The organism is Bacteroides sp. (assembly GCF_030151085.1).
Lineage (GTDB): Bacteria > Bacteroidota > Bacteroidia > Bacteroidales > Bacteroidaceae > Bacteroides.
This window is the reverse complement of record NZ_JASLER010000070.1, coordinates 1-57671: the sequence shown is the minus strand read 5'-3', so window position 1 is coordinate 57671 and position 57671 is coordinate 1. Positions and strand designations below refer to the sequence as shown.

Genomic DNA, 57671 nt, shown 5'->3' with positions numbered 1-57671 from the left:
ATGTGCAGATGAATCGATTTGAAGAGGACTAAATAAACGTCCTTCTCATTTTTTTCATTATTAATTATTCATTATTAATTATTTTCCCTACCTTTGAACAACTATTAAGAAAAAGGAAGCCATTATGAAGCTCAGTCAGTCGTCATTATCCCTCCTGGAGGGAACTATAAAGAAAGCAATCAGCAAATATACATGTGGTTGCGAACAAACTATCGTTACGGATATTCATCTGCAACCTAACCAGAATTCAGGTGAGTTGTCTATCTTTGATGATGAAGATGAGGAGCTTGCTAATGCCACTATTGAAGAATGGATGACTTATGAAGGTGACGATTTCTTTGAAAATGCAGAACGTATCCTATCTACTCTTCTCTGCAACATGAAGCATGAAGGATACTTTGACAAATTAATCATTCTGAAACCATTTTCCTTCGTATTAGTAGACGATGACAAAGAAACACTTGCCGAACTACTACTCATGGATGATGATACCCTGCTGGTTAATGATGAATTACTGAAGGGACTGGATGAGGAACTGGATGCTTTCTTGAAAGACTTACTTGAAAAATAGACCCATTTATCATTTTTGATTGATATAAAATCAGCCCTTGCATACATTGACTTTCATGTTGCAAGGGCTGATTCTTATACCGGAAGATTCTTATTTAATCTTTATACCGTAGAGAGAACGAGTAGTTGTTACAAACAACACATCTTTCTGTTGTCCTCCAATAGTCATTGAAATAGGACGTTCTTCCACTTGTATGCGTCGTTGTTCCTTGCCTGACTTATCGTAGACAAATATCTCTCCGTCAGCAATATAAACATTTCCTTCAGCATCAGTCACATTACTGTATTGACCGAAAGGACATAGTACTTTCTCCTCTGCCAAACGTCCATCCACACCAACTGATAGGCGGACAGTTGTTTTATTATTTTCATTCACTACATAAACAGGTTCTTTCTGACCGGGAACAACCGGAATCAATGCGCAGGAACGTCCCAAGTCGTAAGTTTCCGGGATGATGGTCACACCATCAGGAGCAATGAAACTATACTCCGGCATGCTGGCTACCACTTTATGAAAATCACCACGCCAACGGCTGGCAGGATGAATCACTTTCTGCACGTTCTTAGCATCGGCAGTGGCAATACGAGGTAGTGGTTTCATGGTAGCATCTATATTATTGGGGTCGAAGGAGTATCCCAAAGCACTCCATCCACTATTCCCCCAGCCACTATACATCGGATTATCATCCGGCAGACGGGGCACGGTTTCTTGTTCACCATTCATCATATAGCCCGGTTGCGGGTCATAACGGAAGATGACTAAAAGATTGTCCTTGGTATCGGTAGCCAAAGTAAAGGGTTTCCAAGGATAATCGGCAATCATTGTGATCTGCCCATTATCTGCCGGCCATTTATAGATTTTCTTTAAACGGTTCTCGCAGAAATAAACATTTCCTTTACTGTCGGTAGTTGCTCCGGAAGCCAGTTCGAAGCCGGTAGCCAGTTTTACAGGTTTATCTATTACATCGCAGGACGGACGGTTGCTCTTTTCATTACCGGAGATAGTAAGACGGGCAAAATCCCACGAATATACAGGTAAAGCCTTGTTCATATCGTAGATGGGAAACTCAATGACGGGCAATATCTGCGTATAGTTATGCATGTTGCGGAAAGTGATATTCTCACAGTTCCACATACGGTAACCGATTTCTTTCGGCATGAAAGCACGGATTACACGATACATCCATACGTTTATCAACTCGATATTCTTACAATTCGACATCTCAGCCATGTGGCAATCAGGACCTTCCTTGCCTTCTTCTTCAAATTGGAATGCGTATATCTTCCAGTTGGCAACATTGTGCAAACGGGCTTCCGTGCGGACATGGTGTTCCAGAGACATGGCATAAATACGGCCCGGAGTTTCCGTGTCACTGATGTAAAGACCACTAGCGGCGTATGTGCTGGCGGTCCAGATATCTTTAATGATACCACCGCCATTGTTGGTAATCCAAAGGCTCCAATACTGGTTATCCCAAGCAAGGTCTTTCCCCGACTCCATCACTGGGGCAGAAGGAGAACTGATACGATGCTCGCCTCCCCTCCAATTAGATCGTTGTTCGTTGGTATTCGGAGTAGGTTTGCGCAGGGTTCCATGACCACCTACAAACTTGACGTCGTTCATATACGAATGTTCGCCTGCCATCCACTTGCAGCCTACCGCACGGTAATTGTAAGCGCCTGTATTGATACCGATACCATTCAATATATCATCTCCACCTTCGGAAGATTCCACTAAAGGCATAGGAGAACCAAAGCCACTAAATGCAAGCTCACTTTCATTCAATACAAACTGAGTACCAAAGGGATGCAGACCAATCAATCTTGTTCCCGGAGCCATCTTCAAGGTCTTCGTCAGACGATACCAACCCTGTGGTACATAGATATTCTTGTGTTGGGAAATGGCTTTTTCAAAAGCACCGGTATCATCAGTTTCGCCGTCACCTGTTGCGCCGAAGTCACGCACATTCACCCATGTTTCCATTGCCGGAAGTATGGGAAGCTCTTTTTGTAGCTTAGCAGGTACATTGGCAACCGGAACAATCTCACTGATTTCCTGAAAAGTGGAAGTTGCGTTCAGATTATCGAGTACAAGACCGTATGTAAACTCTTTCACTTTATATTGTTTGTCTTTTACATTGACCATCTTCCCGCTTTGTGCATAGTCTACCAGTACGGGCACATTCTTACAATCGACATTTACCATATTCAGTTGTGAGAAGGTATTCCCTACTACACTCACCTTTATACCGGCTACAGATATGTTTTCCAAAAGAGAGTTTTCAATGTGAAGACGATCTGCCAGATTCTCTGCCATTTCAAAAGCTACAGGAGTATTCTTCACATGCATATTCACAATGGCAAATCCTACTTCCTTAGAATAGATAGCTGCCTTCTTTTGTCCTTCAAAATAGGTATCGACTGTCATTATGGGCCATCCCGGAGAGGTTCTGGAAGAGATGATTCCATACTCACCACCATAAAATTTCATGTCTTCCAGTTCATTACCGACATCGTAGATACCAGCTTTCCCCTCGCCTATCTGAATATCGCAATGGTTGGTAAAACTGTGCTGGGCGAAATGGGAACGGATAGCAATTGCCTGAGGATTCCCCTTCTCTATACGAAAGTCAATATTGGAAAGGGCACTGTAAAAGGTTCCGGCACCGGCATCCGATGGTTGGCGTCCTTCGGGAGCTAGTCCACCGGTGAACCACACCATATAATTCTGAGTAGTCTGAAAGCCGGGTGTATTAGCACCCAGGTAGATAACAGGACGTTTCTTTCCATAACCAATCAAGCGGATGGACGAAGGTATCTGTATCGTCTTACTAATGCGATAGTTACCTTCTGGCAGAAACAAGATACCAAAGTTCTTCTCTTGCTTTACCTGATTAATGGCCTTTTGGAGTGCCTCAGTTACATCTGATTTTCCATCAGCTTTGAAACCATAATTCTCCGGAGTAAAGTAAAAAGCCTCCGGATCATTCGGCCTTTGAGTATATACAGAGCTACTTTCTGCCGCTCTGGCAATGGGCAAACTGCCGATAATCCAACAGACTATCAACAGAAATCTGATTGAATAATAATGTTTCATAGGGTATTATTATTTAAGTTTTCGAGTGTGATTGAATTGAAGATTGAATGTATTTGTCACAAATAGTGATGAAGATAGGATGAAAGTAGAACTGAATGATACTCACTCATGGGTTCATCATACAATCATACGGTATGATTGTATGATGAGTCCAAGAGTGAGTTTATCTCAGATAAGACCTCTTCCTATCTGCCTATAAGGGTATTGTCCGTTGAGTCATCACTTAGTACGCACTCCAAAGAACATGGATCTGCCTGTAATAAATAATGTATTACCATCCTTCCCGCCGAATTGCAGCGTAGATGGACGCTCCGGAACACGAATCATTCCTTTCTTATTTCCATCTTTATCAAAGATATAGATCTCTCCGTCAGCCACATACAAGTTTCCTTCTTTATCTACAGCCGAGCCGAACTCACCTTGTTCTATAAAATATGTCAAGTTAGAAAGCGTGCCGTCATTGGCAACGTCCATCTTCACCATGCGACGGTCGTATTCATCGGATGTATAGAAGGGCTTGCCCGGATAAGCTTCCAACAAGCTGGAACTACGGGAAAGGTCGAAGTAATGAGGAATAATAGTCTTTCCATCCGGTGCCAGGAAGCACATTTCGGGAACATAGACCGATACTTCGTTGAAATCGTGGAAGTCTCTCCAACGGTTGGAAGGATAGAGCGCTTTATAAACATTCTTCACTTGTCCCATAGGTACACGGGGCAATAACTTGATGGTTTCTTCAGGATTCTCAGGATCGATAGAATAAACCCTCATAGTAAATGCAGAGTTACCATAACCACTAAAAGAAGTTCCTTTCGTATCAGGCATCACGGGCATTTCTTCGGGTTTGCCGTCAATCAGATAACCCGGTTGAGAGTCGTAGCGGAACAATACCAACAAATTATCTTCCGAATCGAAAGCAAGGTTGGACGGTTTCCAGGGGAAATCGGCAATCAGTGAGAGACTGTTAGTTTCTACAGACCACTTGAAAATGCGGCGCATGCGATGATCGCAGAAGTAGATGTTGCCTTTACTATCGCGTGCAATGCCTTCGGCAAAGTCGAAATCGGAAGCCAACTGATTTACCTTGTTCACATCGTTGCTGAGGGGTTGCTGATGAGGTTCCTTGCCGGTCACAATCAGACGGGAAAGCTCCCAAGGACGAATATCGATGTCTTTATTCACGTCGAAAACGGCGATGTTGTTGGTATACTTAATCTGAGAGTAATTGTGCAGGTTCAAGAAAGCAATGTTCTCACAATTACGAATCCTTACTGAGCTGTGATAAGGCTCGTTGACACGAATCACACGGAACATATACAAGTTGGCAAAAGTCATGTCTTTGCAATTGTCCATCTCGATGGGCTGGCATTCGGTACTTTCACGGCTTTCTTCTTCGGTCTGCATACAATATACTTTCCAGTTGGACACCTTGTTGAAACGTGCTTCATTTCTTACATGGTGTTCCAAAGACATGGCATAGATGCGTCCCGGAGTACTGGTGTTATTGGCATAGAAACCACTGGTAGCGTATGTGCTGGCAGTCCAGACGTCCTTGAAGGTTCCACCGCCATTGTTTGTAACCCACAAACTCCAGTATTGGTTGTCCCAAGCTAAGTCCATGCCTGATGCAGCAACGGGGTTTTCGGGAGAACTGATACGGGGAGTGCGGTTCCATGAGTTCCGTTGAGTGGCATTGTTGCTATCTGCCGGTCTGGGTTTTGCAAGACCACCGTGGCCACCTACAAACTTCACGTCGTTCATATACGAATCAGCATTTGCCATCCACTTCACACCTACCGCACGGAAATTATAACCGCCTGTATTGATACCGATACTTACCAGCATATTCGTACCGCCTACAGAAGATTCTACCATCGCCTTAGGAGCACCGAAGCCACTGAATGCCGGAGTACTCTCTGACAAGCGGAACTGTGTACCGAAAGGATGCAGACCGATGAGTTTCGTATTCGGTTTCATCTTCAAGGTTTCGGTAATGCGATACCAACCCTGGGGCACATAGATGTTATCATACTTATCGATAGCTTCTTGTATAGCCTTGGTGTCATCAGTCTCGCCGTCACCTTTCGCACCGAGTTCACGAAGATTCACCCAAGTAGCCATAGCGGGCAAAGCCGGGATGTCCATCAGTTGGGCGGCAGGCATTTTCTGCAAAGGTTCAACATCGAGCAAGGTTTCATATTCGGGCATATCCAACAGATTATCCATTTGCAAACCATGATCGTAGGATTTTACTTTATAGATCGTATAAGGAACTTTTGTATCTGTGTTGCTACGTGTGTATTTTGCCAAAGTCGGCACATTCTTGCAATAGACATTGCGGAAAGTAATCTGATTATTGCTGTTATTTTCATTAGTAATCACTACTGCCGGACCGCTTACATTCTCAAAGTAACTATTCTCCAAGAAGAGTTTGTCGCAATAGTTAGGATCAATATCGAATACGGCAGGGACATTCTTTGCATGCAGATTCACCATAGCTAACCCTGACTCCTGGCAACGGAGCGCAGCTATGCGTTGACCTTCAAAATAAGAATCAACCATCATTACAGGCCAACCCGGAGAAGCTTTGGTGGTATAAATACCGTAATCACCGCCATAGAAAGCCACATTTTCCAGTTCGTTGCCTACATCGAACAAACCGGCTTTACCTTTACCTATATATACAGCCACGTAGCTGATAAAGCTATGTTGTGCAAAGTGCGTACGCAATGCTACAGCATGCGGATTACCATCTTCTATACGAAGATTAATATTGGACATAGCGCTGTAGAAAGTACTGGCACCGGCATCACGAGGTGCCTGTCCCTCTTCTACCAACCCACCGGTAAACCAAAACATATACTTGGCTTTACCTTTATCCGTAGGAACCGCTTCCTGAAATCCCGGAGAATTCTTGCCGAGGATAAACTCAGGACGATTCTTTCCGTAACCAATCAGACGAATGGCAGTAGGAATATAGATTGTCTTGCTGATTTTATACTTGCCTTCGGGGATGAATAAAATGCCGAAATTTCTTTCCTTCTTCACTTGATTAATAGCTGCTTGTAGAGCGTCCGATACATCCATTTTTCCATCTGCCTTAATCTGATAGTTTTCAGGAGTAAAGTAAAAGGCTTCGGGATCATTCGGTTTCTGAGGATAGATAGAGTTTAGTTGTACCGCATAGAGTTGCGTACAAATCATCCCCAATAGCATTAAAAGTGTAATCTTTAGTTTCTTCATGGTTTTATTTTTAATGTATGGATAAAAAAAAGACGTCCTGCGGTCAAGCAGAACGTCTTTATCTGCTATGAATTATAATTTTATGACTGCCAATGGAGCATAGTTATAGCGTACTGTACCTACCCCGGATACATCAGCCATAGCACCAATACGGAAATAATAATCCTTGCTGTACTTCAACACATCCGCATTCTCATCCAAATTGATGGTCAAGGTGTATGTTTCAGTAGTATTAATCTCAACTGTCGGACTAAAGGTGCGCTTGTTGGTACCTCCATTCAACGCAAGTTTTACATTATTGCCTACCCACATATCGGAGAAAGCAAATAGTTGAATCTCTTTCAGTTTTACTTCCGATTTACCGCCCTCTAATGAGAATGTAGCGGTAATCACGTTACCGTTCTTCTCAATCTTTGAATTTTTAATGCGAATATAAGGAATAACCTTGAAATCATAGGTATTATCTCCCCGTTTCACTACAAAATCTTTTATTTCAAATGGATAGAAATTCCCATTCTCGAAACGGACATCGTATGTAGCGGCAAATACCATGTTGTTACGATATTCTCCGGTATTCGTGATGTACCAAGTCTGGTCCGCCGGCTTACTGAAGCCTTGCTCTCTCACCTTGATAGCGTTGCCGTTTTCCATATCAGAACCTACAAGCTCCCCGGTCTGCTCATCGAGAATAGAACCATGTATGGAAGCATCCGGCCCATCATAATTATCTACTTCACAGGATGTCAACGCAAATAAGCAGCATGACACAAATAGCAATATCTTTTTCATAATCTTCTCCTTTATATTATTTCAAATTAATAACCAGGGTTCTGCACCAAACCATTTGTTGCGATGTTCGGTATGCCTCTATAATAATTGGTTGTCTGGAAAGTACGTCCACCTCGTGTTTCATCACCGAAATAGTTCACTCGTACGAAGACGTATTTAGGTTCTGACCCACGCAAGTCGAGCATCGGAACCAAAGCTTTACGAATCCGGTTATTGCTGAATTCAGTATGGAACTCACGACGACGGTTCATATCCCAAAAACGTTTTCCTTCAAAAGCCATTTCTACACGACGTTCTTTCAACACATTATCCAATGTCAATGCAATTTGGTCGGTATGTCCGGCTCTGCGACGTATCGCATTCAGATATTTCTTTGCCTGATCTTTATCACCTTGTCCACTGCCATTTTCAACGGTAGCCTCAGCATAATTCAGATAAACCTCTGCCAAACGCATATCGATGTAAGACATGGTAGAAGCAAGGCGGTCGGGAGACACGCTTTCACCTTCGGGCATGTACTTACGTACTCCGAAGCCTGTAGCCGTCCAGTTAGCATCTTCACCACTATTCACGTTATTGAAGCCGGAGAACATAGTTTCACCCTCAGCACCCAATGCATAGTATGTCTTGCCATTCTTCTGGGTAGACTCATTGGAGTAGGCTACGTATGAATTGTTGTCTTTGATAAATCCACCCTGAATAATAATCTGAGTACCTGCATAGGATGAACCCGGAACAACCACACTTGCCAACAAACGTGCATCTTTCCCTTCAAACGGTTGATACAGATTGTCATACTTCACAAAAGGCGTATTCATCAGTGCGTTCACTACAGATGAATTGCTCATATTGTGGAAGTTAGTAATATAAGTATTCTCGTTACCATCCGTACGGGTTATAATCTTTGCAGCCTTACCGGTACCGTCATCTGTATAATCTTCAAACAAATCGACAATCTCCAGCATCGGATTAAAGCGACCATACTTCAACGCTCCCGGATTAACCTGAGGAAGAATGTTGAATTGGGCATAACTGTGACCCTGATTAGTATTCGTCGTTCCATCGAGATAAGCCTTGCAGAAGAGGATTTCTTCATTCTGATCGTCAAGGAATAATGCTTGGAAGTTGGTAGCAGCTTCTTTAACAGTGCCCGGAGTCGGCTTATAAAGAGACTTACCGGAATTTTCAATAAGATATTTCGATGCATCGATACACTCTTTGTAGAATGCATCAGCATCAGCAGAAGTCATTCCACCCACCAATTTCTGATTCACAGCTTCACCTGCCAAAGGAGCTTCATTCCAATATTTGGCTACAGAAGCAGCATGAAGGGCAACTCTTGATTTCAGTGCGTATGCCGTCCATTTGGTGATACGATATACATCAGAACCGGAAGTAGCATCGGGCAAATTGGCAGCCGCAAGTGTACATTCGTTCAATACAAATTTCCATGTATCCAATTCCGTACTACGAGGAACAGCAACAGCCGCCGGACCACCATTGGCATAATCATCATCCTGCACTTTGTCAATCAATGGAACACCACCATATCTTTTCACCAGTCCATAGTACATATAAGCACGTGCAAAGTGTGCTTCGCTAATCATACGGTCGGCTTCTGTAGTAGAAATAGTACCTGCTGCCTTAGCTTTTTCTACATTTTGCATGAATACATTCACTTGGCGAATATCACTGTATGGCCAGTAATTAAAACCTTCAAAGCCAATGCCTGTACCACCATCGCTACGAGTAGCTTCATCGGTAAAGAATGCCAGATTAGTAGTTTCATTCACACCATCATAACCACGCTGATTGAATCCAGTATTCGGACGATAATTAAAATCTTCCATAGGAATCATGGTATAGATATTAGCCAACAAGGCCTTTACACCACCTTCTGTCCCCAATAGTTGATCGGGAGACACCTTATCCAGCGGATCCAGTTCAAGAAAGGCGTTACAACCGGATAGTCCCATCAACGCACAGATTGAGAATACAGATAAAATATTTCTTTTCATGGTAATTCAGAATTAAAAGTTTATGTTCAATCCAAAGTTATAGGTTCTCATCAACGGATATGCCAGGTTAGCTCCCCAGTCTCTCTCTTCACGTTCCGGGTCAGCATCCTTCAAAGCTTTGTTACAGAATGTAAGAAGATTAGAGCCATTGACAAATAGACGGGCACTATTCAATCCTATTCTTTTCATAAATGGTTTCGGCAGATTATAGCCTATTTCCAAACTCTTCAAACGTAGATAGGTAGCCTGCGGATTCCAAACAGAAATACCATAGCTCGAACGGTTACCATTGTCCGATGTATTGGAGAAGTTATGACGTAGTGCAGGATAATATCCGGTAATCCACTGTGTAGAAGGATTGTATGGATCGTCAGTTATATTTGTCGGATGCCAACGATCTGTAAATTTCGCAAGCAAATAAGATTTATTGGTCTTACTACCATATCCCCAAACATCGTCATTAGCATAGCCTATGGAGTAACCGGAAGCACCCTGGAACAACATATTGATATCGAAGTTCTTATAAGAGGCAGCCAAAGTCAAACCATACTGGATAGGAGGATTGGCACCCGTTGCCCAGAACTCAGGAAGACGGTCATCACTATCTATACGACCATTACCATTCAAGTCCAACAATCGGTAACTACCCGGAAGCATCTTAGAGTTACCCAAGCTACCACCAATCAAAGGAGCTGTTTCATATTGTTGCAAAGAGGTATATTGTCCATTATACTTGTACAACCACATCACATTGCTGTTACGATTTTCCTGCCCATTCTTCCATCTGTCCATAGAACTGGTATATTCGGCATGTTCCACATGCAAACGTCTCTCACGGGCGTATGTAAAGTTAGCGCTTACCGAATATGAGAAGTCTTTACCAACCTGTCCGCGATGACCTAACTCAATTTCAAAACCACGATTACGGTTAGAGTTCAAGTTCTCTTTCGGGAAACTTGCACCGAAAGTATCGGGAGCACGTTGTGCACGGTCGGCCAAGATACCTTCATTCTTACGGTTGAACCACTCAATAGTACCACTCAACTTACCATTCCAGAGGTCGAAATCCAAACCGATGTTAGAGATAGAAGAAGTAACCCAAGAAAGTCTGTCGGTAACTACACCCGGAGCCACCATACCCATAATTTGGCTACTGCCACCAAAAACATAACCATTAGAAGCTGCTGTATAAGCAGAAACATATTGGAACGGATCACCAGCATCATATCCACTTTGGCCAAAAGATCCTCTGATCTTCAAATTAGTGATGAATGGCAAATTGTTTTTAATGAAGCTTTCTTCTGAAAGACGCCATCCGGCACTTACCGATGGGAAGAATGTCCAGCGTTTGGAAGGAGCATAACGATAGGAACCATCATAACGACCTACAAGCTCCAGCAGGTATTTGCCTGCATAATCATAGTTCACACGCATCAGATAAGCCGCCAAGCGACCATAGCTACGGTAACCAGAGTTAGTAGCGGTTCCGGGGCTTGCCTGGTTCAGAATATCATTGGTATACAATTCGGTATATTTACGTGAACCGGACAATTCATCCTGACGGTTACTGTTCAACTCAGCCACAGCAGTTACGTTCAAATTATGCTGATTGAAAGAGCGCATATAGTTAGCTTGTACTCTACCATAGATTTTCTGATAAATCCTCATGGTATTGGAATAAGCATCGGTACTACCACCCATACCTGCAGGTGCATCTGTATAATAGTCGTACAATTGATAAGAACGGTTCAGAGAAGAATTATTGCGATTGTTACCGTCGAAAGAGCCCAAAAGACTCAAAGCCAATCCTTTTACAAAAGGAACCTGCCAATTCAATTCTACATCAGCCGTGTATGTCAAACCTCTGTTCTTACGATAACCGTCCACTTCCGGATCAACCAATGCAAAGGGATTCTTGTTTTCGGGACCGATAGCAGACAAGTGATTGGGATTAGCAATAGTATGAGTTCCGATACCACGGTCATTCACCATCAATGTTTTGAAAGTCCACATAAAGTCCTCTCTCGGTCTTTGCGTTTCATCCCAACGGCCGGAAAGGTTTACATTCAGTTTTAAGCCTTTTGTAATCTCTGCAGTCAGGTTACTTCTTAAGTTATATCTATGGTAGTATTGAACGCCACTTTTCAGCAAACCATTATCACCGTTATAACCGAAGCTTACGTAATACTTCACCTTATCCGAACCACCTCTTACAGAAACGGTATGCGATTGTTGGAAGGCCAGTTTATCCATGAACATGTCAATCCAGTTATTGTCCGTATACCCTTCTGCACCGGTTCTATACAGTTCCAGCAAGTCAGGAGTGTACTCAGGAGCGGCCTGGTCGTTGCGTGCTCTTTCATTGGCCAGCATACGATAGTTGTAGGCATCTACAGTTTTTTCCATACCGGTAGCGTTCTTCACACCGAACAATCCGGAGTAAGATACTCTCGTCTTCTCGGCCAAACCTTTTTTAGTAGTAACAATGATTACACCATTGGCGGCATTCAAACCGTAGATAGCAGCAGAGGCATCTTTCAAGATAGACATGCTCTCTATATCTTCTGAGTTCAACTGGGCAAGTTCATCTGTTCCCGAACGCGTGATACCATCGATTACCACCAACGGAGTACCGTAACCACGAATGCTGACCATATTGTCGAAAGTACCCGGTTCACCAGTTTTCTGACGAATCAACAAACCCGGCATTTTACCTTGGATATTGCTAATCAAGTTCTCGGTCTTAGTCGTAGCGATTTCATCGGCAGTGATGTTTGCAATAGCACCGGTAAGTGATTCTTTCTTCTGAACACCATAACCTACTACCACCACTTCGTCCAATACTTCCGCATCTTCTACCAATACTATCTTCAAAGAAGATTTACCGGCAACACTAATGTTTTGAGTCTTGTAACCTACATAACTCACGATAAGAGTAGCATCCGAAGCCACATTGCTCAATATGAAATTACCATTAACATCGGTAATTACACCATTGGTGGTACCTTTTACGAGTATACTGGCGCCAATTACCGGTTCGCCGGACGCATCAACAACAGAACCTTTCACTGTTAATGCCTGCATAGAAGTCTTTACTTCATCGACTCCGGCTACTTTATCGTAAAGAATGATATTACGGTCCAGTACCTTGTAAGCGATATTAGTCCCTTTGAAGACATCTTCGAGGACTTTAAATATAGTTTTATTGTTAGCGGTTACTGACACCCGACGTTTCACGTCCACCTGTTTATTGTTATAGAAGAACACGAATTCAGTACCATGCTCTAACTCGGTCAAGACTTCATCAACGGTCCGGTTGTCAAGGGCGATGTTTACCATCGTTCTTTGGGCATAACTATCGTTGGCAAAGGTCATGCCAACCAAACAAAATAGCATAAATAATGTGCATCTCATAGCAAGAGGGATTTTTTTTATGCATCTCATCAGGACACTTTTTGCCCCGAATGATTGGATACAACAGTGTTTTTTCATAATTTTGTATTGATTTCTAGTGAAAAAATAAAGTTACTTTATCTGTCTCCAAACAGATATTTAAAAAGTTACTGTTTTTAATGCAAGAGAATGCTCCAACATTGTCTTGCATTTTTTTTTTAAAGGTGTTTGTCTTTCATCGTACTATTTGCTTTTTAAATGGTTAATAAACTTCTATTACTTGTCTCTCAGTATTTATATTTCCATCATCAATATACTTAAACCGTATGTTTGAGGATATACGGAAATTTTCTAATATACGTTCCAAGCGTTGCTTGGTGAAAGTTGCCGTAAAAGAATTGTGTTTCAATGCAGGATTCTTCAATACAAACTCAACGTTAAACTGCTTACTCAATCTTTTCAATACCTCTTCAAATGGAGTATTCTTAAAAATCAAGTGTCCGTCTTTCCAACTTGTCTCCACATCTACATTGACTTTCTTTACCACAACTCTCTCTTGTGCTATATCGTAAACTACTTTTTGTCCCGGTTGCATCATCAAATTCTCTTTTTTCCCTCTATTGAAATAAGAAAAACTAACTTTACCCGAAACCAAAGTTGTTTGTACCATTTCACTTTCTTTGTAGGCTTCTATATTGAATTCCGTTCCATGAACAATAATCTCCGAACCACTCAATGCTTTGACTACAAATGGTTTCTTATCCTTCATTACCGAAAAGAAAGCCTCACCTAGCAATTTCACTTTTCTTTCCCCTTCAGAAAAACGAGACGGGTATTGCAAAGAAGAGGAGGAATTCAAAATAACTTCCGTTCCATCAGGCAATACAACCGAAGTCGTCATACCCGGATTCGTCCTGACTTCCATCATCTCCGCTACCTGTACATCTTTATCAAAATAAAGCATACACCATGATACTACCAAAGGGATAAATAAAATGGCGGCCGCCCGTTGCATCCCTCTAAACAATACTTGATACCTACTACCTACTTTCTCACGCTTCATCTTCCGATGTACGTTTGACAAAGCTTTCTTCACATCCAACTTTGATGATACCTGAGCTACATTAGCTGCCAAAACTATCGTTTGAATTTGCCAGCCTATTTCTCTGTTTTCATCAGAAGTCCCTAACCACTCCTCAACCCGAATCGTTTCTTCTTCCGTTGTCACCCCTTCATAATATCGAAGAAGTAAATCCTCCATTTCCTCTCTTTCTACCATAAATTTTATTGCTAGCTTTATTCTTAAGACTAACGAGAAAAAAAGATTCCTAAATAAAAATAGAAAAAGATTTTATTACACAGAGATTATAATGAGAAAAAAAGCTATTTTTGCCCAACAAAATTGAAGTCCATACTATGAAAAACACTATATCAGAAGATAGCTCTTTATTATTTGCCATGCAGAAGGGAGATAGAAATGCTTTTGATAAGTTATTCCAGAAATATTATCCTATTCTCTGCACCTATGGTTATCGTTTTGTACGCTTGGAAGATGCCGAAGAAATCGTGCAAGATATAATGTTATGGCTTTGGGAGAATCGTGAGACTCCCGTCATTGAGTATTCTCTTAAGCAATATCTATTTAAATCCGTCTATCACCGATCTATGACCCGAATTGTACAGAATGAAGTAAAGTTACGGGTAGATACAGCCTTTCACGACAGAATGTTTGGCAAACTGGAGGATGTGGATGTATTTCAAATAAACGAAATGAGCAAGCATATCCAGCAAGCCATAAATGAACTTCCGGAATCTTATAGAGAAGCATTCATCATGAATAGGTTCCAAAATCTTAGCTACAAAGAAGTGGCGGAAATACTCAATGTTTCCCCAAAAACGGTAGACTACCGCATCCAACAATCGTTGAAGATACTTAGAGTAAAACTAAAAGATTATCTGCCACTACTATTGATATTACTTAGCTATAATTCTGCATCGAATCATTTCAACTAATCGAATACTTACTATTTATCCATCGGATAGTTTAGGAAAAACATGCTCCCACTTGTCTTTATAAAAGAGAAGCACTATATTTGGTGGATCAAACATATAAATAACTAAAAACACGTCTAATGAAAAAGTTGTTTTACCTATTGCTGATACTGGGCTATAGTCTCAGCTCGCATGCACAATTCTCAGTAACTGCCCATCAAGAAGGATGGGACAAGATTCCCCCACAAGCACAAAAGAAAGGTTTTTCCTTTCAGCAATCCGTCCTCGCAAATATGGATGAAGACGATGCCTTGGAAGAAGTTATGCTCTTCGGACGAGACAACGGACATTATCCGACTTTCGATTTGTTTAAAGCATATTATGTGATCGTTGATAACTACACAAAGGAGGTTCAATACATTTCCGACGAAATTTATGTCACCGACAAATATAATCTGCTTGTAGAGGACCGGAACAATGATGATATCTCCGAACTCTATATCTCCTATTTTAAAGACGGGAAATTCAGTGTAGACGAGCGTGGATATAATCTGCAAGCAGTGCGCTGCTACGATCGCATAGAATGGAACCCAACAGACAAAAATTTTAAATCCCCCCAAAAATGAAAACAAGACTCATATTATTTATAGCATTCCTTCTATCGCTAGGAATCTCCTCTCCTGCCCAAGCACAACAAAAGAAAGTAATCAAGACCATGATGATAGCCGGAGCAGACGGTAGCCACTACTGGCAAGGCGCTTGCGACGCTATGAAGCAGATACTCGAAAACAGTGGCATGTTTCAGGTAGATTTTGCCTTTACTCCCAACTTCGGTGGAGACATGAACACCTTCAAGCCTGATTTTAGCAAATATGATTTGATTGTCATCAACTATGGCGGTCCTACCTGGATTGAACCGGTACGCAAAGACTTCGAGAAATACGTAGCCGATGGCGGTGCTGTAGTAGTGATTCATTCATCGGTTGTTCCAATGGCAGACTGGAAGGGCTATAATGAAATTGTCGGTATGGCAGCTTGGGACGGACGCAATGAGAAAGATGGTCCATACCTCTATTGGAAAGATGGACAATATGTATACGATTATTCTCCCGGATATGCCGGATATCACGGATTGCAGCATGAAACGGTGATAGAGCACCGTGCTCCCGAGCATCCTATACTGAAAGGTTTACGTCCCAGTTGGAAACACTTTAAGGATGAAATCTATACCCGTCTGCGCGGACCGGTAAAGAATATGGAGATACTGGCTACTGCATACGAGCGTGGTCGCAACGAACCGCTGATGTGGACGGTGAAATATGGAAAAGGGCGTGTATTCGTCGATCTGCTGGGACATTGTGGCAACGACCCCAATATGATATATTCCATGCAGTGCACCGGTTTCCAGGTAACATTGCTGCGTGGCTGCGAATGGGCTGCTACAGGAACAGTAACCCAAGAAGTTCCCACAGACTTCCCGTTGGAAGATACTTATACGTTACGGCCGGAGTTCAAGGCTCCTTTCCATGTCTATCCTAACCAAAAGCCTTGAATATTATGAAATATATCATTTCGATTATACTGTTTGTATGCTGCGTGCAAAGCAATGCACAAGCACCTTGGAAACCTGACAAGGAATTGGATAAACAGCTCAAAGAGAGTAACTATGTACACCGCATCCTCAAAGCCAACCCTGAGCATGCAGGACTAACCCGATGGGAGAAAAAAGAAGTATTGAAAAGCCGTGAACTACCGCTTGCCGAAGACTTCGCTTCTTTGCGACACACCGGACCGGGAACAATCCACATCGACCGGAATATAACCATCTCGGGAAAAGGCAGCATACGCCTCGACACTCCGGCTTCTTTGGGAAAGAAGAATCCGACCAACCGCAACTATGCCACTCCGGAGATTATTCGTCCCCTCAACCGGGAAGATTTGCGGGAGTACAATCGCTTTTCCGTTTGGGTGTATGTAGATGCTCCGGGTGTCTACCTCACATTTGGCGGATTCACCTTATATAATGAAGGCGAAAAGATCATGCCCACTCCTGGACGGTTTAAAGGACAACACTTTGAAACCATCTATCCTAACAAATGGCAACACATTGTTTGGGAGATACCCGATTTATATCGTGATTGCGTTACCGGATTCTCCGTAAACATTATGTTGGCAGGTGCTCCCGCAGGAGCAAGCGAGAAAATGAGTCTGTATGTAGATGACATGCGCATTGAGAAGGTAGAAGCAGAAAACAGCCGTGGTTTTGATTTACGTAAAGATGCCATTGCTTACAGTCACAGTGGATATAAACCGGGAGCACGCAAACAAGCACTGGTACAGAATATGAAGCAGAGTTCATTCAGCCTGCAAAATACCGCTACAGGACAAGTTGCTTACCAAGGTACGGGCAAGAAAGTAGACAAAGGCTTCTTGTTGCTTGATTTCAGTGACTTCAACACACCCGGACAATATACAATCAGTATTGACGATATTCAATCAAAGCCTTTCCCTATCGGAGATGATGCTTATTTGTCCACAGCTTGGCACACATTGAACTTCTTCTTCTCCGAGCGTTGTGGTTTCGATCAACCGGGCATCCACCAAGAGTGTCACCAAGACGTCTTCATGTATCATCCGGACGGACGTAGCCTGAACGTTTCTGGTGGCTGGCACGATGCCGCCGACCTGACTCAGGGAACCGGAAACACTGCTGAATCGGGCATTGCCCTTTTAGAGATGGCAAATGCCGTGCAAGGTAAAGACAGCATCTTATACGAACGTCTCCTGGAAGAAGCCCGATGGGGATTAAACTGGATATTACGCACCCGTTTCGGCGATGGTTACCGTCTTGGAGGATTGATTATCGGCATTTGGACCAAGAATATCCGCGGAGATAAGGACGATATGCAGACAGAAGCACGTAACACTCCTACTGATAATTTGAAATCAGCTTCTTATTGTGCCCTTGCCGTACCTCATTTTGAAAAGAAAGACCCTGTATTTGCCCGTTGGTGCCGTAATGTAGCCATCGAAGATTTCCAATTCGCCATTGACTTGCTCGATACCCAACGAACAGAAAATAATGAAGTAGATTTATACGCCTTGGCAACCGTCACTGCCATGCGTTTATACCGCCTCACCCAAGACAACTATTATTTGGATTGGGCTACCAGACTGGCACATACCGTCATGGATTGCCAGCAATTAGAAAGACGTACCGATTGGAAAACACCTTTACGAGGATTCTTCTATGAATCGAAGAAAAAGAAACGCATTCTTGCCTATTATCATCAAAGCCAGGAACATCTGATGGTCGAAGGGCTCTCTATGTTACTGACTGATACACCCACCCATGCCGATGCCTCCTTGTGGCAAGCCTCCTGCGAAGCATACGCAGACTATCTGCGCGACATCGCCCGCATGATTACTCCATACGAAGTGCTTCCCAGTGCTGTTTATGAAGTAAATAATACCAATTATAGCAGCTTGTATCACGAAGGTGATCAAGTGGGATTACCCAGTTTGGAAGAATATAATGCACAAGTACGCAACGGAATTCCACTATCAAAGGATTTCTACCTGCGTCGTTTCCCCGTTGCCTATCAATTCAGAGGCTTTCATGCAGTAGTAATGGGAAAAGCAAAAGCAGCCTTTATCCTTGCCCGCCTGCTGAAAAATCAACAACTGAAGGAAATAGCCACCCGACAATTGGAATATATCCTTGGATATAACCCGTTTGCTATGAGTACGGTATATGGAGACGGATATGATTATCCTCCGCTCTATGGAGCTTATGCAGGAGATGTTGTAGGTGCAGTACCAGTAGGAATAGAAACTTTTGAGAATGATGACGAACCATACTTCCCTATGCAGAATAACTGTACATATAAGGAAATCTGGACGCATACCACAGCAAGACTAATGTGGTGCGTAGCAGAATTATTCAAATAATAAATAGCTGCAAAAAAAGGTAATGACTTCACTATTGTGGAAACGTCATTACCTTTTTTTATTACTTATTCATTCCATAGATCAGGAATAGCTTCATGACCGCGTGCATTCTCTGGTTTACGGTCAGTAGGCAGCTTTGTTCCCGAATGAATATCATACAAGATTTTGGCTGTTTCCATCATAGCTTCTACTTGTTCTTTATAAGGACGGTCGGTTACATCAATCAGACCACAGTTATAGTTTTCACCGTCACCACGTCCGGTCAGGTCTTGGTCACACCACAAGAAATAGCCGGTACCAATCAGACCGGGATGTGAATAAGCATTTTCTGTATAATAACGATAAGCCACTCCACGCTGTTCCTGTGAATCGACCTGCCATAGAGATTGAGCCATGCCACGGTCTACCGTACCAAAATGATATTCACCGATAATCATCGGAAGATTGGCTATCTTCAACGCACGATCCATCATTGCCGGATTGGGAACCAAGTCGTAACAGTTGAAACTCAGCACATCAAAAGATTCGCCACACATTTGAAGGATTTCTTCATCCAAAGTCAGGATATTGCCGAAACGAATACCTAGATTCAGATGGTTTGGGTCATGTTTCTTTAGTATCTGGTTGGTAGTAGACAGGAATGTTCGGAAAGTAGAGAGGATGAATTCTTTGCGGTTTTCCGGGGTATCACCTTTCTCACTCAGGTATTTCTGCAAAGCTGTTTTGATGGGACGGTCTTTTCCATCGAGGATTAAACTACACAGACGAGCTTCTTCTCCCAGCCAAGCAGGTTCATTACCTATGAAATACCCAATCAACCAAGGATTATTTTTGTAAGGAGCTACAAATTCAGACAATGATTTATCCACTTTAGATTTGAAAGCAGGGTTGTACACGTCACAAAGTCCCATCAAGTCATGTTCGATACCTATATTTCGCAAAGGTATTAAAAATGCCTTACGGTTCATGTTCATTACTTCCGAACTCGACCAATTAGCAATAGTGTTCAAGCCCCACTTATCCATACGTTTGAATATCAGTTCTCTTGATTTTTCAGGGAATGCATCCCCATAGCGACGATATTGATTCCAAAAGCCGAAAGAAGCAGAATTATTACCACGATAATTTCGACTGGCAAACTTCTCCATCAAATCTGCGGGAGGTAATTCTTTGTACATACCGTTACGATGCTCAACGTCACGTATGTTTCCACCACCACCGGGGCTAACACAATCTACTCCTACGGAAAGAAACAGATAACCTTCAGGGTCAACAAACCACCAACGGTCACCGATCTTTTGGGTACGAAAGAATCCGGTAGCTTTTACTTGTTGCTGCTTGTAACCTCCAAATTTAGAATAGTTATAAGCATCAGTAGTCACCACTTCGGCATCTTCAGCTTCCCACTCCTTCTTTAGTTGTTCTAAAGAAGAAATCTTACCAGCATATTCTACCAAATTAGATTGTCCGAATTCATCTACAGCAGGGACTTCACCCATATATTCATCACCCGGATCTTCCGTAGCCAAAGTAATGGAACGGATTTCAATCATCGGATTATGGATTGGTTTACGCATACGGATACCAATGGAATCAACTCCTTGAAGCGGTTCACGCTTACCACCCAAGTTAATCCAACCCATATAACGGGCATGATTAAAAGTAGCAGCCAAATCGACAGCTGCACCAGGCAATTCAGTAAAATATTTCAGAGGAATAGCCAGTTTGTTCCAGGCATTGGGAACATAGCACATCACACGCAGTTCGTTGTAACTGCTATCTGTAGTAAAGCCGAGATGAAAACGCTGTGCTGTGGTGCTTTTGTACTCAATAACTACGAACTTATAATCATCCCAGTTGGACGGCAATTCGGGATTGATGTCCTTCAAAGCAAACTTTTTGCCTGATACTTCCTTGGTACTGTCAAGTTGCACCTTGAAGGTTTGTTCGGTCGGTTTACACTGGACGAACAAAGATGCAGTCAATGTCGCCAGGAGAATTGTCCTCATTTTGTTTTTCATGTCTATAAATTTATTAGGAGTGAATAATACTATTACTTAATCACTATGTATTTAAGACAAGCGCCCACCGTAAGTTCCTAAAATTTAAGGATATGTTTCTCAACACATGTTACATTGATTAATAAAAAAAGCTCCGTTAGAACACCAATAGTCCAACGGAGCCATATATTATAAGATTAAAGTAATCAAGCTTTCTTCAGTGCAGCGATGCTTTCTTTCAAAGAATTGATAATACTTTCCGCATCGGCCTGTTTCTTACGTTCCATTTCAAGAACAGCAGCAGGAGCATTGTTCACAAACTTCTCATTACTCAGTTTCTTTAATACACCTTGCAGAAAACCTTCCTTATGCTTCAATTCAGCTTCCATACGGGCGATTTCTGTTTCTACATCAATCATATTACCCAGAGGTACTGCATATTCGGTAGTACCTACCATAAAGGCGGCAGCACCATCAGCTTTAGCTTCTACTACATTGATAACCGAAAGATTACACATCTTCAAGATCACAGGATTCATACCTTCTACGGGATTAGCACCGACAATCTGAAGTTCGAGTGTCTCTTTCATAGGAATGTTCTTTTGTGCACGGACGGTACGAACGTTACTGATGATTTCTTTTGCAATTTCAAACTCTTGCAACAGCGGTTCATTTGCAGCATCTGCTTCTATTTCATCCATTTGATGAACCATCAAACTTTCACCCGGCTTGCGTTCACGCAACTGTTGCCAAAGTTCTTCCGTAATAAACGGCATGAAAGGATGCAGCAATTCCAGCAAACGTTCAAACGAGCTGAGCACCACTGTATAGATGAAACCATTGACCGGTTGACCATACGCCGGCTTCACAATCTCCAGCAACCAAGAAGAGAATTCGTCCCAGAAAAGTTTGTAAACCACCATCAATGCCTCACTCAAACGATATTTACTGAACAAATCAGCAATTTCAGCAGAAGCAACATCCAAACGCAGTGAAAACCATTGTACTGCAATATGAGCATCAGCCGGAATATCTATTGTACCTTCTCCATTCGTCCAGCCTTTAATCAAGCGGAAGGCATTCCATATCTTATTGTTGAAGTTACGTCCTTGTTCGCACAGAGCATCATCAAATAGGATATCGTTCCCGGCAGGAGCTGCAAGCATCATACCCATACGTACGCCATCAGCACCATACTTCTCAATCAAATCCAACGGGTCGGGTGAATTACCAAGCGACTTGGACATCTTGCGTCCCAGCTTATCACGAACAATACCTGTAAAATAGACATTCTTGAACGGCATCTGACCTTCGTACTCATAGCCTGCCATAATCATACGGGCTACCCAAAAGAAGATGATATCCGGACCGGTTACCAAGTCACTGGTAGGATAATAGTATTTAATTTCTTCATTACCCGGATTATTGATACCATCAAACAAAGAGATGGGCCACAACCAAGAAGAGAACCAAGTATCAAGGCAATCTTCGTCTTGACGGAGGTCTTCCATTTTAAGATCGGCATTACCGGTCTTTTCCTTTGCCAACTTAAGAGCCTCTTCGGGAGTAGCAGCTACTACATAACCACCTTCGGGCAAGAAGTAAGCAGGAATACGATGTCCCCACCATAACTGGCGACTGATGCACCAATCCTTGATATTCTCCAACCAATTCTTATAAGTATTCTTATATTTGGCGGGATAGAACTTCAAGTCATCATTCATTACCGGAGGCAGAGCCATATCGGCAAAGTGTTCCATTTTCAGGAACCATTGCATAGAAAGCTTCGGCTCAATAGCAACGTTGGTACGTTCGGAGCAACCCACCTTATTAGTATAGGCTTCGGTCTTTTCCATCAGTCCGGCAGCAACAAGGTCCTTCTCTATCTGCTCGCGAACGTCAAAACGATCCATGCCGATATACAAACCTGCTGCTTCGCTGAGTGTACCGTTATCGTTGAAAATATCGATGCTCGGCAAATTATATTTCTCACCCAACATGTAGTCGTTTACATCATGGGCAGGAGTTACTTTCAGACAACCGGTACCGAATTCGATGTCTACATAGTCATCTTCAATCACCGGAATAACACGATTTACCAATGGAACGATTACTTTCTTGCCTTTCAGCCATTCGTTCTTCGGATCGTTAGGATTGATACACATAGCAGTATCCCCCATGATGGTTTCAGGGCGGGTAGTAGCAACTACGGCGTAACGTCCTTCGGGATCACCTTCTACCATATATTTCAGATAGTACAGTTTGCTGTGCTCTTCCTTATAAATAACTTCTTCATCACTCAGGGCAGTCAATGCTTTCGGGTCCCAGTTTACCATACGTACACCACGGTATATCAGACCTTTGTTGTACAGATCAACGAAAACTTTAAGTACACTTTCACTACGTTTCTCGTCCATAGTAAATGCTGTACGATCCCAGTCGCAAGAAGCACCCAGTTTGCGGAGTTGTTTCAAGATGATGCCACCATGTTCATCAGTCCATTCCCAAGCATGTTTCAAGAATTCATCACGGGTGAGATCAGTCTTCTTAATGCCTTGAGAAGCAAGTCTATTAACGACTTTAGCCTCAGTAGCAATAGATGCATGGTCGGTTCCCGGTACCCAACAAGCGTTTTTACCTTCCATACGGGCGCGGCGCACCAAGATATCTTGAATGGTATTATTAAGCATGTGACCCATGTGGAGCACTCCTGTGACGTTTGGGGGAGGAATTACGATGGTGTAAGGCTCACGACCATCGGGTTTTGAACTGAATAATTTGTGGTCCAACCAATATTGATACCACTTTCCCTCCACGTCAGTGGGATTGTACTTACTTGCTAATTCCATATCTTTAAAATCTCTATAATTAATTTATTGCGAATAACGGGCGCAAAATTAATGATTTATAATTTAAATCTTGCCACCCTCTGGTTGTTTCTGTTCACGGAAAGACAATTTATAGCCTTCATAAAGAGCAATGCCATAAAATACAATGGTCATAGATGCCAAATTTTCCATCATCAAAGATGTGATATCTTCAAATTCAATACCTGATAAAATTTCCCAATAGGATAATTCGTACTCTTTTGCTATAAGTCCGACCATGGAGAAAAAATCACCCAGCACACAACTCAACAACGCTAAAGCAGCACCGATAATACCGAAAACAGGTGTTACACCCTTACCTTGACGCATGGCAAAACCTACAAGGAATCCCACACCAATAGCCATATAACCAATTTGATATCCGGTAGAAATCGAAATAAGACTCCAAGCTGCTGCTCCGACGATGCAGGCCACAATACCCAAGGAAACACCCTTCAGTAAATTCTGCTCTGCCAACAATTGCTTCTTGTCCAATTGGACAGTATAATCTTCAGGCTTCGGCGTAGGTGCCATTTTTTCTAACTCTTCATCTTGTTGAAAATCGGCACATTCTCCCTGAAAAGCGGGAAGTGCATTCGTACGTTTGCAAACTAAACCTCTGCCTGTTACAAAATCACGTGAAACACAATTGCGGCAATAACGATCAATTTCATTTAATTCTTCCATAATTTTAGTGCTTTATGTTGTCGATAAAGTTGATTATTAACAGATTTTTTGCAAATATAGGGCTATTTCTTTATGTGACATTTATTAAATGCATATTTTTGTCCCCAACAAAGTATATTGATAATGAGCAGCAAGCTGAAAATCAGATATTCAATATTAGGCGTACTACTGTTAGTTACGTGGGCTACGCAACTCATTCCGGGCTGGGGAGAGGTCTACGCACAGTCTGTATATCCGGCTATTTCCTACTGCTTAACTTCCTTTTCAAAACTTATACCTTTTGCCATAGGAGATTTGTTTATCTTCCTTAGCATTGTCGGAGTCATTGTTTACCCGATCTATGCCCGTTGTTTCAAGAAAAAGAAATGGAGGCGTGTTTTACTGAACGATATAGAATATCTTCTATGGGTATATGTATGGTTCTATCTGGCATGGGGACTCAATTATTCACAGAAAGATTTCTACGGAAGAACAAAGATTCCTTATACTGCCTATACTCCTGACTACTTTCAGAAGTTTGTAGACAGTTATATTGATAGCCTGAATGCTTCTTACGTCAAAGTAACCGTCATCAACGAACCGCTAGTCTGCCGGGAGAGTGTGAAGGGATATGACGAAATCAGTACCTCCCTAGGTGTACACCATCCTCCTCATCAGTCTCCTCGGGTAAAAACCATGCTTTTCACACCGCTTATATCAATGGTAGGTGTAACAGGTAGCATGGGGCCTTTCTTTTGTGAGTTTACATTGAACGGAGATTTACTTCCTCCGCAATACCCTGCTACTTATGCCCATGAGTTGGCACATCTTTTAGGTATTACCAGCGAAGCGGAAGCTAATTTCTACGCTTATCAGGTTTGTACCCGTTCGCAAGTCCGTGGCATTCGCTTCAGCGGATATCTCTCTGTGCTTTCGCATGTACTTGGCAATGCCCGTCGATTGATGAACGAAGAAGATTATACCCAACTCTTCAACCGAATACGTCCTGAAATTATTGAACTGGTAAAAGCCAATCAGGAATATTGGATGGCAAAGTACAGCCCGCTAGTTGGGGATATTCAGGACTGGATTTATGATTTATACCTAAAAGGAAACAAAATAGAAAGCGGACGAAAGAATTATTCCGAAGTAGTAGGATTACTGATTTCTTACGACCAATACAAACATTCTTAGGAAAAATGTTGCTAACATTCAGTATTTTAAGTTTCTTTGCATCCTCATAAACAAAAACAACAAACACTATGAAGACTTGTCTCAGATCACTACTTTGCATAGCGGGAGCTGTATTAATCTCTTCTTCCCTTTATGCTCAAAGAGAAAATTCAAAGAAATCGATGCTATCGGTTCATGTGGGACCGACTTGGCAAGTAGGGTCTCAGATGGGGCTCACCAATATTGAAGATGCTTACAGCAAAGATCTACGAAAAGGTATTGCATGGGATGCCAGCTACTGGTATGTAGGCAAAGGGCCTCGTGATTACGGAGTGAGACTTGCTCCAGGTTTCTTATACCAGGGAAGTATCTACAAAGGATCTCATGACACCGGAGCAGATAAAATACATATGCACTATCTCGCCCCTCAGTTCGGGGTATTCTTTATCCGTGAGCATTTTCAGATACAAGCTGCTACAGGTATCGGTTACCAGCTTTATAAGAATAAAAGTACCGTGTACGACAAACCTCGGGAAGTGGAAATGAACCGACTGGCAGGCAACTTCTCTCTCTCCGGAGAGTACTTCCTATCCAGACAGATCGGTATATCGGCACAACTGAACTGGCTGATATCAAGCTCTGACTCCTATATGACTAAGTATCATGACCAAACTTGGGAAGTTGTACGACCAAAGTCCGGTTACGGGTACTTCGGTCAGCTCTCTGTACTTTTTGGTTTGAATTATCACTTTTAAAGCATAACACGATATGAAAAAGCTATTATTTCTCTTCACAATACTTCTTTTCTGTGCTTGCGATGAAGACAAGTCGGTCGATCCTACAATTATGCCGGCCGCTACTAGTACAGGTGAAAATACTTTGGGTTGTCTGATAGATGGCTGGATATATGCCAGTGGTCGGTACGGAAAGCCTGAAGTCTCTACTTTTACAGAAAATGAAAATCACTACGTAAGAATCGAATCACAAGTCGGTATATTCATCAATATGTCTTTCGTCCTTGTCAACCCTACCTCAGGAGCTACCTGCAACTATACGAATGCCACTTTTGACGGCGGTCTGCTTGAGGATGGAGAAGCACATATTACGCGCATGGATGGCAGGGTCATCAGCGGCACCTTCTCTGGTGGTGGAATTACTGAAGGCAGATTCGATATAAAATATCAAGAGGGTGAAGAAAACAATTGATTATTAAATAAAAATGCATACTAGAAAAGAGCAAATGGAAGCCTTCGGACGCTTCCTTGACATACTCGACGAACTCCGCGAGAAATGCCCTTGGGATCGCAAGCAGACTAATGAAAGTTTGCGCCCCAACACCATTGAAGAGACTTACGAACTTTGTGACGCCATCATTCGCAATGATAAGAATGACATCTGCAAAGAGTTGGGCGACGTACTGCTACATGTAGCTTTCTATGCCAAGATAGGTTCTGAGACTGGTGATTTCGATATGAAAGATGTTTGCGACCGTCTTTGTGAAAAACTGATCTTCCGCCATCCACATGTATTCGGCAATGAGAAAGCAGAAAATGTAGGACAAGTTCTTGAGAACTGGGAGCAACTGAAACTGAAAGAGAAAGATGGAAATAAAACCGTTCTGAGTGGTGTGCCCGCTTCCCTACCCTCTATTATTAAAGCCTATCGCATCCAAGACAAAGCCCGTAATGTAGGTTTTGATTGGGATGAACGCGAACAGGTATGGGACAAGGTAAAGGAAGAAATACAAGAATTCCAAGCGGAAGTAGCCCACATGGATAAAGAAAAAGCGGAAGCTGAATTCGGAGACGTAATGTTCAGCCTTATCAACGCCGCTCGTCTTTACAAAATAAATCCGGATAATGCATTGGAACTCACCAACCAAAAATTCATCCGTCGCTTCAATTATGTAGAAGCGCACAGCATCAAGGAAGGTAAAAACCTCCATGATATGACACTGGAAGAGATGGATAAACTTTGGAATGAAGCCAAAGCATTGGAGCAAAAAAAATAGACCATCTGTTTGGTGTAAACGGATGGTCTATTAGACCTCAATAGATGGTCTGTTTCATGCAAACAGACCATCTGTTTTTATATCATACATCCCTCTTATTAAAGAGGAGCATATTTACTTCTTTCCCTGGGGTTTCTTCTGCGCTGCATTGGACTGCTTCTTATTCATTCCCTTCAGCAATTCACGATGGAAACGCATCTCTGCCTTCTGCACTAAATAAATTTTCTTGCAAGACAATATCTTCTTGTATTTATCAAAATAGGTCTTATCCAAACGGTCGGAAGCAATGCGGGCATCGTATATACCTTCCATTATCTCGCCATATTGAGCATCCGTAAGATTTTCATCTTTGCCCTTACGTATCAATTGCCATACTTCGTCATTCAACTGTTTCTTGCGATCTTGCAATTCAAAGTAAACAGGGAAAAACTTAGCGGCTTCTTCTTTGGTCAATTCAGCTTTTTCTGTGATAAAAGCTCTTTGCTTGGCACGAAATTCTTCGGGAGACAAATGCTGGTCTGTTCCATGACTAGCCCAAAGCAAAGGCATAATGCCACACATCATTACAAATAGTACTATTAGCTTTTTCATTTTTTCAATCAGTTAAGTAGTTCTTACCTCACTCAGCACTCGAGTCTGCAAGGTATACATATAATGAATAATCATCCAACATGGAGTTATCTACAGCCATATTGATATATTCTATTTCTGTTTCCGATTCTTCGGCCGCCACACGGTCTGCTGCCGGCGTACGATCAGTCGAAGCCACCCGTATAATCAATGCGGCACCGATGAACATAGCAGTCATGTACAGCCATGGTCTTACTCTCTCCCACATTGTAGATTCTTTACGTGTTGCACCTAAAGATTTCTCTTTTTCGGGAAGCCGGTTCATTACCTCCGAAGTAAGGCTCTCAAAATAACCCTCGGGAACGCGGAAAGGATTCTCCGTTCCTATCATTTTCTGCAATTTATCTTCTTCTTTCATAAGCTTTCTCCTCTCTGTTTCATTAGACATCGTTTTCGGGCAAAGGTTTAATACTCTTCACTCAAAAACTTCTCTATTTTTTTCACGGCATGATGGTAAGAAGCTTTCAGAGCGCCTACAGAGGTGCCGAAGATGTCGGACATCTCCTCGTACTTCATTTCTTGATAGTACTTCAGGTTGAATACCATCCGTTGTTTTTCGGGCAAGGTAAGCAAGGCTTTCTGCAATGATTTCTGTGCCCGGTCACCTGAGAAATAAGGATCACTCTCTAGTTTTTGAAGAGCATCCGCTTCGGGATCGTCCAATGATACCGTAGACGTGGCACGTTGCTTGTTCAAGAAAGTCAAGCATTCATTCAAAGCAATGCGATAGAGCCAGGTAGATAGCTTCGCTTCTGCCCGGAAATAATCAATGTTAGTCCATGCTTTAACGAAGGTATTCTGAAGCAAATCGTTAGCGTCTTCGTGAGAAAGTACCATACGGCGAATCTGCCAATACAGCTGTTCGCTATACCGGGCGACAATCATCTCAAATCCCCGCTTCTGTGTACTCTCTTCCTGCAAGAGGGCTAGTACTTCGCGTTCATTATAGGAAGGGTTCATAGTTTTCTATTCGCATTTTGGTATTTAGACGAGCAAAGATAATAAAAGTTTAATTTATATCGACACGCAAAGCGTTTCTTTAGCAAGTTGGGTATCGGGAAATATAGCGGAAGCTTCTTGTAACAAAATAGTCTCGTCTTCGTAGCGGGCGGAGAAATGTCCTATCAGTAACTTCTTTACTGCTGCATCACGAGCAATCTGAGCAGCCTGTTCAGCTGTAGTATGATAGGTCTCTTTGGCACGAGGAGCGTCTTCATTAGCGAAGGTAGCTTCATGGAATAGCAAATCAACACCTTTAATCTGTTCTATAATAGAAGGTAGAAAGATAGTATCGGAGCAATAAGCATACTTACGGGAAGGATCAGATGGTGACGTCAAGAGTGTATTGGAAATAACTTCTCCTTCGGGAGTTACGTAATCTGCGCCGTTCTTAATACGGTTCAGTTCGTATACCGGCACTTGATAGAAGTCTATCATATCCCTAATAATATGATTAGGTCGGGCTTTCTCGGCAAATAAAAAGCCACAGCATGGCATACGATGACGCAATGGAATGGTAGTTACCGTCATGGAGCGATCTTCATAAATAACCGTTGGTTCTTTCGTTTCAAACTCATGGAAAATAAGCTTGTACGTCATCTGGTGATTGAAGTAACTAAGCATCGGAGCAAACAGCGTTTCCAATCCTTTGGGCGAATGAATATGTAACTCTGCTGTACGCCCCAAAAGGTTCAGCGTGGATATTAACCCCAGCAGACCAAAACAATGGTCACCATGCAGGTGTGAAATAAAGATGTGATTCAGCCTTGAGAACTTAAGCCGCGATTTACGGAACTGCAATTGTGCCCCTTCTCCGCAATCGATCATAAACAGCTTATCGCGTACATTTACAATCTGTGATGTAGGGAAATGGCGCGTTGTAGGCAAAGCTGAGCCACAACCAAGGATATGTAATTCGAATTTTTCCATTACCGATATATTCGGAACAATTTTCCTGAGATTTACAAAAGTGCTTTTATTTCGGAGACGCTAAAAATAATTTCTACGCTTTCGCCGGAAGTATTACCTGCATATTGATATCCCAGCCCTTTATTACTCTTTATACATGCTTCCAAAAACATTTTTAAAGCAGGCTCTGATACATCCAAAGACGATTTAATATTTTGCTTTATCTCTCCTTCATTCTCTTTCATTGTTGCTATTTCCATTGATTCCTCATCAACAGTATAATGATAAACTACTCTATCGGACTCTATAGTCAAATTATTGAGAGTAGTAGCCTCATCTATCGCCATAGGACATGAAACATTGGTTACATTCACCAATTCTTCCAGTTTCTTCTGATCACTTTCTTCTTTAGACATATCCTGGTTCAAAAGGTTCTTCAAGTCCTCTGTTCCCAAATAGCAACTCACTTCTTTTCCCGAAGTTTGTCCTTTATATACAAATTTAATACCTGAATTAGAGTCAATAACAAGGTTCAACATTTCCTTTATATTCTTTTCCGGATTTCTGAACATAGCAACTGCGGCAGCTTTCACAGCCTCCGGTTTTTTGTCCAAAGCCTCTAAATCAATGTAATCTTCATTCATCGTCAAAAGATAAACCACATCCGTACCATCATAAGTGATACTCGATACTTCACCTACCGTTCCCATCTTCATAGGACATTGCTTGTTAGCAGCTTCTATGCCTAACTTCAATTTTGACTTTTGATCACATCCTGTCAACAGTATCAATGACAAACAAGCAAACAAGATGACCTTACCCGAGTTTTTAAGAATGTTTTCCATAATGACTATTTTTTAATATATTATCTTGCAAAGATAGTGATAAAAAAGGAAACAACCCGTATTCTTCAATATTCTGACTAGCTGATACAAAGAAAGGGCGCCTGTTTGCACAAGCGCCCTTACTTTATTATATTAGGAAGTAAATTACTTCTTGTTAGCTTCCATTTGCTCTTTCAAAGCAGCCAAAGCGTCGATGTCACCCAAAGTAGTAGATGCAGCTTGGTTTTGGATAGAAGCAGACTCTTCTCTCTTCGGAGCAGATGTCTTCTTGTTAGCAGCTTTCTTTTCAGCTCTTTCTTCTGCCTTAGCAACATCTTCGAAGATGCGGCTATGAGAAAGGATGATACGCTTAGCGTCCTTGTTGAACTCAATCACCTTGAACTCAAGTTTCTCGTCCATCTGAGCTTGTGAGCCGTCTTCCTTAACGAGGTGTTTCGGAGTAGCGAAACCTTCTACGCCATAAGGCAGAGCAACAACTGCACCCTTATCCAACATTTCGATGATAGTACCTTCGTGTACAGAACCTACAGTGAATACTGTTTCGAATACATCCCAAGGATTTTCTTCGAGTTGCTTGTGACCAAGGCTCAAGCGACGGTTTTCTTTGTCGATTTCCAGAACTTGTACGTCGATATCAGCACCAATCTGAGTGAATTCAGAAGGATGTTTAACCTTCTTAGTCCAAGACAGGTCAGAGATGTGGATCAAGCCGTCAACACCTTCTTCGATTTCTACGAATACACCGAAGTTAGTGAAGTTACGTACTTTAGCTACATGCTTAGAACCGATAGGATATTTTTCTTCGATAGTTTCCCAAGGATCTGACTTCAATTGTTTGATACCGAGAGACATCTTACGTTCTTCACGATCCAGTGTAAGAACTACAGCTTCTACTTCGTCACCAACCTTCATAAAGTCTTGTGCAGAACGCAAGTGTTGTGACCAAGACATTTCAGATACGTGGATCAAACCTTCAACGCCGGCAGCGATTTCGATGAATGCACCGTAGTCAGCCATAACGACTACTTTACCCTTCACATGATCACCAACTTTAAGCTCGTTGCTCAATGCATCCCAAGGATGAGGAGTAAGTTGCTTCAAGCCCAGAGCGATACGCTTCTTCTCGTCGTCGAAATCAAGGATAACAACGTTGAGTTTCTGGTCAAGTTCAACAACTTCCTTCGGATCGCTTACGCGGCCCCAAGAGAGGTCAGTAATATGGATCAAACCATCTACGCCACCCAAGTCGATAAATACACCATAGGAAGTGATATTCTTAACGGTACCCTCAAGAACTTGTCCTTTTTCGAGCTTACCGATAATTTCTTTCTTCTGTTGTTCCAACTCAGCTTCGATAAGAGCTTTGTGAGAAACAACCACGTTCTTGAATTCCTGGTTGATCTTAACAACCTTGAATTCCATTGTTTTGCCAACGAATACATCGTAGTCGCGGATAGGCTTCACGTCGATCTGAGAACCCGGCAAGAAAGCTTCGATGCCGAATACATCTACGATCATACCACCCTTGGTACGGCACTTGATGAATCCCTTGATAATTTCTTCGTTTTCCAAAGCTGCGTTAACGCGATCCCAAGAACGAGTAGCACGAGCCTTGCGGTGAGACAGAACGAGCTGTCCTTTTTTGTCTTCCTGATTTTCGATATATACTTCTACTGTATCACCGATAGTCAGTTCAGGGTTGTAACGGAATTCACTCATCGGAATGATACCGTCTGATTTGTAACCGATGTTCACAACTACTTCACGCTTGTTCATTGCGATTACGGTTCCGTCAACTACCTCGCGGTCGTTAACTTTGTTCAGCGTAGTGTCATACGCTTTTTCTAAGTCATCATGACTTACGTTTGTTACGGCTTCACCGTTTTCGTAGGCATCCCAGTTGAAGTCTTCAATGGGAGCAACATTCTTTAAATTTTCCATTAATAAATAAATTGTTTAACTCGTTAATTAAGTGAGACTTTATATTGACTCATAAAAATCGGGTGCAAAGATAAAAGTATTTTCTTGAAGTACAAAAGGTTCTATCTGAAAATTATCTGTATATCCCTCACTTCTTTACACATATATATAATAAGAGCAAGCTATCACTCTGACTATACTTTAACATACAAATGGAAAACTTACTCCAACCTTACTTAAAACTTGCTTTGCATAGATATAAAAGATATCTTTAGTATAAAGAAAACTATAACCGAAACTTTTGATTATAAAACCAAAGCTTTCGGTTATATAATTAAAAGTTTCGGTTATATAATCAAAAGCTTTAATCAAAGTTTATCTTATATGCAAAAGAACTTTCAGGTCTATGCAAAATAGTTTTTTACTAAACAGCAAATAGTTTTTATATTAATATCCCAAAAGTCTCATAAACGCCCTTTATATGAAGGTGAATTCATCCATATTGCATCCACTTTTTCGAAGCAGTCACTAGACTTATTAAACATTATATATCAATATATTACGCAAATATTCAAGATTAAAAAATCCACTTCAAAATCTTGTTCGGAAACAACCTACCTACAATAGCTATACATTTGCGCAGTTGAAATCCAAAACAGATAAAACTAATAGTAACCCATTATTTATTTTTAAATTTAATACGTATGAAAGAACAAAGAATTCGATTTCTTTTTTCGCTATTGATGTTATTCTTATCAATAAGTGCATTTGCTCAGCAAATCACTGTCAGCGGAAAAGTAACAGACTCTAATCAAGAACCAATTATCGGAGCCTCCGTTTTAGAAAAAGGGACAAGCAATGGAATGATTACCGATATGGACGGAAACTTCAGTTTGAAGACTGCACCCAACGCAACGATCACGATATCCTATATCGGATATCAGACTACCGAAGTAAAAGCTACCTCTAAGCCATTGAAAATTGAATTGAAAGATGATTCCGAACTTTTGGATGAGGTAGTTGTCATCGGCTATGGTACTATGCAGAAAAAAGATGTAACCACCTCTGTAACTTCAGTTTCAACTAAAGAATTGAATGAACGTCCTATCATTTCAACCGGAGCCGCATTGCAAGGCAAGGCTGCAGGTGTACAGATTACGCAACCGAACGGACTTCCCGGACAGGAAATGGTGATTCGTGTCCGTGGTAATTCTTCTATCAGCGCCAGTAACGATCCATTGTATGTAGTGGACGGAGTACCAATGACCGACATCGGTTACCTATCACCAAACGACATCGAAACCATGCAGATATTGAAAGATGCCTCATCGGCAGCAATCTATGGTTCGCGTGCAGCCAATGGTGTCGTACTGATAACCACTAAAAGCGGAGCCAAAGGAGAAGCAAAGATTGCTTTCAATTCATTCGTCGGCTTCTCTAATGTCATCAAGAGCATGAAGTCCCTGAATCATGCACAATATAAAGAACTGATGGACGAAACCGGAGCCATCAATCTGCCGGACGGATTGAAAGACGAAACAGACTGGTTTAAAGAAACCTTTACCACCGGAGTTAATCAGAACTACCAGTTATCCTTCTCCAACGGAAACGATAAAATGAGATATTTCGTTTCAGGGGGTTATACACAAGATGACGGTGTAATTAAAGTCGCTTTTTATAAAAGATATAACTTTCGCGCTAACCTGGAGAACCAAATCAGAAAATGGTTTAAGTTATCATCCAGTGTCGCTTACTCCGACTACAGCAGTAATGGAATTATTTCGGGACAAGGTGCCAACCGGGCCGGTGTAGTTCTTTCTGTTATCAACACCCCTACTTATGCCAAGATTTGGGACGATGAGAATCCCGGACAATATTACAATAACTTCTACGGTGCCAATGTAACGCACCCTGTCTCAAACATGTCACGTTCTGCCGACAATATAGCGAAGAGCAACCGTTTGTTAGGCAATGTGTCCGGTGAAATCACTTTTGCTCCTTTCCTGAAGTTCAAGTCTTCTCTTGCTATCGACCGGAAAAGTTACCATTACACATCCTTCCTCGACCCCAAGAAGACCTCTTATGGACGTGAACAATTCGGTACAGCCGACGACAATCGCTCTCAAAGCACAGTATTGGTATTCGATAACACCTTGTCTTTCGATAAGAAATTCAAGAAACATGCCCTCTCAGCAGTTGCCGTAAGTTCTTATACCAATTCGGATTACACCTATTCTTACCAAGGCGTTTCCCATTTCTTCTCATCAGACATCCATACCTTGAATGCAGGAAACAAAGTATCACAAGGCAATGGCACTACGGCTTCACAATGGGCTATTATGTCCTATGCCTTCCGTGCAGCTTACAACTATGACAGCAAATATATGGTTACCGCTAATATGCGTACGGACGGTTCATCCAAACTGGCTCCCGGAAAGCGTTGGGGTATATTTCCATCCATATCTGCCGGTTGGCGTTTATCTTCTGAGAAGTTCATGGAGGACTATACCTGGATCAACGATTTGAAATTACGTGGTGGTTGGGGACAAACCGGTAACCAATCGGGTATCGGCGACTATGCTTACCTCCAACGCTACAACATCACCCGACAAAATTGGTGGGAAGAAGGAAAAGCCAATGCCATGGTTACCCTCAGCCCTGCCAATATGCCCAACCGCGACCTGACTTGGGAAACCACCACCCAAACCAATATCGGTATCGACCTAAGCGTCTTGGATAATCGCCTGCAATTCACAGCAGATGCCTACTACAAGCATACCACCAACTTGCTGATGGATGTCCCCCTACCCTCTACCGCTTCAGTTTCATCCGTTACAAGAAATGAAGGTGAGATGGAGAATAAAGGATTGGAATTCGCCATCAACTCCAAGAATTTTGTAGGCAAGTTCAAATGGGATACCGATTTTAATATCTCCTTCAACCGCAACAAAGTAACCAAATTGAACCTGCAAAAGATTTACTACTACGGACAAACATCCGAATCGACCAACGAGAAAGTAGTACGCATGACCGAAGGTAAGCCACTGGGTATGTTCTGGGGATTTATTAGTGACGGAGTCGATCCACAAACAGGTGACATCATTTATCGTGATATTGACAAAAACGGACGTATCACTTCCAGCGACAAGACTTATATCGGTGACCCGAACCCGGATTTCACTTTCGGTATGACAAACAACTTTTCCTACAAAGGTATCGGTTTGAACATTTTCCTGACCGGCTCGGTAGGTAACGATATCTACAACGCTTCACGTATTGAAACAGAAGGTATGTACAGTTCACGAAATCAATCGACGGAAGTACTCAACCGTTGGAAAAAGCCGGGTGACATAACCAATATACCGAGAGCACTGATCAGCACCGAAAATGTCAAAGCATCCAGCCGCTGGGTGGAAGACGGTTCTTATTTGAGAGTAAAGAACATCACACTCTCTTACGAATTTCCGACACGAATGTTGAAGAAGATTTTCCTGAATCGTTTGCAGGTTTATACTTCGGCACAAAACCTGATAACCTTTACTAAATACAAAGGTTTCGACCCGGAAGTAAACCAGTTTGGCAACAGCGCTACTGTTCAAGGTATAGACTGGGGTACCTATCCGCAAGTAAAGACATTTGTCTTCGGTTTAAATGTTGAATTCTAATAAATTATCCAGATATGAAAAAGATAATAACAAGCATTATATATGCAACAATCTGCCTTGCATACACCTCCTGCGATTTAGAAAAAGATCCGGTATCTTCGTTCAGTGAAATCACTATTGCCAAAGATACAGAAGACAATGATATCAAGTTTGCCACCAAAGAAGAGATGGAAACGCAATACAATGCCATGTACAAACTTATCAGCGGATCGGCACAACAAGAATGGACACTGGACTTCACCGTATTTACCGATACCCACTCGGATAATGCTTACAGTGGTGGTTCGAGTAATAATTTAGTGACGATGGAAAATCTACGTCAGGATGCAGACAATGGTCTCATTGCCAGAAGCTGGGATAAATACCTAAGCTATATCAGTGCAGCCAATATTATAATCTCCAATGTTGACAAAGTACCCGATGCATCTCTGACACAAACAGAACGTAACCGCTGGAAAGCCGAAGCTAAGATATTCAGAGGTTGGATATTATTCGATATGGTCCGTTTGTGGGGAGACATACCGGTACAAACCCAAGAAACACCTGAAATTACAGCCGATAATGTAGAAGAAATCTACCCGCTACTTTATCCTGAGAGAAAACCGGTAACGGAAGTTTATGCACAGATCATCAAAGACTTGACAGAAGGTTCAACCGATGCCCCGAAAATGGCAAAAGACAACAAGTTCTTGTTATCCTCGTCTGTTGCCAAAGCCCTCCTGGCAAAAGTATATGCCGAAAAGCCCGCAAGAGACTATGCCAAAGTGGTAGACTATTGCAACCAAGTGGAAGCAGACGGATTTGACCTGATGCCTGAATATTCCGATCTGTTCGCCACGAACAATGCTAAAACCGATGTGCGCTACCGCAATACTAAAGAATCGATCTTCGAAATCACTTATACTCCGGGAAGCGGACAATGGTTATGGTCAATGTATGGCGTAAACGAACTGAATCCCACTTCTACCTACAATTGGGCTAAATATCTGACTCCTTCCAGAGACTTAATACGTGCTTACGAAAAAGAAGGAGACAAGGTAAGGATGGAACAAGCCATGATTTTTGCCAAACCATCATGGACTAACCACTACAAGAAGGATGATCCTTATTTCTATCCTTTCATGTACAAGTTGCGCAATAATGCCACAAGTATCCTGAAAATCAGGTTTGCCGATATTCTATTGTTGAAGGCCGAAGCGTTGGTTGAACAAAACAATCTGCCGGATGCCGTAAAAGCAGTAAATCGTGTCCGCAAGCGTGCCAAACTCGCAGATTTATCATCAAACATCACCTCATCACAAGAGAAAATGCGTGATGCAGTTGCCAACGAACGCCGACTGGAATTAGCTTTTGAAGGACACCGTTGGTTCGACTTGGTACGTACCGGCAAAGCTCAGGAAACAATGAATTCATTAAACAGTAGAGACGAAGGACGTCGCATCATGGATGAATTGACTGAAGAGCGTATTTTGTTTCCCATACCACAAGCGCAAATTGATATAAATCCGAATCTTAAACAAAATCAAGGGTATTAATGATAAAGATTAGTGTTTAGTGGCAGGTCACTAAACACTAATCATCCAAAAAGAATTTATATTCTGATTAAATTGGCTATTTTTGTGAGTACATTCACCTCTAATTAATCATTTACCTATGAAAATCACAATATCCATTTTCTTTTCTCTCTTCCTCACTTTAACTGCTTCCGGCAAGCAAAGCGAGAAATTGGATTCTCTCTATAAAGTCCTTGACCAAACCATAGAGAAATGTGAAACTTATAGTGAAATACGGGAAAATAAAATCAACCATATCAAAACCAGACTAGCTGTGGCTAAGGATGATTTAAAAGAGAAATATCTTCTTAACAAAGAGCTAGCCTTTGAATACAAATCGTACTCATACGACTCAAGCCTCTATTATATGAATGAGAATATAAGAATAGCTGCCGAACAGCATCATCAGGAATATATGGACGAGAGCCGTATATACCTCTCCTATTTTCTCACCCTTGCCGGTCTTTACAAGGAAGCAGTCGATGTTCTGGATCAGATAAAACGTTCTACATTATCTTCCAACTTAGTAACCGGTTACTATTTAGCTTATGACAGGGCTTACGGTGAACTAGCCTACTACACCAAATATTCAGTCAGTCATCTCTTCTCCTATCGCGAAAAGTCGGATGCATATAAAGACTCTTTATTAGCAATACTTCCCGCCGGATCAATGGAACTTCTCAACCTGAAAGAAAATATGCTACGTGGTAAAAAATTCTATAAGGAAGCTTTGGAAGTCAATAATGAGCGCTTAAAGAAAGTAGCAAAGAATAGCCCCGAATATTCAATTATCACCTATTATCGAGCTATTGATTTCCGCGGGCTCAAAGATGTGGAACAAACTAAGTATTGGCTCGCAGAATCTTCTATTTCCGACATCAAAGCAGCTGTGAAAGATCATGCTTCTTTATGGATGCTTGCCGGCATATTATGCGATGAAGGAGATATAGAACGAGCACATCGCTACATCCGTTTCTCATGGAAAGAAATCAAATTGTACAACTCTAAAAGGCGCAATCAACAGAGCTCTGAAGCTTTATCAATCATCAATGATAATTATCAGGACCAAATAAAAAATAGCAATCAGCAATTAACCGTTTACCTAATTTTGATTAGTGTTTTGACGTTGCTTATGGCAGCCTCCGTATTATATGTCAACAATCAGAAGAAGAAACTTGCTAAAGCCAGAAACCTGCTTAAAGAAACCAATGACAAATTAGTGAAGTTGAATGTAGAGCTTCATCGGGTAAACAAAGATTTAGACAATACTAATAAGAAATTATCGGAAACCAACGCCCGGTTATCCGAAAGCAATCAGATCAAGGAAGAATATATCGGACGTTTCTTAGGTTTATGCTCGCTATATATTGACAAATTAGATCATTTTCGAAAAACAGTAAGCAAGAAGATCAGTAACAACCAGATGGGAGATGTGCTTAAACTTACCAAATCATTGGAATTCAGAGAGAAAGAACTGAACGAATTATACACCAACTTCGATAGTGCTTTCCTGCACCTGTTCCCCAACTTTATTGTAGAATTCAATGCCCTACTAAAAGAAGATGAATACATTACCCTCTCCGGAGATGAAATATTGAATACAGAACTTAGAATTTTCGCACTGATCCGTTTAGGAATAGATGATAGTTCCAAGATTGCGGATTTCCTTCATTATTCACCCAACACCATATATAATTATCGAGCACGAGTGAAGAATAAGGCACGTATTCCTCGTGAAGAATTTGAAGAAAGAATTAAGCATATCGGATAGATATTCAAATAAACCCATTAAATGAAATATTACCATGATGAAATTTAAATTTTTATTAGCGTTGCTCTTCGTCTTTGTAGGTTCACAAACCTATCTATCGGCTCAAGGTCAGAAAATAGTAATCTTAAAGCTAGACGACGTACACTACGGCAGTAACGGAGAAGTGGTTCCACCCCGTTGGGATAGAGTGGCAGACTATATTGAGGCTAAAGGATTAAAAGCCGGCTTCGGAATCATTGGTTTTTCACTTGCCGAAGACAAACCTGAATATTTCCAATGGATAAAAAATCATGCAGCAAAGGGAAATATTGAATTTTGGAATCATGGGTATCGTAATCGTCTTGGTGTAAATGATTTTGGTGAGTTTGAACAAGAATATGATGCACAATATCGCTCACTGTTCTTAACCGATAGCCTTGCACAAGCCAAGCTTGGTTTAGTCCTTAATACTTGGGGACGTCATTGGACCAATGTCAACGAAGATACTGATCTTGCCCTTTCTCGCATAAAAAATATCCGAATGATATTTGGAGCGCCTGAAAATCCGGTTCATTTCAAGGGCTATGTTTTCCCGGACAGACTACAAATGGAATATCCGGTTCACAATCCTAACTACGATGAATTTGTAAAGCACTATCGTGGCGAATGGAAAGACCTCGATTGTTTTTATCTTCAGGGGCATCCCAACAGTTGGAATGAGGAACGATGGAATAATTTCACCCGGATAATCGAGTTCCTTGAATCGGAGAATGTTCGTTTTGTTACTCCATCAGAACTTATGACTATCAAAGGTATTAACTAAAACACGATCTATAGATATCGTTAATTATAAAACTTAAATAAACATATCAGAAGAAAAATGAAACAATTCATCACATCAATTTTTATTATTTGCCAAGTACTGTTTTATTCAGCACAAGCCCAGGAGTCGGCTAAAGACTATCAAATACAAAAAAACATCTCTTATCTACACCCTGGAGATACAGACACTTACAAACAAGAGCGTTGTAAGCTCGACATCCAATACCCCACTAACAAAAAAGGTTTTGCTACCCTCGTTTGGTTTCATGGAGGTGGTCTTGAAGGTGGAGAAAAGCACTTTCCCAAAGAATTTCTGAACCAAGGATACGCAGTAATAACCGTAAATTACCGATTGAGCCCCCGTGCCAAGAATCCTGCTTACATAGAAGACGCAGCAGAAGCGGTAGCCTGGACATTCGAGAATATCGAGCAGTTCGGAGGTAGTAAAGATAAAATTTATATTTCCGGTCATTCAGCCGGAGGCTATCTCAGCCTGATGCTTAACCTTGACAAAAGTTACTTAGCTAAATGGGGAGTGGATGCCAATAAACTGGCAGGTGCTTTTCCTATCAGTGGGCAAACAACAACACACTTTACGATCCGTAAGGAACGAGGTCTGAATCCTGATACTCCCATCATAGACAAGTACGGACCTTCTAATAATATAAGGAAAGACGCTTCTCCCATGATACTTATCACAGGAGACAGAGAACTGGAAATGCTGGCACGTTATGAAGAGAATGCACACTTGTATGCACTTTTAAAAGCACTGGGCCAAAATGTCACCCTTTATGAGATGGAAGGCTTCGATCATGGAACAGTAGCAGCACCAGCTTGTATCCTGATAAACAGTTGGATGAAGAAGCATGCCAACAAGTAGGTACGTATCAAGTCTGTAAATATACCAACGCCGCCCCTATTGCTGTTCTATATTCAGCATAGGGCGGTATATGAAAACGTACATGATAAATATTTTCCATTTTAGGAAACACCTCCCTGCATTGCGGAAGTTGGGTCAGATTCCCTATCAGCACAAAATCTTTAATAGGACTATTCAGAGTTGATAGAACAGCCGCACCACCAATCGTTTGAAGCACAGTATAGATAATGCCGCTAGCAATATCTTCCGGCAAAGCATTACTATCCGCTTTACCAAACAAAGAAGCGGTTGCACTTACCGGTAAGTCAGGAAGGGCAACGTTACAAATATCACCAATTTGAAGGTTGACGCGGGTTACATCTCCTTTTTCAGCCAACTCGGCAACTTGATGAATATCATGGGTTTTCAATAATAAGCGTGAAAGTCCCTGCAAAGTTCCACCACCAATACCCATACCTCCGATATGTTGTATATGGTCACCATCGATTTTGACAAATGAAGTTCCAGTACCCATACTAACGACGATCATCTGATTTATATCCATTGCATGACGGGCACCCAATCCATTAGCTAGGAATTCATCGGTCTTACGGGTGGGCAATCCATAGAGTGGACTATCTACAAAAGCACTTCCTACCCCAGTGAGCATCACCTGCTCTACATCAGAGAGTTGAATACCGTTATCATAAATATATTTTCCGAATGCTCCGAACAGGGAAGTCACCGGATCGGTAGCCGTAATAAACATTGGAGACTGAATATGCCCCTCATTGATTCCAACGATTTTTGTGGTACTTCCACCAACATCTATTCCTATTACTATACCCATAGCTTCAAGTAATTTGCGACAAAGGTAAGAAAATAGTGATTAGTTATGAGTGATAAGTGATTTGTTTATGCTTCTATAGATACAAATACTATTCTAAAATGAGAAGGGATTTATCGGTTGAATAGCTCGAAGGTAAATTTACAGCCAATTTCCTGATACTTCCAGTTGGCAAAGCTGGCAAACACGCCAAAGTCAAAGACATGTGTGCCGATACCATAGCCTATTTCAAGATAAGGTTTCAAGTGAGGAACGGCCAAAGCATTGAAATACAAACGCTCGTTCAGTACATACTGAGTATATTTCATCAAGTGACGAAGCAAAAGGAAAGGTGCTTCGTATGTAAAATGTGCACGCACGTACTCACGGGAGGAGTTATACCAGCGCCCGTCAAGTAACTGGAATACACCGCCGATTTCATCATTCCAACCTACAGGAAGATTACTACGCGTAAAGTTAGCAAAGTCAACGAAATACAGTTCTTTCTGGTTAGTAAATTTTCCCCAACCAAAACGGTAATAGATGTCACGCATCAGTCCTAAAGAAATGTTATGCTGCAAATCAACCTCAATACGCTCGTAAGTGCCACTACTCTTCAATACCCCGCTAATACCACGTTCCCAATCAACAGAAATAGTAGGGTATTTGGAGTAAAGATTCACTTTACGATGTCCGTTCATATAGTAATATTGCCTGGGTGTCCAGGATAAACTGACACGAGGCGCAAAGCTATTGTATGCATGACGGAACTTATTCAATATACTCGGATCGAAATTAGGGAAGAACGAGGAACCACCCGTAGCGGTATTGGTCGACTTTACAGGTGGCATCACCGGATAGTTCGGTACAAACTCGGAACGTTCTACTTCCGTACGTCGATGGATGGAAAAGCCTAGATCCAGTGTAAGCCCATTAACGATTTCCCAACTATGCCTTACCCGCAGGTATAAGTCTTTAAAATAGTCAAAATGTATCTTATTGAAGTCGAAGAGACTATCCGGAATCGCTTTCAATTCGTCCAACACATCACTACTATAGATGCGGTTACCGTTACCTACATTGATATGAAAAGCCGCACGCTTCTCAGGCCAGTAATCAAAATCGGAATTGATAGCCCAATAAAACTCTTTTCGCTTGAAGTTATAACCTAACTTAGGTACAATACGCAATAGGCGGTCACCGGTAAAAATACGGTTATACTTAAACTCCTGACGATAAGAGAAACCGTTTTTACCACTATAACTCAACAAAAACGGATTTATAATCGGAGAGCAACGGACGCTCCCCATCTTGGCAAGATCAACCGTATAGCGGCTAATCAACGCATCGCCAATCTCCCCCCAAAACTCCAGATTCTTATTCTTCGGCTTCTTATTCCAAATAAGTGTATCACGGCGCAAAAAGAAGTCCTGATATACGGTTTGCTCATGAGGGGATAAAGGAATGGGACGTATACTATTAAAGTAGGTAGTATCGCGCAGATAAGCATTCGTATCACTACGCAATGTATAAGACTCCGTTAAATCGTATTTGGTTTTCTCGACCCTATTTCGTATGCTGGAAGGATCTCTCTGAACTATATCTTTATAATCGAGCACCGCAGTGTAGTTGCCGTCAACCACATTGCCAAGAAATTTAAAGGTCGCTTCCACACTGGAATGTATCGGCAGAAACTCATCCGCCTCCCCTACATTCCCCATCAGGATAAGATTATTAAAGCGCAACATCTCGTTACGGCCCGAAAAACGAATCTCACGCACACTCCACACATTGTCGCTCACGATCATGTAGCCACCTACAAGCTGAAAACTCTTACTCTTAGGCATGAAGCGGATTTTGTAACGCAAGTCATGCTTTTCTCCCATTACAGAATCTACGCGATAAGTATAATATTTCTTTGCATTGGGAGCTAACGGAGAAAGTAGTTTGTCATACAACAGAGTCGAAGAATATATATTAATGTGGAAATATTCAAGGAGACGCCCATCCAATTCCCAAAACTCGGAAGCTGTTCCTACACTGGCCTTCACTTTCTGATCATAAATATTAGGAGCGGTGAAATTCAAATCACTGTATGTCTCCATCATATACTCTTTCACGCCTTTGCGTATGCGGAACATAGAAGGAATAAAACGGATGATATGATTCTTCTTACGTATGTTCGCCTTTCCTTTTATATATAGCTCAGCTTTGTAACTATCTACAATACGCTCATAGAAGGGAGCAAAAAAGATGACCTTCTCCATAATAGAATCTGCGGAAAGCACTTCTTTGTCTTTCGGATAAGAAACGGAAACCGCCCCTACCTTCTCTGCACATGAAAGTAGGAAACAAACTCCAATCCATATCAATAAAAATCGTTTCAACCGCTATGTCTCCTTATAGATTGGTACAAATATAAAAAAAAACACGTATTCATGCAGTTTCAATTAACAAAAGATTTAATATTAATGCGAGTTCAAAAAACGTATTGCCTAAAGGGCTTGTTCATACAAATCAAAAAATATCTTTCTATTAAGAGAAAAGTACTTTGTATTAGTAAACAATCTCCGCTCAAAAGTGCTAACCTTTCTCCGTTAAAATTACGACCAAATCGAAAACGAATAGACTTTTCCAGCATAAGGTATCATTTTTAGGGGGTATACATCAGAAAAAACATCTTTTTTTCAAAGAACACCCCCCAATTATAGGGGTATATTCAGAAAAACATTATTTTTGCAGCCAACAATCAATAAAAGAAGAGACTTATATGTCAAAAATGCGTTTTTTTGCTTTACAAGAGCTTGCCAATCGGCAACCCCTTGATGTCACTACTCCTTCAAACAAATTGTCCGACTACTACGGTAGTCATGTTTTCAACCGTAAAAAGATGCAGGAATATCTGCCCAAAGAAGCCTATAAGGCTGTGACAGATGCCATTGAAAAAGGTACTCCCATTAGTCGGGAGATGGCAGACCTGATAGCCAACGGTATGAAAAGTTGGGCAAAATCTCTCAACGTAACCCATTACACGCACTGGTTCCAACCTCTAACAGACGGAACAGCCGAAAAACATGATGGCTTCATCGAATTTGGTGAAGATACGGATGTCATCGAACGTTTCTCCGGTAAGTTACTTATCCAGCAAGAACCGGACGCTTCTTCTTTCCCCAACGGAGGCATCAGAAATACATTTGAAGCCCGTGGATATACAGCTTGGGATGTTTCCTCACCTGCCTTCGTGGTAGATAGTACGCTTTGTATTCCTACTATCTTCATCTCTTACACCGGTGAAGCACTGGACTATAAGACTCCTTTGCTCAAAGCATTGGCAGCAGTAGATAGAGCTGCAACAGATGTTTGCCAATTATTCGATAAGAATATATCACGCGTCTTTACCAATTTAGGTTGGGAACAGGAATATTTCCTGGTAGACTCTGCTTTATACAACGCACGCCCGGACCTTTGTCTTACGGGACGTACTTTAATGGGACACTCTTCCGCCAAAGATCAACAATTAGAGGATCATTACTTCGGTTCTATCCCTCCGCGTGTTACCGCTTTCATGAAAGAATTGGAAATAGAATGTCACAAACTAGGCATACCGGTTAAAACTCGCCACAATGAGGTTGCCCCCAATCAATTCGAATTAGCGCCCATTTTTGAAAATGCGAATCTCGCCAACGACCACAACCAATTGGTAATGGACTTAATGAAACGCATCGCCCGTAAACATAACTTCGCCGTACTATTGCACGAAAAACCTTATAGCGGAGTAAACGGTTCGGGTAAACATAACAACTGGTCACTTTGCACCGATACTGGCATCAACCTCTTCGCTCCGGGCAAGAACCCAAAAGGCAATATGCTATTCCTTACTTTCCTGGTAAATGCCCTCATGATGGTTTACAAGAATCAGGATTTACTTCGCGCCTCCATCGTCAGTGCAGGAAACAGCCATCGTCTGGGAGCGAACGAAGCACCTCCCGCTATCCTATCCATCTTCCTCGGCAGACAATTATCAGCCATACTCGATGAGATTGCCCGTCAGGTTAGTGATAACAAAATGACCGCAGAAGAAAAGACCACCTTAAAACTGGGTATCGGACGTATCCCTGAAATTCTTTTGGATACTACCGACCGTAATCGTACTTCTCCTTTCGCCTTCACCGGTAACCGTTTTGAATTCCGTGCCGCAGGTTCATCTTCCAACTGTGCCGCTGCCATGATTGCCATCAACGCAGCAATGGCTAACCAGTTGAATGAATTCAAAGTCTCTATCGACAAGCTGATGGAGGAAGGCGTAGGCAAAGATGAAGCCATCTTCCGCATTCTGAAAGAAACCATTATCGCTTCCGAACCGATTCGTTTTGAAGGCGACGGTTATTCCGAACAATGGAGAGAAGAAGCTGCCCGTCGTGGATTGACAAATATCTGCCATGTTCCTCAGGCTTTAATGCACTATATGGATAACCAATCCCGTTCCGTACTTATCGGTGAACGCATCTTTAATGATATTGAACTTGCCTGCCGTCTGGAAGTGGAACTTGATAAGTTTACCATGAAGGTACAGATAGAAAGTCGCGTATTGGGTGATCTCGCTATTAACCACATCGTACCTACTGCTGTTATCTACCAGAATCGCTTATTGGAAAATTTACGTGGTTTACGTGAAACATTTAGTCCTGAGGAATACGAAGTACTCAGTGCCGATCGTAAAGAACTCATCCGGGAAATATCCCACCGCGTAACCGAAATCAAAATGCTGGTACGCGAAATGACCGAAGCCCGTAAAGTTGCCAACCACATAGACAACCACAAGGACAAGGCATTTGCATACGAAGAAAAGGTTCGTCCATTCCTGGAAATTATCCGCGATCATATCGACAAGCTGGAAATGGAAATTGACGATGAGATATGGCCGTTACCTAAATATAGAGAACTACTATTTACAAAGTAAGAGGACAATAAAAGAGTGGTAATGTGGTAATGTGATAAAATGATGGAGTGCAAAAGCACTTGATTACTTTACTACATTATCACTTTACCACTCTATTACTTTATCATATTATCACATTATCACTTTACCACATTTTCTTCACATTTGTGCAATATTTAATTTTTTCTTATTACATTTGTGCTTTATAACACAGTTTTGCAGCACTTATGGTAAAAATAAACTTGTCTGACGTAAATGTTCCGGAGTTGATTTCAGAGATGTGGTCACCCCTGAATGAGGAACAGCGGGAATTTCTCGCCAACCATTTTACGCTTCAAAATTATAAGAAAAACGAAGTGATCCATTGCGAAGGTGAAACGCCTACGCACCTCATGTGTTTACTGAACGGTAAAGTCAAAATCTACAAAGACGGTGTAGGAGGTAGAAGCCAGATCATCCGTATGATAAAGCCGGTAGAGTACTTTGGATATAGAGCCTACTTTGCTAAAGAAGATTATGTTACCGCTGCCGCTGCTTTCGAACCTTCGCTTATCTGCATGATCCCAATGACCGCCATTACCACTTTGGTATCGCAGAATAATAATCTTGCCTTGTTCTTCATCAAACTGTTATCCGTAGACTTGGGTATTGCCGATGAACGTACTGTAAACTTAACGCAAAAACATATCCGTGGCCGATTGGCTGAATCGTTGATCTTCCTTAAAGAAAGCTATGGCCTCGAAGAAGACGGTTCTACTTTAAGTATCTACCTCTCAAGAGAAGATCTGGCTAACCTTTCTAATATGACTACTTCTAATGCTATACGTACCCTATCCAATTTCGCTACAGAAAGGCTGATAACCATTGACGGACGTAAAATCAAAATCATCGACGAAGAGAAGCTCAAGAAGATCAGCAAAATAGGATAAGTAAGTCAACAAGCCCCCACTTGTTACTCAAAAAATCCTTTTCCCCAGACTATTTATCAACTTAACACATATAAAAACGATGAGAAAAGTAGTATATCTCTCGCTTCTGACAGGTTTATTGTTTCTGTTCTCTAGCTGTTATCACACCACAAAAGAGACTGTAAATGAGTACAATATAATACCTTTACCCAATCAACTCATTACAAAAGATGGACGTTTTAAGCTGACGGATAAAGTATCTGTTGTAACCGCCGATTGTTCGCCGGAAGTACAAAACATCGCTGACAGCTTAATCACACGGATTCAGAATATCTCCGGCATTACCCTGCAATCGAGCAAACAAGCGCATACCGATTTACCGGCTATTCGTTTTCTCACTGTAGAAGGTATGCCCAAAGAAGGATATAAACTTTCTATTATGCCGAATGAAATAGCTTTGACTGCGTCACAGCCCAATGGCTTCTATTACGGCTTACAAACGATTTATCAGCTATTACCTCCCGCAATTTACGGCAAAGAGTTAACTAAACAACAAGACTGGTCATTACCTGCCGTTGAAATAGAGGATGCTCCCTGTTTTGCCTATCGTGGTTTAATGTTGGATGTTTGCCGTCATTTCTCCTCCATCGACTATATTTATAAATTCATTGATATGCTAGCCATGCACAAGATGAATACTTTTCACTGGCACCTGACCGACGACCAAGGCTGGCGGATAGAGATTAAGAAATACCCCAAACTAACAGAAGTAGGCTCCAAACGGAAAGAAACATTGGTAGACTATTATTACGTTAATTGGCCACAGGTATTCGACGGAAAAGAACATGGAGGCTACTATACCCAAGAACAAATAAAAGATGTAGTGGCATACGCCGCCAGCAAATATATCACAGTTATTCCCGAAATAGAAATGCCGGGACATGCTATCGCTGCTATTGCTTCTTATTCCGAACTTTCTTGTACTCCGGACACCACCTACGATGTAACAGGTACATGGGGTATCTTCAAGCAGGTTTATTGTCCCAAGGAAGAAACTTTCCAATTCTTAGAGGGAGTACTGGACGAAGTAATAGAACTCTTCCCCAGTTCCTATATTCACATTGGCGGAGACGAATGCCCAAAGAACGCATGGAAGGATTGTGCACATTGCCAATCACTAATCAAACAGCTTGGTTTGAAAGAAGACATTACCCCCAACACGGTTGATGGTAAAAAGCATACGAAAGAAGAAAAACTTCAAAGTTATTTCGTCACCCGCATGGAGAAATACCTGAATAGCAAAGGGCGTAATATCATCGGATGGGACGAAATACTAGAAGGTGGATTAGCACCAAACGCCACCGTCATGTCCTGGCGCGGCGTGCAAGGAGGAATAAATGCAGCGAAATCCGGACACGACGCCATCATGACTCCAAGCCTGTATGCCTATCTGGACCAATACCAGGAAGAACCGGAAACAGCCCCTACCACAATCGGTGGCTACAATACACTAAAAAAGACATACAGCTACAATCCCATTCCCGAAGATACCGACGAAGCAACAAAGGAACATATCATCGGCATACAAGGAAATATATGGACTGAATATATGCAGAATGACGAACGTCGTGACTACCAAGCCTTTCCGCGTGCTATAGCATTAGCTGAAACCGGATGGACATGGAATGTTAACAAGAATTGGGCTAATTTCTGCCAGCGTATGGTAGAAGATTTCGAACGCATGGATGCAATGAACGTAAAAGCATGCCGCAGCTTCTTCGATACCTATATCAATACACGCGTTTACAACGATACCCTGAAAGTCATTTTAGAAAGCTTCTATCCGAATGCCAAAATCAGGTATACGCTGGACGGAAGTATTCCTACTGCAAAATCCCCTCTTTATACCGCACCATTTGTATGGGAAGGTAATGTCAACCTAAAAGCAGCAGCCTTCAAAGGGAACAAAATACAGGGAAAAGTGACCGAAAAGAAACTTTATTCCAATTTTATAGCAGGAAAGCAATATACTACCGCTCCTAAATGCGGCTGGATGAGTGGCGACATTTTCAGCGAGAACGATGTACTGGGTGCAGATACCACTACATTAGGATTGACCAATGGCAAACGTGGGAATATAGCCTCACTGACTCCCTGGGTAGCTTTCAAGTTAAACGAGAAGTGCAATAACGAGCTTGTATTTACTATCGATCTTGAAAAAACAGCAACTATAAGCGCTGTAACTTTTGGTACTCTATATAATCCAGCTTTTCGCATCTTACCTGCTAGCGCCGTTAACGTAGAAGTTTCGCCGGATGGCAAGGAATATCATCCGATAGCTCAGGCATCCTATACGCGCGAATACCCCGAACAGGGCAGAAAAGCATTTACCGATACCGTGAAGTTTACCCCTACCGAAACACGCTACGTAAAAGTGATTTTAAAAAGTGGAGGTACATTGAAAAACGGAATTGTTTGTCGTAAAGACACTCCTGATGAAATTATTCCATCAGACATGTATGTGGATGAGATTGAAATCTATTAAGTGAAGGTGGTAAGTGGTAATCACTTTACCACTTACCACCTTATCACTAAATCAGTCCTTTTGCTGAAAGATATCTCTCAGCTTCAATGGCAGCTTGGCAGCCTGTACCTGCTGCTGTAATAGCTTGACGATAATGTGAATCGGCTACGTCTCCGGCAGCAAATACACCGGGAACCTTCGTACGCGGAGTACCGGGTTCAGTAATGATATAGCCTACTTCATCGGTATCTATATAGCCCTTGAATATATCAGAATTAGGTTTATGACCGATAGCCAGGAAGAAGCCATCAATGGCTAAATCATAACGTTCTTCATCAGATTCACCCATACGTTTTACAAGATGAACGCCTTCCACACCATTATCTCCATAAAGACCTATGGCATTGTGTTCAAACAGAACTTCAATCTTATCGTGATTCATCACACGTTCCTGCATAATCTTAGAAGCACGCAAGAAGGGTTTACGAACAATCAGATAAACTTTTGATGCCAGACCTGCAAGATAAACAGCTTCTTCGCAAGCAGTATCACCACCACCTACAACAGCTACAACTTTCTTACGATAGAAGAAACCGTCGCAAGTAGCACAAGCACTAACACCCATACCTGCATATTTTTTCTCATCGTCCAGTCCCAGATATTTTGCTTCGGCGCCAGTGGCGATAATAATGGATTGGGCTTCAATGACCTTGTCGTCATCAATAGTTATTTTATAAGGAGCCTGGCTAAGATCAGCAGCGGTAGCAATACCGTTACGAAGATCGGCACCAAAACGCTCAGCTTGCTTACGCAAGTCTTCCATTAATTCAGGACCGGCAATACCAGCCGGATAACCGGGAAAGTTTTCTACATCGGTAGTAGTTGTCAACTGACCGCCTGGTTGTAAACCGGCATAAAGCACCGGTGAAAGATTGGCACGACCTGCATAGATAGCAGCTGTGTAACCGGCAGGGCCCGAACCAATAATCAGACATTTTACTTTTTCCATATTCTATTTATTAAAGCTATTTTTTATCTCAAATCAATCACCTCCGCCTTCGGATATGCCTTCTTATCAAACACAAATAGACTGTCCGGATAAGACTGCCCGGTCTGATATGAATTGATAATGATCACTACAGTCTCTCCTCCCCTCTGTGCCATGCTGACACGCACAGGACGGAATGAATCTTTTGCAATATAAAATATGATACACTGCAAATCTTGCTTACGGTCTGTAGCAGTCAATACTACTTTATAAAGAGAATTATCCTGGGAGTTATCGATCTTTCCCAGCTTCTCTTTATAACCATGCTTATAGAGGGACAAAAAGGCGTATGGATTAATACTTTGCAATTCTTCCGGAGTAGGTTCAGAAACATTTACTTCATCACTGGAAGCAATATAACTCCACTGTGTATGACCGTCGAACCAAGTTGTCGCACCCTCTGCTTCCAAAAGGAATTTGTCTCCTTTCAAGCGAATAGTGCCGTTCGAAGTACCATCGGAGGTGCGAACAGTAAATGTCGCTTTGACACCTCCCGCATTCCGAAAATTCTCAGCAGTACGATCCAATATATCTTTGGCATCCGTAAGCTGTGCCGACATTGGCAAAGCAAAACAGCATACACAAATAAAGATTAAAATTTGATTGATTTTCAACATATTCTATGCAAACCTTTCAGGCAAGTACATGCCACATCTTAAAAATAAACATTGTTTTATTGCAAATTGTTCAGGCGCATTTCCAAGTCATTCTCATCAATACAGAACACTTCACGAGCCTTACTTCCCTGGGCAGAACCCACAATTCCGGCTTTCTCCAACTGATCCATGATACGACCTGCACGATTATAACCGATAGCGAATTTACGCTGAATCAACGAAGTAGAACCTTGCTGGTGAATCACCACCAAACGGGCAGCATCTTCAAAGAGAGGATCCAGGCGTCCCATATCTACATCTCCCAAGTCACCACCGGCATTTTCATCTACATACTCAGGCAGATAGAAAGCAGTAGGATATCCTTGTTGACGGGCAATATATTTGGTTATCTCCGCCACCTCCGGCGTATCGATAAAGGCACATTGCACACGAACCGGATCGGCTCCCTGCAAGAACAACATATCACCACGACCTATCAACTGATTAGCTCCCGGACGGTCGAGGATGGTACGCGAGTCGACCATAGCCGATACACGGAAAGCGATACGTGCCGGGAAGTTCGCTTTGATAGTACCTGTGATAATATTGGTAGTCGGTCGTTGTGTAGCAATAATCATGTGAATACCTACGGCACGCGCCAACTGGGCAATACGGGCAATAGGCAACTCTACATCTTTACCGGCCGTCATAATCAAATCACCGAACTCATCAATAACCACCACAATATACGGCATGAACTTATGTCCCTTTTCCGGATTCAGTCGACGGTTGATGAATTTCTCATTATATTCCTTGATATTACGTACATGGGCAGCTTTCAACAAGTCATAACGCGTATCCATCTCCATACAAATAGAGTTCAGCGTCTGCACCACTTTGGTTACGTCTGTAATAATCGCATCTCCCCCATCAGGCAATTTGGCAAGAAAATGATGTTCAATAACGGAATAGATACTAAATTCCACCTTCTTGGGGTCCACTAATACGAACTTCAATTCAGCCGGATGCTTCTTATATAATAAGGAGGTAATAATTGCGTTCAAGCCGACTGACTTACCCTGACCGGTAGCACCGGCAACAAGTACGTGGGGCATTTTACACAAATCCACCATAAAGACTTCATTGGTGATGGTCTTACCCAAGGCGATAGGCAAGTCGTATGTGGTCTCCTGAAACCTTTTGCTACCGATAATGCTCTGCCCCGACACCATCTTCGGATTAGAGTTCGGCACTTCAATACCGATAGTTCCTTTACCGGGTATCGGTGCAATAATACGAATACCTAAAGCAGAAAGGCTCAAGGCTATATCATCTTCCAAACCACGGATTTTAGATATACGCACCCCTTGTTCGGGAGTTATTTCGTAAAGAGTCACCGTAGGTCCTACGGTTGCCTTAATAGTACTAATTTCGATACCAAAGCTACGTAACGTATTGACAATTCTATCTTTATTGGCATTCTGCTCCGCCATGTCAATGGTTGGTTCCGCATTATCGTAGAACTTCATTAAATCAACCGGAGGATAATGATAATTCTCTAAATCCAAGCAAGGATTATAAGGTTCTTTTTCAGCACCCTGATACTCTTCCTCTTCATTTGATTCTACTTCGAATGCCGGTTCTTTATCGACCGGCGCTTCCCGGAAAGGGGGCACCGGGTCGGGTTCGGGCGTTTCGATGGTCATCATAACATCTTCATCATCCGCTTTGAAGGGTTTTCCTTTGGAAGTACCTCCAAGATCAAGAGTAAACTCATTTGCAGGTTCTTTCTTCTCAGCCGTTTTTACAGGGACTGCCTTTTCAGGTTCCACTTTTTCAGGTTTCAGAATGGGCGCTTTTCCTTTGGCAGTCCAAGAATCAGTAAACTCTTCAGGAGTTTCTCCCTTTTCACTCTCAACTTTTTCTTTGCCACTCTTCAAAAAGCCTAAAGAAAACAGCTTACGCAGCCATATCACCGTGCGTGCACTCAAATAAATAAGGAAGCAAACAGCTGTTACCAACAATAGCAGCCATACACCAGGTGTACCTATCTGTGATGCCAGCCAATTGCTGACATTATATCCATGCATACCTCCCAAATAAAGGAACGAATCTTTGTACTGACCTACAAATGCAAAGCCGAAAAAGACCGAGAACCAGACAAGCAACAAAGCACATCCGATAAACCACTTCCACAAACGCACAATACGTACCCTCATCAACTTCAATCCCGCTACAGCCAGAAACACGAGAATAAAAAACGACGATATGCCGAAGCAGTCGTTTATCAAATAACTAGCCAACTGCGCACCGCGCGAACCGGCATAGTTTTTCACCCCATTATTAACGGAAGCCAGCTCTTGGGCATTTCCGTTATCAATAATACTTTGGTCTGCCGCTCCTGTAAAGAAGAACGATGAAAAGGCCAGTAACAAGTAAACAGAAAAGATAACAAGTATCAATCCCATTACAAAATGTATGGTTTCGTTCTTAAAAAAGGCAACTACTTTTCCGAAAAAGGAAAGAGATTGCTCTGTATCTTTGGTTGCATTTTTCTTTGCCATGTATAAAATCTCCTTGTATAATAATAGACTTGGTGCAAAAGTAATAAAAAAACTACTCTACATCGCTACCTTATACCATAAAGATTAACACCTATTTTATATTTCATGAAACGCTTTCCAAACCTTTTTCGTATCTTTGCGTTTCAAATCAAGAAGATATGAAAAAAGAAAGTCAAGTGATATTCGACCGTAATGTGGTGGAATTCGTCACCGTAGCAGCTGAGTTCTGTAAATTTATGGAACAAGCCGAAGGTGCCAAACGTTCTGCCTTTATCGATACATCATTAAAAATACTTCCGTTGCTCTACCTGAAGACCTCCATGCTACCGGAGTGTAAAACAATAGGCGATGAAGCTCCGGAAACCTTCGTTACTGAAGAAACTTACGAAATTCTCCGCATGAACCTTGCCGCCATCCTTGCCGAAAAGGATGATTATATGGACGTATTCGTATCGGATATGAAGTATAGCGACCAACCTATCACCAAGTTCATTTCCGAAGACTTGGCTGATATTTATCAGGACATTAAAGATTTCATTTTTGTCTTCCAACTGGGACTGAACGAAACGATGAACGATTCTCTCGCCATCTGCCAGGAGAACTTCCGCTTGCATTGGGGGCAAAAGCTCGTCAATACTTTGCGTGCCCTTCACGATGCGAAGTATGCACAAGGAGAAGATGATGATGACTGTGATTGCGAAGAAAACATTTAAATTATGGTCATAAAGAGAACTATAGATAAAGAGGTACTGAATGACTTGCCCAAGGCAGCCTTCCCCGGAGAAATACACGTTGTACAGACCCCGTGGGAAGCAGAAAGAGCGGTTACTTACTTGAAGAATTGTCCCTTATTGGGTATTGACAGTGAGACGCGTCCTTCGTTTACCAAGGGGCAATCACATAAAGTAGCTTTGCTACAAATTTCTTCCGAGGAGCACTGTTTCCTGTTCCGCCTCAACCTCACCGGACTTACGCTCCCCATTATTACATTATTGGAGAGCCCAAGCGTAACTAAAGTAGGATTGTCCTTGCGGGACGACTTCATGATGCTACACAAACGTGCCCCTTTCGAGCAACGTTCCTGTATAGAGTTGCAAGAGTACGTTCGTGCTTTCGGCATTCAAGACAAAAGCTTGCAAAAGATTTATGGCATCCTTTTCGGAGAGAAGATTTCCAAAAGCCAACGCCTTTCCAATTGGGAAGCCGATGTACTTAGCGAATCACAAAAGCAATATGCCGCTACTGACGCATACGCATGCCTCAACATCTACAACCGTCTACAAGAATTAAAGCGAACAGGAGATTTTGAAATAGCAGCGGAAGAAGAAACCAGCACATTATCACACCAAAACAATACCACATTATAATATTACCACATTATCACTTTTTAATATGTATAAAGTATATCTCAAATCCGGCAAAGAAGAGTCATTAAAACGTTTCCACCCCTGGGTATTTTCCGGTGCTATTGCGCATTTCGACGGAGAGCCTGAAGAAGGAGAAGTGGTTGAAATCTATACCTCCAAGAAAGAATTTATCGCAAAGGGACATTTCCAGATTGGAAGTATTGCCGTACGTGTTTTGAGCTTTCACCAGGAAGAAGAGATCAATGCTGATTTTTGGAAACGCAAGCTCAGTATTGCCTACAATATGAGATGTGGTATTGGTATTGCCGAAAACCCCACTAACAATACTTATCGCCTGGTACACGGCGAAGGAGATAATCTTCCGGGACTTATCATTGATATTTATGCCCGTACCGCCGTTATGCAGGCACATTCCGCCGGTATGCACCTCTACCGCATGGCTATTGCCGAAGCGCTTACCGAAGTGATGGGAGATAAGATCGATAACATCTATTACAAGTCAGAAACCACCCTCCCCTTCAAAGCCGACCTCTATCCTGAAAACGGTTTCCTGAAAGGTGGAAGTACCGATAACGTCGCAATGGAATATGGCTTGAAGTTCCACATTGACTGGTTGAAAGGACAAAAGACCGGTTTCTTTGTAGACCAACGTGAAAACCGCTCGTTGCTCGAACGCTATGCTCGTGGACGCAACGTACTGAACATGTTCTGCTACACGGGTGGCTTCTCCGTTTATGCAATGCGTGGTGATGCCAAACTTGTACATTCCGTAGATAGTTCCGCCAAGGCCATCGACCTGACTAATAAGAATATAGAATTAAACTTCCCCGGTGACGTCCGCCATGCTGCATACGCCGAAGATGCTTTCAAGTATCTCGACCGCATGGGCGACCAATACGATCTGATCGTTCTTGATCCCCCTGCTTTTGCCAAGCACCGTGATGCCTTGCGTAACGCTTTGCAAGGTTATCGCAAGCTGAATGTAAAAGCTTTCGAAAAGATTAAGCCAGGTGGCATCTTGTTCACTTTCTCTTGCTCTCAAGCCGTCAGCAAAGAGAATTTCCGTACTGCCGTATTCACTGCCGCTGCTATAGCTGGTCGCAGTGTACGCATCCTGCATCAACTTACACAACCTGCCGATCATCCGGTAAATATCTATCACCCGGAAGGAGAATAC

At 42.0% G+C, this 57671-nt stretch carries 41 protein-coding genes (1 of these 41 running past the window's edge); 21 read left to right on the top strand and 20 right to left on the bottom strand.

Going from position 1 to position 57671, the window contains the following annotated elements; translation table 11 throughout:
• Positions 1 to 32, top strand: partial view of a DUF6340 family protein gene (locus Q1W14_RS14375; protein WP_300702551.1) — the end only. The gene continues 1069 nt to the left of window position 1, outside the view; only the last 32 of its 1101 coding nucleotides appear in the window; its start codon lies beyond the left edge, outside the window; its stop codon occupies positions 30 to 32.
• 92 nt (positions 33 to 124) lie between these two features.
• On the top strand, positions 125 to 571 hold the full coding sequence (locus Q1W14_RS14370) for a hypothetical protein (protein ID WP_300702549.1): 447 nt from the start codon (positions 125 to 127) through the stop codon (positions 569 to 571).
• Positions 572 to 661: 90 nt separating this feature from the next.
• Here the strand turns inward: Q1W14_RS14370 and Q1W14_RS14365 are convergent, their stop codons facing one another.
• From Q1W14_RS14365 to Q1W14_RS14340, 6 genes are all read right to left on the bottom strand, one after another.
• Complete coding sequence (locus tag Q1W14_RS14365; protein WP_300702547.1) at positions 662 to 3667, bottom strand: glycosyl hydrolase family 28-related protein; 3006 nt, start codon at positions 3665 to 3667, stop codon at positions 662 to 664.
• Positions 3668 to 3886: 219 nt separating this feature from the next.
• A complete protein-coding gene (locus Q1W14_RS14360; RefSeq protein ID WP_300702545.1) occupies positions 3887 to 6910 on the bottom strand; it encodes a glycosyl hydrolase family 28-related protein in 3024 nt (1007 codons plus the stop codon).
• A gap of 72 nt (positions 6911 to 6982) precedes the next feature.
• On the bottom strand, positions 6983 to 7699 hold the full coding sequence (locus Q1W14_RS14355; RefSeq protein WP_300702543.1) for a DUF3823 domain-containing protein: 717 nt from the start codon (positions 7697 to 7699) through the stop codon (positions 6983 to 6985).
• Between the two features lie 26 nt (positions 7700 to 7725).
• A complete protein-coding gene (locus Q1W14_RS14350; protein WP_300702541.1) occupies positions 7726 to 9717 on the bottom strand; it encodes a RagB/SusD family nutrient uptake outer membrane protein in 1992 nt (663 codons plus the stop codon).
• 12 nt (positions 9718 to 9729) lie between these two features.
• Positions 9730 to 13131, bottom strand: a complete 3402-nt coding sequence (locus tag Q1W14_RS14345; protein ID WP_300702539.1) for a TonB-dependent receptor — start codon at positions 13129 to 13131, stop codon at positions 9730 to 9732.
• A 241-nt stretch (positions 13132 to 13372) separates the two neighbouring features.
• On the bottom strand, positions 13373 to 14389 hold the full coding sequence (locus Q1W14_RS14340) for a FecR domain-containing protein (protein ID WP_300702538.1): 1017 nt from the start codon (positions 14387 to 14389) through the stop codon (positions 13373 to 13375).
• A 137-nt stretch (positions 14390 to 14526) separates the two neighbouring features.
• On the opposite strand from Q1W14_RS14340, the gene Q1W14_RS14335 reads away from it, so the two are divergent.
• From Q1W14_RS14335 to Q1W14_RS14320, 4 genes are all read left to right on the top strand, one after another.
• Positions 14527 to 15123: an RNA polymerase sigma-70 factor gene (locus Q1W14_RS14335; protein WP_300702536.1), complete on the top strand. Its 597-nt coding sequence runs from the start codon at positions 14527 to 14529 to the stop codon at positions 15121 to 15123.
• Between the two features lie 119 nt (positions 15124 to 15242).
• Positions 15243 to 15728 (top strand): hypothetical protein, encoded by a 486-nt coding sequence (locus tag Q1W14_RS14330; protein WP_300702534.1) that lies wholly within the window; start codon positions 15243 to 15245, stop codon positions 15726 to 15728.
• Positions 15725 to 16654: a ThuA domain-containing protein gene (locus tag Q1W14_RS14325; protein ID WP_300702532.1), complete on the top strand. Its 930-nt coding sequence runs from the start codon at positions 15725 to 15727 to the stop codon at positions 16652 to 16654. Before Q1W14_RS14330 ends, Q1W14_RS14325 begins: the two co-directional genes overlap by 4 nt.
• Positions 16655 to 16659: 5 nt before the next feature.
• The gene (locus Q1W14_RS14320; RefSeq protein ID WP_300702530.1) at positions 16660 to 19053 is read left to right on the top strand and encodes a glycoside hydrolase family 9 protein; all 2394 of its coding nucleotides are present in this window, start codon (positions 16660 to 16662) and stop codon (positions 19051 to 19053) included.
• 65 nt (positions 19054 to 19118) lie between these two features.
• Here the strand turns inward: Q1W14_RS14320 and Q1W14_RS14315 are convergent, their stop codons facing one another.
• The 3 genes from Q1W14_RS14315 to Q1W14_RS14305 all read right to left on the bottom strand — a co-directional run bounded on the left by Q1W14_RS14315 (position 19119) and on the right by Q1W14_RS14305 (position 24607).
• Entirely contained in the window at positions 19119 to 21062 is a 1944-nt protein-coding gene (locus Q1W14_RS14315; protein ID WP_300702528.1) for a hypothetical protein, read from the bottom strand.
• A gap of 197 nt (positions 21063 to 21259) precedes the next feature.
• Positions 21260 to 23902: a valine--tRNA ligase gene (locus Q1W14_RS14310; protein WP_300702526.1), complete on the bottom strand. Its 2643-nt coding sequence runs from the start codon at positions 23900 to 23902 to the stop codon at positions 21260 to 21262.
• A gap of 63 nt (positions 23903 to 23965) precedes the next feature.
• Entirely contained in the window at positions 23966 to 24607 is a 642-nt protein-coding gene (locus Q1W14_RS14305; RefSeq protein ID WP_300702524.1) for a hypothetical protein, read from the bottom strand.
• 123 nt (positions 24608 to 24730) lie between these two features.
• On the opposite strand from Q1W14_RS14305, the gene Q1W14_RS14300 reads away from it, so the two are divergent.
• The 4 genes from Q1W14_RS14300 (at position 24731) to mazG (ending at position 27770) form a co-directional block, all read left to right on the top strand.
• Positions 24731 to 25780: a DUF3810 domain-containing protein gene (locus Q1W14_RS14300; protein WP_300702523.1), complete on the top strand. Its 1050-nt coding sequence runs from the start codon at positions 24731 to 24733 to the stop codon at positions 25778 to 25780.
• 68 nt (positions 25781 to 25848) lie between these two features.
• On the top strand, positions 25849 to 26514 hold the full coding sequence (locus Q1W14_RS14295; RefSeq protein ID WP_300702521.1) for a hypothetical protein: 666 nt from the start codon (positions 25849 to 25851) through the stop codon (positions 26512 to 26514).
• Between the two features lie 13 nt (positions 26515 to 26527).
• Positions 26528 to 26965, top strand: a complete 438-nt coding sequence (locus tag Q1W14_RS14290) for a hypothetical protein (RefSeq protein WP_300702519.1) — start codon at positions 26528 to 26530, stop codon at positions 26963 to 26965.
• A gap of 13 nt (positions 26966 to 26978) precedes the next feature.
• The gene (mazG, locus tag Q1W14_RS14285) at positions 26979 to 27770 is read left to right on the top strand and encodes a nucleoside triphosphate pyrophosphohydrolase (RefSeq protein WP_300702518.1); all 792 of its coding nucleotides are present in this window, start codon (positions 26979 to 26981) and stop codon (positions 27768 to 27770) included.
• Between the two features lie 114 nt (positions 27771 to 27884).
• On the opposite strand, the gene Q1W14_RS14280 is transcribed toward mazG, so the two are convergent.
• The 6 genes from Q1W14_RS14280 to rpsA all read right to left on the bottom strand — a co-directional run bounded on the left by Q1W14_RS14280 (position 27885) and on the right by rpsA (position 33094).
• Positions 27885 to 28361, bottom strand: a complete 477-nt coding sequence (locus Q1W14_RS14280; RefSeq protein ID WP_300702516.1) for a hypothetical protein — start codon at positions 28359 to 28361, stop codon at positions 27885 to 27887.
• Positions 28362 to 28389: 28 nt separating this feature from the next.
• On the bottom strand, positions 28390 to 28758 hold the full coding sequence (locus tag Q1W14_RS14275; protein WP_300702514.1) for a hypothetical protein: 369 nt from the start codon (positions 28756 to 28758) through the stop codon (positions 28390 to 28392).
• A 47-nt stretch (positions 28759 to 28805) separates the two neighbouring features.
• Complete coding sequence (locus Q1W14_RS14270) at positions 28806 to 29360, bottom strand: sigma-70 family RNA polymerase sigma factor (RefSeq protein ID WP_300702512.1); 555 nt, start codon at positions 29358 to 29360, stop codon at positions 28806 to 28808.
• A gap of 54 nt (positions 29361 to 29414) precedes the next feature.
• Positions 29415 to 30329 (bottom strand): ribonuclease Z, encoded by a 915-nt coding sequence (locus Q1W14_RS14265; RefSeq protein ID WP_300702510.1) that lies wholly within the window; start codon positions 30327 to 30329, stop codon positions 29415 to 29417.
• Positions 30330 to 30361: 32 nt separating this feature from the next.
• Positions 30362 to 31153: a hypothetical protein gene (locus Q1W14_RS14260; RefSeq protein WP_300702508.1), complete on the bottom strand. Its 792-nt coding sequence runs from the start codon at positions 31151 to 31153 to the stop codon at positions 30362 to 30364.
• Between the two features lie 144 nt (positions 31154 to 31297).
• The gene (rpsA, locus tag Q1W14_RS14255; RefSeq protein WP_300702506.1) at positions 31298 to 33094 is read right to left on the bottom strand and encodes a 30S ribosomal protein S1; all 1797 of its coding nucleotides are present in this window, start codon (positions 33092 to 33094) and stop codon (positions 31298 to 31300) included.
• Positions 33095 to 33777: 683 nt separating this feature from the next.
• Between rpsA and Q1W14_RS14250 the strand changes: the two genes are divergently transcribed.
• The 5 genes from Q1W14_RS14250 to Q1W14_RS14230 all read left to right on the top strand — a co-directional run bounded on the left by Q1W14_RS14250 (position 33778) and on the right by Q1W14_RS14230 (position 41743).
• Entirely contained in the window at positions 33778 to 36738 is a 2961-nt protein-coding gene (locus Q1W14_RS14250; RefSeq protein WP_300702504.1) for a TonB-dependent receptor, read from the top strand.
• A 14-nt stretch (positions 36739 to 36752) separates the two neighbouring features.
• A complete protein-coding gene (locus Q1W14_RS14245) occupies positions 36753 to 38273 on the top strand; it encodes a RagB/SusD family nutrient uptake outer membrane protein (RefSeq protein ID WP_300702502.1) in 1521 nt (506 codons plus the stop codon).
• A gap of 118 nt (positions 38274 to 38391) precedes the next feature.
• Positions 38392 to 40062, top strand: a complete 1671-nt coding sequence (locus Q1W14_RS14240; protein WP_300702500.1) for a DUF6377 domain-containing protein — start codon at positions 38392 to 38394, stop codon at positions 40060 to 40062.
• A gap of 34 nt (positions 40063 to 40096) precedes the next feature.
• The gene (locus tag Q1W14_RS14235) at positions 40097 to 40864 is read left to right on the top strand and encodes a hypothetical protein (protein WP_300702498.1); all 768 of its coding nucleotides are present in this window, start codon (positions 40097 to 40099) and stop codon (positions 40862 to 40864) included.
• A 57-nt stretch (positions 40865 to 40921) separates the two neighbouring features.
• Positions 40922 to 41743, top strand: a complete 822-nt coding sequence (locus Q1W14_RS14230) for an alpha/beta hydrolase (protein WP_300702495.1) — start codon at positions 40922 to 40924, stop codon at positions 41741 to 41743.
• A 7-nt stretch (positions 41744 to 41750) separates the two neighbouring features.
• On the opposite strand, the gene coaW is transcribed toward Q1W14_RS14230, so the two are convergent.
• Together coaW and Q1W14_RS14220 are read right to left on the bottom strand one after the other, a co-directional pair.
• Positions 41751 to 42572 (bottom strand): type II pantothenate kinase, encoded by an 822-nt coding sequence (coaW, locus tag Q1W14_RS14225; protein WP_300702494.1) that lies wholly within the window; start codon positions 42570 to 42572, stop codon positions 41751 to 41753.
• Positions 42573 to 42682: 110 nt separating this feature from the next.
• Entirely contained in the window at positions 42683 to 44935 is a 2253-nt protein-coding gene (locus tag Q1W14_RS14220) for a DUF5686 family protein (RefSeq protein WP_300702492.1), read from the bottom strand.
• Positions 44936 to 45318: 383 nt separating this feature from the next.
• On the opposite strand from Q1W14_RS14220, the gene Q1W14_RS14215 reads away from it, so the two are divergent.
• From Q1W14_RS14215 to Q1W14_RS14205, 3 genes are all read left to right on the top strand, one after another.
• The gene (locus tag Q1W14_RS14215; protein ID WP_300702488.1) at positions 45319 to 47508 is read left to right on the top strand and encodes a glutamine synthetase III; all 2190 of its coding nucleotides are present in this window, start codon (positions 45319 to 45321) and stop codon (positions 47506 to 47508) included.
• A gap of 206 nt (positions 47509 to 47714) precedes the next feature.
• On the top strand, positions 47715 to 48416 hold the full coding sequence (locus Q1W14_RS14210) for a Crp/Fnr family transcriptional regulator (RefSeq protein WP_300702487.1): 702 nt from the start codon (positions 47715 to 47717) through the stop codon (positions 48414 to 48416).
• A gap of 79 nt (positions 48417 to 48495) precedes the next feature.
• Positions 48496 to 50940, top strand: coding sequence for a glycoside hydrolase family 20 protein (locus Q1W14_RS14205; protein ID WP_300702486.1), 2445 nt, complete (start codon positions 48496 to 48498; stop codon positions 50938 to 50940).
• Positions 50941 to 50986: 46 nt separating this feature from the next.
• Here the strand turns inward: Q1W14_RS14205 and trxB are convergent, their stop codons facing one another.
• Genes trxB through Q1W14_RS14190 form a run of 3 tightly spaced genes read right to left on the bottom strand, consistent with a single transcriptional unit; the run spans position 50987 to position 55127 of the window.
• Positions 50987 to 51928, bottom strand: a complete 942-nt coding sequence (gene trxB, locus Q1W14_RS14200) for a thioredoxin-disulfide reductase (RefSeq protein ID WP_300702485.1) — start codon at positions 51926 to 51928, stop codon at positions 50987 to 50989.
• 23 nt (positions 51929 to 51951) lie between these two features.
• Positions 51952 to 52584: a LolA-like putative outer membrane lipoprotein chaperone gene (locus tag Q1W14_RS14195; protein ID WP_300702483.1), complete on the bottom strand. Its 633-nt coding sequence runs from the start codon at positions 52582 to 52584 to the stop codon at positions 51952 to 51954.
• Positions 52585 to 52640: 56 nt separating this feature from the next.
• Positions 52641 to 55127: a DNA translocase FtsK gene (locus tag Q1W14_RS14190; RefSeq protein WP_300702481.1), complete on the bottom strand. Its 2487-nt coding sequence runs from the start codon at positions 55125 to 55127 to the stop codon at positions 52641 to 52643.
• Positions 55128 to 55285: 158 nt separating this feature from the next.
• Here Q1W14_RS14190 and Q1W14_RS14185 point away from each other — a divergent pair, with 158 nt between their 5' ends.
• From Q1W14_RS14185 to Q1W14_RS14175, 3 genes are all read left to right on the top strand, one after another.
• Positions 55286 to 55840 (top strand): DUF5063 domain-containing protein, encoded by a 555-nt coding sequence (locus Q1W14_RS14185; RefSeq protein ID WP_300702479.1) that lies wholly within the window; start codon positions 55286 to 55288, stop codon positions 55838 to 55840.
• Positions 55841 to 55843: 3 nt separating this feature from the next.
• Positions 55844 to 56494, top strand: coding sequence for a 3'-5' exonuclease (locus tag Q1W14_RS14180; RefSeq protein WP_300702478.1), 651 nt, complete (start codon positions 55844 to 55846; stop codon positions 56492 to 56494).
• Positions 56495 to 56519: 25 nt separating this feature from the next.
• Positions 56520 to 57671 (top strand): class I SAM-dependent rRNA methyltransferase (locus Q1W14_RS14175; RefSeq protein WP_300702476.1); only part of this gene is annotated, 1152 nt, incomplete at its 3' end.

Coding starts and splice junctions, on each gene's coding strand:
- Q1W14_RS14315 (WP_300702528.1), bottom strand. CDS start 21,062: ATGAGGACAATTCTCCTGGCGACATTGACTGCATCTTTGTTCGTCCAG.
- Q1W14_RS14240 (WP_300702500.1), top strand. CDS start 38,392: ATGAAAATCACAATATCCATTTTCTTTTCTCTCTTCCTCACTTTAACT.
- Q1W14_RS14365 (WP_300702547.1), bottom strand. CDS start 3,667: ATGAAACATTATTATTCAATCAGATTTCTGTTGATAGTCTGTTGGATT.
- Q1W14_RS14350 (WP_300702541.1), bottom strand. CDS start 9,717: ATGAAAAGAAATATTTTATCTGTATTCTCAATCTGTGCGTTGATGGGA.
- Q1W14_RS14355 (WP_300702543.1), bottom strand. CDS start 7,699: ATGAAAAAGATATTGCTATTTGTGTCATGCTGCTTATTTGCGTTGACA.
- Q1W14_RS14260 (WP_300702508.1), bottom strand. CDS start 31,153: ATGGAAAACATTCTTAAAAACTCGGGTAAGGTCATCTTGTTTGCTTGT.
- Q1W14_RS14245 (WP_300702502.1), top strand. CDS start 36,753: ATGAAAAAGATAATAACAAGCATTATATATGCAACAATCTGCCTTGCA.
- Q1W14_RS14280 (WP_300702516.1), bottom strand. CDS start 28,361: ATGAAAAAGCTAATAGTACTATTTGTAATGATGTGTGGCATTATGCCT.
- Q1W14_RS14340 (WP_300702538.1), bottom strand. CDS start 14,389: ATGGTAGAAAGAGAGGAAATGGAGGATTTACTTCTTCGATATTATGAA.
- Q1W14_RS14230 (WP_300702495.1), top strand. CDS start 40,922: ATGAAACAATTCATCACATCAATTTTTATTATTTGCCAAGTACTGTTT.
- Q1W14_RS14275 (WP_300702514.1), bottom strand. CDS start 28,758: ATGAAAGAAGAAGATAAATTGCAGAAAATGATAGGAACGGAGAATCCT.
- Q1W14_RS14330 (WP_300702534.1), top strand. CDS start 15,243: ATGAAAAAGTTGTTTTACCTATTGCTGATACTGGGCTATAGTCTCAGC.
- Q1W14_RS14235 (WP_300702498.1), top strand. CDS start 40,097: ATGATGAAATTTAAATTTTTATTAGCGTTGCTCTTCGTCTTTGTAGGT.
- Q1W14_RS14265 (WP_300702510.1), bottom strand. CDS start 30,329: ATGGAAAAATTCGAATTACATATCCTTGGTTGTGGCTCAGCTTTGCCT.
- Q1W14_RS14345 (WP_300702539.1), bottom strand. CDS start 13,131: ATGAGATGCACATTATTTATGCTATTTTGTTTGGTTGGCATGACCTTT.
- coaW (WP_300702494.1), bottom strand. CDS start 42,572: ATGGGTATAGTAATAGGAATAGATGTTGGTGGAAGTACCACAAAAATC.
- rpsA (WP_300702506.1), bottom strand. CDS start 33,094: ATGGAAAATTTAAAGAATGTTGCTCCCATTGAAGACTTCAACTGGGAT.
- Q1W14_RS14210 (WP_300702487.1), top strand. CDS start 47,715: ATGGTAAAAATAAACTTGTCTGACGTAAATGTTCCGGAGTTGATTTCA.
- Q1W14_RS14325 (WP_300702532.1), top strand. CDS start 15,725: ATGAAAACAAGACTCATATTATTTATAGCATTCCTTCTATCGCTAGGA.
- Q1W14_RS14205 (WP_300702486.1), top strand. CDS start 48,496: ATGAGAAAAGTAGTATATCTCTCGCTTCTGACAGGTTTATTGTTTCTG.
- Q1W14_RS14195 (WP_300702483.1), bottom strand. CDS start 52,584: ATGTTGAAAATCAATCAAATTTTAATCTTTATTTGTGTATGCTGTTTT.
- Q1W14_RS14295 (WP_300702521.1), top strand. CDS start 25,849: ATGAAGACTTGTCTCAGATCACTACTTTGCATAGCGGGAGCTGTATTA.
- Q1W14_RS14185 (WP_300702479.1), top strand. CDS start 55,286: ATGAAAAAAGAAAGTCAAGTGATATTCGACCGTAATGTGGTGGAATTC.
- Q1W14_RS14215 (WP_300702488.1), top strand. CDS start 45,319: ATGTCAAAAATGCGTTTTTTTGCTTTACAAGAGCTTGCCAATCGGCAA.
- Q1W14_RS14290 (WP_300702519.1), top strand. CDS start 26,528: ATGAAAAAGCTATTATTTCTCTTCACAATACTTCTTTTCTGTGCTTGC.
- Q1W14_RS14335 (WP_300702536.1), top strand. CDS start 14,527: ATGAAAAACACTATATCAGAAGATAGCTCTTTATTATTTGCCATGCAG.
- Q1W14_RS14270 (WP_300702512.1), bottom strand. CDS start 29,360: ATGAACCCTTCCTATAATGAACGCGAAGTACTAGCCCTCTTGCAGGAA.
- Q1W14_RS14300 (WP_300702523.1), top strand. CDS start 24,731: ATGAGCAGCAAGCTGAAAATCAGATATTCAATATTAGGCGTACTACTG.
- trxB (WP_300702485.1), bottom strand. CDS start 51,928: ATGGAAAAAGTAAAATGTCTGATTATTGGTTCGGGCCCTGCCGGTTAC.
- mazG (WP_300702518.1), top strand. CDS start 26,979: ATGCATACTAGAAAAGAGCAAATGGAAGCCTTCGGACGCTTCCTTGAC.
- Q1W14_RS14180 (WP_300702478.1), top strand. CDS start 55,844: ATGGTCATAAAGAGAACTATAGATAAAGAGGTACTGAATGACTTGCCC.
- Q1W14_RS14320 (WP_300702530.1), top strand. CDS start 16,660: ATGAAATATATCATTTCGATTATACTGTTTGTATGCTGCGTGCAAAGC.
- Q1W14_RS14360 (WP_300702545.1), bottom strand. CDS start 6,910: ATGAAGAAACTAAAGATTACACTTTTAATGCTATTGGGGATGATTTGT.
- Q1W14_RS14305 (WP_300702524.1), bottom strand. CDS start 24,607: ATGGAAGAATTAAATGAAATTGATCGTTATTGCCGCAATTGTGTTTCA.
- Q1W14_RS14190 (WP_300702481.1), bottom strand. CDS start 55,127: ATGGCAAAGAAAAATGCAACCAAAGATACAGAGCAATCTCTTTCCTTT.
- Q1W14_RS14250 (WP_300702504.1), top strand. CDS start 33,778: ATGAAAGAACAAAGAATTCGATTTCTTTTTTCGCTATTGATGTTATTC.
- Q1W14_RS14310 (WP_300702526.1), bottom strand. CDS start 23,902: ATGGAATTAGCAAGTAAGTACAATCCCACTGACGTGGAGGGAAAGTGG.
- Q1W14_RS14370 (WP_300702549.1), top strand. CDS start 125: ATGAAGCTCAGTCAGTCGTCATTATCCCTCCTGGAGGGAACTATAAAG.